58 protein-coding genes (2 of these 58 cut by a window edge) are annotated in these 55583 nt (G+C 70.0%); 25 read left to right on the forward strand and 33 right to left on the reverse strand.

What is annotated here, in order from left to right:
* Positions 1-908, forward strand: the 3' portion of a protein-coding gene (locus ACIRON_RS20530; protein WP_402994939.1) for an alpha-L-fucosidase. The gene continues 358 nt to the left of window position 1, outside the view; 908 of the gene's 1266 nt are visible here — the last part of the coding sequence; the start codon falls outside the window, past its left edge; its stop codon occupies positions 906-908.
* Here the strand turns inward: ACIRON_RS20530 and ACIRON_RS20535 are convergent.
* The 4 genes from ACIRON_RS20535 to ACIRON_RS20550 all read right to left on the reverse strand — a co-directional run bounded on the left by ACIRON_RS20535 (position 905) and on the right by ACIRON_RS20550 (position 5166).
* The gene (locus tag ACIRON_RS20535; RefSeq protein ID WP_402994941.1) at positions 905-2077 is read right to left on the reverse strand and encodes a Cmx/CmrA family chloramphenicol efflux MFS transporter; all 1173 of its coding nucleotides are present in this window, start codon (positions 2075-2077) and stop codon (positions 905-907) included. The genes ACIRON_RS20530 and ACIRON_RS20535 overlap by 4 nt on opposite strands.
* Positions 2078-2284: 207 nt before the next feature.
* On the reverse strand, positions 2285-3526 hold the full coding sequence (locus ACIRON_RS20540) for a DUF222 domain-containing protein (protein WP_402994943.1): 1242 nt from the start codon (positions 3524-3526) through the stop codon (positions 2285-2287).
* 408 nt (positions 3527-3934) lie between these two features.
* Positions 3935-4675, reverse strand: coding sequence for an AAA family ATPase (locus tag ACIRON_RS20545; protein WP_402994945.1), 741 nt, complete (start codon positions 4673-4675; stop codon positions 3935-3937).
* A gap of 2 nt (positions 4676-4677) precedes the next feature.
* The gene (locus ACIRON_RS20550; protein ID WP_402994947.1) at positions 4678-5166 is read right to left on the reverse strand and encodes a MarR family winged helix-turn-helix transcriptional regulator; all 489 of its coding nucleotides are present in this window, start codon (positions 5164-5166) and stop codon (positions 4678-4680) included.
* 97 nt (positions 5167-5263) lie between these two features.
* On the opposite strand from ACIRON_RS20550, the gene ACIRON_RS20555 reads away from it, so the two are divergent.
* Positions 5264-6175, forward strand: a complete 912-nt coding sequence (locus ACIRON_RS20555; RefSeq protein WP_402994949.1) for a dioxygenase — start codon at positions 5264-5266, stop codon at positions 6173-6175.
* Positions 6176-6177: 2 nt separating this feature from the next.
* On the opposite strand, the gene ACIRON_RS20560 is transcribed toward ACIRON_RS20555, so the two are convergent.
* From ACIRON_RS20560 to ACIRON_RS20575, 4 genes are all read right to left on the reverse strand, one after another.
* On the reverse strand, positions 6178-7362 hold the full coding sequence (locus ACIRON_RS20560; protein WP_402994951.1) for an AGE family epimerase/isomerase: 1185 nt from the start codon (positions 7360-7362) through the stop codon (positions 6178-6180).
* A 7-nt stretch (positions 7363-7369) separates the two neighbouring features.
* A complete protein-coding gene (locus ACIRON_RS20565) occupies positions 7370-8239 on the reverse strand; it encodes a carbohydrate ABC transporter permease (RefSeq protein WP_402994953.1) in 870 nt (289 codons plus the stop codon).
* Positions 8236-9174: a carbohydrate ABC transporter permease gene (locus ACIRON_RS20570; RefSeq protein WP_402994955.1), complete on the reverse strand. Its 939-nt coding sequence runs from the start codon at positions 9172-9174 to the stop codon at positions 8236-8238. Before ACIRON_RS20570 ends, ACIRON_RS20565 begins: the two co-directional genes overlap by 4 nt.
* Before the next feature lie 99 nt (positions 9175-9273).
* Positions 9274-10545: an ABC transporter substrate-binding protein gene (locus ACIRON_RS20575; RefSeq protein ID WP_402994957.1), complete on the reverse strand. Its 1272-nt coding sequence runs from the start codon at positions 10543-10545 to the stop codon at positions 9274-9276.
* A 169-nt stretch (positions 10546-10714) separates the two neighbouring features.
* Here ACIRON_RS20575 and ACIRON_RS20580 point away from each other — a divergent pair, with 169 nt between their 5' ends.
* The gene (locus ACIRON_RS20580; protein ID WP_091053284.1) at positions 10715-11887 is read left to right on the forward strand and encodes an ROK family transcriptional regulator; all 1173 of its coding nucleotides are present in this window, start codon (positions 10715-10717) and stop codon (positions 11885-11887) included.
* A 24-nt stretch (positions 11888-11911) separates the two neighbouring features.
* Positions 11912-13003 (forward strand): N-ethylmaleimide reductase, encoded by a 1092-nt coding sequence (nemA, locus tag ACIRON_RS20585; RefSeq protein WP_402994960.1) that lies wholly within the window; start codon positions 11912-11914, stop codon positions 13001-13003.
* Between the two features lie 55 nt (positions 13004-13058).
* On the opposite strand, the gene ACIRON_RS20590 is transcribed toward nemA, so the two are convergent.
* Positions 13059-13508, reverse strand: a complete 450-nt coding sequence (locus tag ACIRON_RS20590; RefSeq protein ID WP_402994962.1) for a hypothetical protein — start codon at positions 13506-13508, stop codon at positions 13059-13061.
* A 203-nt stretch (positions 13509-13711) separates the two neighbouring features.
* Here ACIRON_RS20590 and ACIRON_RS20595 point away from each other — a divergent pair, with 203 nt between their 5' ends.
* The 9 genes from ACIRON_RS20595 to ACIRON_RS20635 all read left to right on the forward strand — a co-directional run bounded on the left by ACIRON_RS20595 (position 13712) and on the right by ACIRON_RS20635 (position 24099).
* Positions 13712-16126, forward strand: coding sequence for a GH92 family glycosyl hydrolase (locus tag ACIRON_RS20595; protein WP_402994964.1), 2415 nt, complete (start codon positions 13712-13714; stop codon positions 16124-16126).
* 96 nt (positions 16127-16222) lie between these two features.
* Positions 16223-16468 carry a hypothetical protein gene (locus ACIRON_RS20600; RefSeq protein ID WP_402994966.1) on the forward strand — a complete coding sequence of 82 codons (246 nt, stop codon included), beginning with the start codon at positions 16223-16225 and terminating at the stop codon, positions 16466-16468.
* A 185-nt stretch (positions 16469-16653) separates the two neighbouring features.
* Positions 16654-18123: an NCS2 family permease gene (locus ACIRON_RS20605; RefSeq protein ID WP_402994968.1), complete on the forward strand. Its 1470-nt coding sequence runs from the start codon at positions 16654-16656 to the stop codon at positions 18121-18123.
* The gene (locus ACIRON_RS20610; RefSeq protein ID WP_402994970.1) at positions 18123-18788 is read left to right on the forward strand and encodes a GntR family transcriptional regulator; all 666 of its coding nucleotides are present in this window, start codon (positions 18123-18125) and stop codon (positions 18786-18788) included. Before ACIRON_RS20605 ends, ACIRON_RS20610 begins: the two co-directional genes overlap by 1 nt.
* Positions 18789-18859: 71 nt before the next feature.
* Positions 18860-19660 (forward strand): ABC transporter ATP-binding protein, encoded by an 801-nt coding sequence (locus tag ACIRON_RS20615; protein ID WP_402994972.1) that lies wholly within the window; start codon positions 18860-18862, stop codon positions 19658-19660.
* The gene (locus ACIRON_RS20620) at positions 19657-20511 is read left to right on the forward strand and encodes an ABC transporter permease (RefSeq protein ID WP_402994974.1); all 855 of its coding nucleotides are present in this window, start codon (positions 19657-19659) and stop codon (positions 20509-20511) included. Before ACIRON_RS20615 ends, ACIRON_RS20620 begins: the two co-directional genes overlap by 4 nt.
* 23 nt (positions 20512-20534) lie before the next feature.
* On the forward strand, positions 20535-21668 hold the full coding sequence (locus tag ACIRON_RS20625; RefSeq protein ID WP_402994976.1) for a hypothetical protein: 1134 nt from the start codon (positions 20535-20537) through the stop codon (positions 21666-21668).
* A 20-nt stretch (positions 21669-21688) separates the two neighbouring features.
* Positions 21689-22912, forward strand: coding sequence for an amidohydrolase family protein (locus ACIRON_RS20630; RefSeq protein ID WP_402994978.1), 1224 nt, complete (start codon positions 21689-21691; stop codon positions 22910-22912).
* Complete coding sequence (locus ACIRON_RS20635) at positions 22909-24099, forward strand: amidohydrolase (protein WP_402994980.1); 1191 nt, start codon at positions 22909-22911, stop codon at positions 24097-24099. The genes ACIRON_RS20630 and ACIRON_RS20635 overlap by 4 nt, the downstream gene beginning before the upstream one ends.
* 1 nt (position 24100) lies before the next feature.
* Here ACIRON_RS20635 and ACIRON_RS20640 read toward each other — a convergent pair whose 3' ends face one another.
* The 13 genes from ACIRON_RS20640 to ACIRON_RS20700 form a co-directional block, all read right to left on the reverse strand.
* Positions 24101-25126, reverse strand: a complete 1026-nt coding sequence (locus tag ACIRON_RS20640; protein WP_402994982.1) for an LLM class flavin-dependent oxidoreductase — start codon at positions 25124-25126, stop codon at positions 24101-24103.
* 12 nt (positions 25127-25138) lie between these two features.
* Positions 25139-25885 (reverse strand): urease accessory protein UreD, encoded by a 747-nt coding sequence (locus tag ACIRON_RS20645; protein ID WP_402994984.1) that lies wholly within the window; start codon positions 25883-25885, stop codon positions 25139-25141.
* Positions 25866-26609, reverse strand: a complete 744-nt coding sequence (ureG, locus tag ACIRON_RS20650) for an urease accessory protein UreG (protein ID WP_402994986.1) — start codon at positions 26607-26609, stop codon at positions 25866-25868. The genes ACIRON_RS20645 and ureG overlap by 20 nt, the downstream gene beginning before the upstream one ends.
* Entirely contained in the window at positions 26602-27264 is a 663-nt protein-coding gene (locus ACIRON_RS20655; RefSeq protein WP_402994988.1) for an urease accessory protein UreF, read from the reverse strand. Before ACIRON_RS20655 ends, ureG begins: the two co-directional genes overlap by 8 nt.
* A gap of 5 nt (positions 27265-27269) precedes the next feature.
* On the reverse strand, positions 27270-28964 hold the full coding sequence (locus ACIRON_RS20660) for an urease subunit alpha (RefSeq protein WP_402994990.1): 1695 nt from the start codon (positions 28962-28964) through the stop codon (positions 27270-27272).
* The gene (ureB, locus tag ACIRON_RS20665) at positions 28964-29278 is read right to left on the reverse strand and encodes an urease subunit beta (protein WP_402995145.1); all 315 of its coding nucleotides are present in this window, start codon (positions 29276-29278) and stop codon (positions 28964-28966) included. Before ureB ends, ACIRON_RS20660 begins: the two co-directional genes overlap by 1 nt.
* 30 nt (positions 29279-29308) lie before the next feature.
* Positions 29309-29611, reverse strand: coding sequence for an urease subunit gamma (locus ACIRON_RS20670; protein WP_008357715.1), 303 nt, complete (start codon positions 29609-29611; stop codon positions 29309-29311).
* 12 nt (positions 29612-29623) lie between these two features.
* Positions 29624-30301 (reverse strand): ATP-binding cassette domain-containing protein, encoded by a 678-nt coding sequence (locus tag ACIRON_RS20675; RefSeq protein ID WP_402994993.1) that lies wholly within the window; start codon positions 30299-30301, stop codon positions 29624-29626.
* The gene (gene urtD / locus ACIRON_RS20680; RefSeq protein WP_402994994.1) at positions 30301-31035 is read right to left on the reverse strand and encodes an urea ABC transporter ATP-binding protein UrtD; all 735 of its coding nucleotides are present in this window, start codon (positions 31033-31035) and stop codon (positions 30301-30303) included. Before urtD ends, ACIRON_RS20675 begins: the two co-directional genes overlap by 1 nt.
* Positions 31032-32135 carry an urea ABC transporter permease subunit UrtC gene (gene urtC / locus ACIRON_RS20685; RefSeq protein WP_402994996.1) on the reverse strand — a complete coding sequence of 368 codons (1104 nt, stop codon included), beginning with the start codon at positions 32133-32135 and terminating at the stop codon, positions 31032-31034. The genes urtD and urtC overlap by 4 nt, the downstream gene beginning before the upstream one ends.
* A complete protein-coding gene (gene urtB, locus ACIRON_RS20690) occupies positions 32132-33016 on the reverse strand; it encodes an urea ABC transporter permease subunit UrtB (RefSeq protein WP_402994998.1) in 885 nt (294 codons plus the stop codon). The genes urtC and urtB overlap by 4 nt, the downstream gene beginning before the upstream one ends.
* A gap of 4 nt (positions 33017-33020) precedes the next feature.
* The gene (gene urtA / locus ACIRON_RS20695; RefSeq protein WP_402995000.1) at positions 33021-34262 is read right to left on the reverse strand and encodes an urea ABC transporter substrate-binding protein; all 1242 of its coding nucleotides are present in this window, start codon (positions 34260-34262) and stop codon (positions 33021-33023) included.
* Between the two features lie 110 nt (positions 34263-34372).
* Positions 34373-34771 (reverse strand): MarR family winged helix-turn-helix transcriptional regulator, encoded by a 399-nt coding sequence (locus tag ACIRON_RS20700; RefSeq protein ID WP_402995002.1) that lies wholly within the window; start codon positions 34769-34771, stop codon positions 34373-34375.
* A 134-nt stretch (positions 34772-34905) separates the two neighbouring features.
* On the opposite strand from ACIRON_RS20700, the gene ACIRON_RS20705 reads away from it, so the two are divergent.
* Complete coding sequence (locus ACIRON_RS20705; protein WP_402995004.1) at positions 34906-36024, forward strand: substrate-binding domain-containing protein; 1119 nt, start codon at positions 34906-34908, stop codon at positions 36022-36024.
* A 44-nt stretch (positions 36025-36068) separates the two neighbouring features.
* Positions 36069-36482 carry a carboxymuconolactone decarboxylase family protein gene (locus ACIRON_RS20710; RefSeq protein ID WP_402995006.1) on the forward strand — a complete coding sequence of 138 codons (414 nt, stop codon included), beginning with the start codon at positions 36069-36071 and terminating at the stop codon, positions 36480-36482.
* Between the two features lie 15 nt (positions 36483-36497).
* On the opposite strand, the gene ACIRON_RS20715 is transcribed toward ACIRON_RS20710, so the two are convergent.
* The 3 genes from ACIRON_RS20715 to ACIRON_RS20725 form a co-directional block, all read right to left on the reverse strand.
* On the reverse strand, positions 36498-37793 hold the full coding sequence (locus ACIRON_RS20715) for a DUF222 domain-containing protein (RefSeq protein WP_402995008.1): 1296 nt from the start codon (positions 37791-37793) through the stop codon (positions 36498-36500).
* Positions 37794-38225: 432 nt separating this feature from the next.
* The gene (locus ACIRON_RS20720) at positions 38226-38747 is read right to left on the reverse strand and encodes a GNAT family N-acetyltransferase (protein WP_402995010.1); all 522 of its coding nucleotides are present in this window, start codon (positions 38745-38747) and stop codon (positions 38226-38228) included.
* Positions 38748-38816: 69 nt separating this feature from the next.
* The gene (locus tag ACIRON_RS20725; RefSeq protein ID WP_402995012.1) at positions 38817-40610 is read right to left on the reverse strand and encodes a hypothetical protein; all 1794 of its coding nucleotides are present in this window, start codon (positions 40608-40610) and stop codon (positions 38817-38819) included.
* 269 nt (positions 40611-40879) lie between these two features.
* Here ACIRON_RS20725 and ACIRON_RS20730 point away from each other — a divergent pair, with 269 nt between their 5' ends.
* Positions 40880-41572: an SGNH/GDSL hydrolase family protein gene (locus tag ACIRON_RS20730; RefSeq protein WP_402995014.1), complete on the forward strand. Its 693-nt coding sequence runs from the start codon at positions 40880-40882 to the stop codon at positions 41570-41572.
* A gap of 1 nt (position 41573) precedes the next feature.
* Here the strand turns inward: ACIRON_RS20730 and ACIRON_RS20735 are convergent, their stop codons facing one another.
* The 4 genes from ACIRON_RS20735 to ACIRON_RS20750 are packed head-to-tail and all read right to left on the reverse strand — an operon-like array spanning position 41574 to position 45526.
* Positions 41574-41888, reverse strand: a complete 315-nt coding sequence (locus tag ACIRON_RS20735; RefSeq protein WP_402995016.1) for a DUF4387 domain-containing protein — start codon at positions 41886-41888, stop codon at positions 41574-41576.
* The gene (locus ACIRON_RS20740) at positions 41881-43275 is read right to left on the reverse strand and encodes an acyclic terpene utilization AtuA family protein (protein ID WP_402995018.1); all 1395 of its coding nucleotides are present in this window, start codon (positions 43273-43275) and stop codon (positions 41881-41883) included. The genes ACIRON_RS20735 and ACIRON_RS20740 overlap by 8 nt, the downstream gene beginning before the upstream one ends.
* The gene (locus tag ACIRON_RS20745; protein WP_402995020.1) at positions 43272-44234 is read right to left on the reverse strand and encodes a phosphoglycerate dehydrogenase; all 963 of its coding nucleotides are present in this window, start codon (positions 44232-44234) and stop codon (positions 43272-43274) included. Before ACIRON_RS20745 ends, ACIRON_RS20740 begins: the two co-directional genes overlap by 4 nt.
* Complete coding sequence (locus tag ACIRON_RS20750; protein WP_402995022.1) at positions 44231-45526, reverse strand: MFS transporter; 1296 nt, start codon at positions 45524-45526, stop codon at positions 44231-44233. The genes ACIRON_RS20745 and ACIRON_RS20750 overlap by 4 nt, the downstream gene beginning before the upstream one ends.
* A gap of 121 nt (positions 45527-45647) precedes the next feature.
* Here ACIRON_RS20750 and ACIRON_RS20755 point away from each other — a divergent pair, with 121 nt between their 5' ends.
* The 8 genes from ACIRON_RS20755 to ACIRON_RS20790 all read left to right on the forward strand — a co-directional run bounded on the left by ACIRON_RS20755 (position 45648) and on the right by ACIRON_RS20790 (position 52174).
* Positions 45648-46358, forward strand: a complete 711-nt coding sequence (locus ACIRON_RS20755) for a GntR family transcriptional regulator (protein ID WP_402995024.1) — start codon at positions 45648-45650, stop codon at positions 46356-46358.
* Between the two features lie 3 nt (positions 46359-46361).
* The gene (locus tag ACIRON_RS20760; protein ID WP_402995026.1) at positions 46362-47282 is read left to right on the forward strand and encodes an AEC family transporter; all 921 of its coding nucleotides are present in this window, start codon (positions 46362-46364) and stop codon (positions 47280-47282) included.
* 145 nt (positions 47283-47427) lie between these two features.
* A complete protein-coding gene (locus ACIRON_RS20765) occupies positions 47428-47826 on the forward strand; it encodes a DUF1707 domain-containing protein (protein WP_402995027.1) in 399 nt (132 codons plus the stop codon).
* 184 nt (positions 47827-48010) lie between these two features.
* Entirely contained in the window at positions 48011-48991 is a 981-nt protein-coding gene (locus ACIRON_RS20770) for an ABC transporter substrate-binding protein (protein ID WP_402995029.1), read from the forward strand.
* On the forward strand, positions 48988-49824 hold the full coding sequence (locus ACIRON_RS20775) for an ABC transporter permease (RefSeq protein ID WP_402995031.1): 837 nt from the start codon (positions 48988-48990) through the stop codon (positions 49822-49824). Before ACIRON_RS20770 ends, ACIRON_RS20775 begins: the two co-directional genes overlap by 4 nt.
* Positions 49821-50597 carry an ABC transporter permease gene (locus ACIRON_RS20780; RefSeq protein ID WP_402995033.1) on the forward strand — a complete coding sequence of 259 codons (777 nt, stop codon included), beginning with the start codon at positions 49821-49823 and terminating at the stop codon, positions 50595-50597. Before ACIRON_RS20775 ends, ACIRON_RS20780 begins: the two co-directional genes overlap by 4 nt.
* Positions 50598-50621: 24 nt before the next feature.
* Positions 50622-51410 carry an ABC transporter ATP-binding protein gene (locus ACIRON_RS20785; protein ID WP_402995035.1) on the forward strand — a complete coding sequence of 263 codons (789 nt, stop codon included), beginning with the start codon at positions 50622-50624 and terminating at the stop codon, positions 51408-51410.
* Positions 51407-52174 (forward strand): DUF1932 domain-containing protein, encoded by a 768-nt coding sequence (locus ACIRON_RS20790; RefSeq protein WP_402995037.1) that lies wholly within the window; start codon positions 51407-51409, stop codon positions 52172-52174. Before ACIRON_RS20785 ends, ACIRON_RS20790 begins: the two co-directional genes overlap by 4 nt.
* Here the strand turns inward: ACIRON_RS20790 and ACIRON_RS20795 are convergent.
* Positions 52171-52824, reverse strand: coding sequence for a GntR family transcriptional regulator (locus tag ACIRON_RS20795; RefSeq protein ID WP_402995039.1), 654 nt, complete (start codon positions 52822-52824; stop codon positions 52171-52173). The two genes, ACIRON_RS20790 and ACIRON_RS20795, sit on opposite strands and share 4 nt — an antisense overlap.
* Before the next feature lie 76 nt (positions 52825-52900).
* Positions 52901-54523, reverse strand: a complete 1623-nt coding sequence (locus tag ACIRON_RS20800; RefSeq protein WP_402995041.1) for an alpha-amylase family glycosyl hydrolase — start codon at positions 54521-54523, stop codon at positions 52901-52903.
* A gap of 278 nt (positions 54524-54801) precedes the next feature.
* On the opposite strand from ACIRON_RS20800, the gene ACIRON_RS20805 reads away from it, so the two are divergent.
* On the forward strand, positions 54802-55005 hold the full coding sequence (locus ACIRON_RS20805; RefSeq protein ID WP_091053181.1) for a cold-shock protein: 204 nt from the start codon (positions 54802-54804) through the stop codon (positions 55003-55005).
* 72 nt (positions 55006-55077) lie between these two features.
* Here ACIRON_RS20805 and ACIRON_RS20810 read toward each other — a convergent pair whose 3' ends face one another.
* Positions 55078-55560, reverse strand: coding sequence for a YbaK/EbsC family protein (locus ACIRON_RS20810; protein ID WP_402995044.1), 483 nt, complete (start codon positions 55558-55560; stop codon positions 55078-55080).
* A 10-nt stretch (positions 55561-55570) separates the two neighbouring features.
* A protein-coding gene (locus ACIRON_RS20815) for a spermidine synthase (protein ID WP_402995046.1) crosses the window boundary here: on the reverse strand, positions 55571-55583 show its end. Its footprint extends 686 nt past the window's final position; the window shows 13 of its 699 coding nt (coding positions 687-699); its start codon lies off the right edge, out of view; it ends in the stop codon at positions 55571-55573.

Consider the following 55583-nt stretch of genomic DNA (forward strand, 5'->3'; position numbering starts at 1 on the left):
TCTACTTCTCCCACCTCGACTGGTCGCACCCGGACTACGCCACGGTGCGGCCGGAGGTGCAGCACCACGTGGTCCAGGACAACCCCTACGCGGTCCCACGGCCAGGCGCCGAGAAGCCGGAGCGCTGGGAGCGCTACCTGGAGTTCCACCGCGCCCAGATCCGTGAGCTGGTGACCCGTTATGGGCCGGACCTCCTGTGGTTCGACGGCGAGTGGGAGCGCGACGAGCGGCAGTGGCGGATGCGGGAGCTGCGTGCCGAGCTGCGCGAGCTCGCGCCCGAGATGGTCGTCAACGGCCGGATGCTCGGCCACGGCGACTACGTGACCCCGGAACAGGGCGTTCCGATCGTGCCGCCGGAAGGCCCCTGGGAGCTCTGCCTGACCATCAACGACTCCTGGGGCTGGCAGCCGCAGGACGACAACCACAAGTCACCGCGCCAGCTCGTGCGCACCTTCGTCGAGACCATCGGCGGTGGCGGCAACCTGCTGCTCGACGTCGGCCCGCGCGAGGACGGCACCATCACTCCCGAGCAGACCGAGCGGCTCGAGGCCCTCGGCGACTGGGTCTCGCGCCACTCACCCGCGGTCCGCGGCATCCGCCGCGGCCTCCCCCACGGCCACTTCTACGGGCCGACCGCGGTCTCGGCCGACGGCCGGACCCTGTTCCTCTACGTCCTGGACCGCCCCAACGACTACGTCGTGGTCCGCGGCCTGCGCAACCAGGTGCTGAAGGCGTACGTCCTCGGGAGCGGCGCCGAGCTCGACCACCAGCGCATCGGCGGCCTCCACGAGGTCCCCGGTTGGGAGTACGTCTTCACCACCGACAACGCCCTCGACCCGCTGTGCACCGTGATCGCCCTCGAGCTCGACGGCGAGGTCTCGGTGCACCGCGAGCACGAGTCCCACTAGAGGAGATGCGCGGGAACCGCCTTCGTCAGGGCAGGACCTGACAGCCGCATGACGACCAGAGCCAGGGCCGTCAGCGCGGCCGCGACCCACACGGGCGCCAGGACGCCCGCCCCGGTCGCCAGGCCCAGCGCACCGAGGACAGGTCCGGCCGCCGCTCCGGCGTTCAGCGCGGCGGTCGCGTACGACCCACCCATCGTCGGCGCACCCGAGGCGGCGTAGAGCACCCGCGCGATCAAGGTGCTGCCCACCCCGAACGCCAGTACGCCCTGCAGGAGGACCAGCCCGAGCAAGAGCACAGGATGGGCCGCGGCGAGCGCCAACGCGACCCACCCTGCCGGCAGCAGCGAGCCGCCGACCGCGAGCACGAGGCCGGGCCGGCGGTCCGAGAGCCGCCCCGCGAGGGTGACGCCTAGGAACGACCCGATGCCGAACATCACCAGCATCACCGAGATCCACTCATCGGCCAGGCCCGCGGTCTCGGTCACGACCGGCGCCAGATAGGTCACCGCCGCGAAGGTGCCGCCGTTGACCAGAGCCCCGAGCGCCATCGCGAGGACGAGACCGGGCGAGCGAAGCTTGTCGAGCTCGGCACGGAGCCCGGGGCCGTCTGCGGCCGTCCGGCCCGGAGCGTACGCAACGCCCCGGAGGATCCCGATCGCGGCGGGGACGCAGAGCAGCGCGATCGCCCAGAACGTCGTCCGCCACCCGGCTGCGGTGCCGAGCAGCGCCCCCGCGGGAACCCCCGCCACCATGGCGATCGTCGTGCCGGAGAGAAGGATCGCCAGCGCACGACCCTTCTGGTTCTCGGGCACGAGCCTGGTGGCAGCACTCAGGGCGACCGCGAGGAACCCCGCGTTGGCGAAGGCACTGAGCACGCGAGCGACGAGCAGGAGCGAGAACGCGGGCGTGACCGCCGCGAGAACATGACACCCCGCGAACACGAGCAGGCAGCCGAGCAGCGCGAGCCGAGGTGGCCAGCGTCGGGCGAACGCAGCCATCACAGGAGCGCCGACGACGATCCCGACGGCGAACGCGGAGGTCAGCAGCCCGGCCGTGCCGACTGATACGTCCAGATCCGCGGCGATCGCGGGAACGAGCCCCGCGAGCATGAATTCCGAGGTGCCCATGACGAAGACCGCCAGGGCAAGCAGGTAGAGGGCAACAGGCATCGAGTACTCCGAAGTGAGAGGTCACAGGGACGCTTCTGGTCACGACGGCCGGCGGCCCGGAGTACGCCACACTCACCCGCGCGGAAGGCGGGCGGATGTGCTCAGTGGTTCACGGGGCTGGCGGTGTGACCGGCAGCCCCTGACCTGTCCGACTCGGGACTCGACATGCCCCGGACACTACCCGAAGGCATCACCACAGGTCTCGGCTCATGTCCGGCGCGTGAATCGGATGTCCCCGTTGGGGAGGCGTTCGTGGAGGTAGTCCGGGTCGTGGGCGCGGTGGTGATGGTGACTGCAGAGCAAGGCGGCGTTGTCGAGATCGGTGGCCCCGCCTTGGGCCCATTCGATCCAGTGGTGGGCCTCAGCCCAGGTGCCGGGGATGTCGCAGCCCTCGGCCTCGCAGGTTGCTGACCGGAGCAGGAGGGCTCGGCGTTGGGCGGCGGTGAAGAAGCGTTCCTTGCGTCCGAGGTCGAGGACCTCGGAGTCGCTGCCGAGGACGGCGGGGAGGATGTTGGCGGTGCAGGCCAGCCGTCGGGCCTGGGCGGCGGTGATCGGGGACCCACCGGGGATCTGGGCGATGCCGGCTTCTTTGCGGAGCTGGTCGATGTCGATGGTCACGATCACCGTGGTCGCATCCCCGCTGTGGATCGGCAGCCGGGCCGGGTCGAGGGTCTCCAACATCTGACAGAACGCACGTCCCAGGCGGCGGTCGTAGGGCAGGTACTCACCGGTCTCGGTGCGGGTCCCGTCATCACGCCGCGGGGAGGCGAACGCCTCCAGGTTGGTGGCCAGACGGTCCGCGGCCGCATCCGGAACCACCGCCGAGATCCGGGTGGTGCCATCCCCGAGGCGCCGCATCGCCAGGCGGGTCTTCTTCCGGGCGTGGGCCTCCTCGGCGGCCAGCCGTTTCGCTTCTTCGGCCTCGGCCACCTCCGGGGCGATGACATCCAGGATGCGGCGGCCGAGGCGGCGGAGCTGGGTGGGGTCGAACCGGGTCGCATAGGCGACCAAGGCCTCTTCTGCCTTGATGCGGATCTCGGGATCGAGATCAGCGGGCAGGTCGTCGAGAGCATGCACGATCACCTGGGCCTGCGCCGGGTTGCAGGCACCGGTGCGCATCGCGGCAGCCACCAGCCCGTAGTTCCGGTCCACGGCCGCGGCCAGTCGCAGGTCGGCACGGAGGGACTCGGGGCGTTGGTGGGTGTGGTGATGTAACCAGGCCGCGACATCACGGGCAGCACTCTGGGCAGCGACGTCTTCGGCGGTGGCGAGCACCCGCAGTTCGAGCTCGGCCAGCTGCGCCTTGGCCCGCGCGATCTCGAGCAGCGTGGTGGCCTTCTGCTCGGTGGCCATGAACACCGGGTTCGCTTCGGCGACCGCCTCGAGCGAGGTGGTGACCGCAACCACGGCCGAGAGCACCGGGTGTTGTGGCTGTTGCAGCGTGGTCATCGATTCGGTCACCTCCCGACGTACGAACTCAAGGGGTTTCTGCCCGTGCAGAATCCCGGTTGGTTCGCTGGTCTCGGAGGCCCGGCAGTACGGGCTATTACTTACCCTCGCAGCTCAGCGTTCACGCCCCTGGTTCCCCTGGATTACCCCACCCCCGTTGTGTCTCGAGTGGAAGGGCACGCCTCTTTCGAGGTGGTCGGCCATAACGTTCACGCCTGCGCCGAGCCTACCACACAAAGCAAAACCAATGAACCCAATCAGGGACAGATATCCCCAACCAAACCCAGACCGCTGCTGGAAGGCGCGCAAGACAGCCAAATGGCACCCAACCCAGACACCCTGCTTCTAAATCTCCCAACCCAAACCCGGTATTGGCCCCACCCACGCTGGAACCCAGGCACCAGAGACCTAGTCCTCCAAGACGTACCGCAGATACCGCCCCGGATCGGACAGAAACCGCCGAGTCAGATTGACCGGCTCGGCGTCGTCGTACGCGACCTCCTCGGCACTCCCGTCCTCGGAGAACTGCAGGATCTTCGCGCCGGGCACCGAGAGCAGGATCGGCGAGTGGGTGGCGATGATGAACTGGGACCGCTCGTCGGCGAGCTCGATGATGCGCGCGACCAGCGCCAGGCATCCCTTGACCGAGAGCGCTGCCTCGGGCTCGTCGAGGATATAGAGCCCACCAGGCCCGAACCGGTGCATCACCAGGTCGAGGAACGACTCACCGTGGGAGCGCTCGTGGAGCGAGACCCCGCCGTAGGAGTCCGAGGTGTCCAGGTCGAGGCGCTCGATCTCAGTGGCGACGTTGTAGAACGACTCCGCACGCAGGAAATAGCCGTCGCGGGGCCGCTTGAGGCCGCGCTCGATCACGATGTAGTCCGCGAGCGACGACTCGGTCGCGCGGGTGGCGAACCGGAAGGAGACGGAGCCGCCCTCGGCGTTGAACCCCGAGGCGACCGCGATCGCCTCGATGATCGTGGACTTCCCGGTGCCGTTGTCGCCGACGAGGAACGTCACCCGCTCGTCGAGCTCGATGCCGTCCCCATCGGCCAGCTCGCGGACCGCCGGCAGGGTGAACGGGTACCGACCGGTGTCGTGACGGGGGTCGAGGGTGATCCGGGCGACGTAGCGCTCGTCGAACCGCATCCTCAGCCCGCCGGATCGATCGGCGGGCGCCGGGTGCCGGTCGGGTCGAGGCGCTCGAGCACGCTCCCGGCGATCTCGGAGAGCTGGTCGACCTGATCGGGAGTCAGGGCGTCGAAGACGTACTCGCGCACCGCGTCCACGTGACCGGGGGCGGAGGCGACCATCTTCTCGTGGCCGGCCTCGGTGAGACGTACGTTGGTCGCGCGGCGATCGCCCGGGCAGCTGTGGCGCTCGATGAGGCCGCGGTCGGCCAGGCGCTTGACGACGTTGGAGAGCCTCGGCAGCGTGGCGTTGGTGTAGCCGGCCAGCTCGGTCATCCGCAGGGTCCGGTCGGGCACCTCGGAGAGCATGGCCAGCACGCCGTAGTCGAAATGGGTCAGGCCCGCATCGCGGCGCAGCTGGGAGTCGAGGGTCCCCGGGAGCAGTTCGAGCACGGCGATGAGGCGAACCCATGCCGCCCGCTCCGCCGGCGACAGCCAGTTGCCCTCCACGCCAGGGAGTGTGCCGCAGAAAGTTGTCCGGAACAAACAACGGTCGCGTAGAGTTAGTTCAAGCAACAACTATTGCGCCGAACCGCAGGAGCCCGCCATGACCACCGCCCCCGAGAGCACGACCGCCGCCGCGGACGCCCGCCTCCCGCAGACGCACCCGTTCGCCCAGCACCTGCGGACGGTCCAGGCGCGCGAGGCGGCCGACCCGCACCGCGTCTGGACGCCGGCCGACGGGCCGCTGCCGAGCCTCTACCTGTCCCACGGCGGTGGACCGCTGCCGCTGCAGAGCCCGGAGTGGCTCGACCCGCTGTACAGCTGGGCACGGTCGCTGCCCCGACCGAAGGCCATCCTGGTCGTCTCCGCTCACTGGGAGTCGGCGCCGCTCTCGATCAGCGCGACCCGCCCCGACGAGCTGGTCTACGACTTCGGCGGCTTCGACCCGATCTACCACTCGGTGCGCTACGACACCCCGGACGCGAGCGAGCTCGCCCGCACGACCGCGGCGCTGATGCCCGATGCCGAGACCGCCCACCAGCACACCCGCCGCGGCCTCGACCACGGCGCGTGGGTGCCGCTGAAGATCATGTACCCGGCCGCCGACATCCCGGTCGTGCAGCTCTCGCTGCCCACCGATGACCCCGACAAGCTGCTCGCCCTCGGCGAGCGCCTGCGGCCGCTGCGCGAGCAGGGCGTGCTCGTGGTCGGCTCGGGCCACATGACCCACGGGCTGCCCTTCATCACCCGCGAGATGATGACCGAGAACAAGCCGGCCGGCTGGTCCTCCGACTTCGACGCCTGGGCCGCCGACGCCCTGGACCGCGGCGACGTCGCCGAGCTGGCGAGGTTCCGCACCGCCGCCCCGGGCATGCCGTACGCCCACCCGACCGTCGAGCACTTCACCCCGCTCTTCGTCACCCTGGGCGCCGCCACGGACCCGACCGCGCCGGTCACCACCACCCTGGACGGCTACGGCCTGGGCCTCTCCCGCCGCTCCTTCCAAGCCGCCTGAGGCTACGGGCGCAGCTGCACCGACAGCACCGGGGCCAGCGGCATTCGCGCGAGCAGCAGCGCCTGATAGGCGTGGTAGATGTCGGGCTTGCCGCGCCAGATCACGTGCGAGACCTGGTTGTGCTCGTCCAGCTCGTGATGCCAGCTGCCGAGCTCGTGGTCGAGCAGGTGCTCTGCGGCGTACGTCTCGAAGCGCTCGCGCCACTCGTCATAGCCCGCCTCCCCGGTGCGGGTGTGCAGGGCGCCCGCGGCGGCGATCGCCTCGGCGGCCACCCAGTGCAGCCGCAGGCGGGTGACGGGGGTGCCGTCCCACGAGGTCGTGTAGACGAAGCCCGGCTCGCCGTCGGGAGACCAGCCGACCTCGACGGCACGCGCGAAGAGCGCCCGCGCGTCCTCGACCAGCCACGACGGAGGCTCCGGCAGAGAGGCGTCGAGGTGCAGCAGCAGCCGCGACCACTCCAGCAGGTGCCCCGGCGTGCAGCCGTAGGGGCGGAACGGGTCGCCGGGACGGTCCGCGTTGTAGTCCGGCAGCGGCGACCAGGAGAGGTCGAAGTGCTCGGGCAGGTCATAGCCGTGGGAGCGGGCGACACCGTGGATCAGGTGCTCGGCGATCGCGAGCGCCCGCCGGTGCCACGCGCGGTCACCGGTGACGTCACCGGCGGCCAGGAACGCCTCGACGGTGTGCATGCTGGAGTTGGCCCCGCGATAGGCCTCCCCCGACGCCAGGTCGCGCTCGAGGCTGTCGACCACTCGGCCGTCCTCGTCGAGGAAGTGCTGCTGCATCACGCCCAGCGCCTCGTCGAGCAGCGCGTCCGCACCGGGCACACCGGCCGCGACGCCGCTGCTCGCGGCCAGGATCACGAAGGCGTGGGCGTAGGCCTCCTTGAGGGTGCCGACCGGCTCGCCCTGACCCGAGACCGAGGCGTACCAGCCGCCGAGCTCGTCGTCGCGCAGCGCACCCGACAGCGCCCGGATGCCATGAGCGGCGAGGTCCGAGGCGTCGGAGAGATCTCCGCGCAGGTGCGCGAGCGCGAAGACGTGGGTCATCCGGGCGGTGATCCAGGTGTGCACCGGCTCCCCGGGATCCGGGCGACCGGACTCGTCCAGCCACCAGAAGCCGGCGGGCGAGGCCGCCGACGGCCGGGCGAACCCGGCCAGCCGGCGGCACTCGGCGTCTGTGTCGATCACCGGTCGATCATCCCTTGACCGATCCCGCCATCAGCCCGCCCACGAAGTAGCGGCCGAGCAGGATGTAGATGATCAGGGTCGGGACGGACGCGATCAGCGCGCCCGCCATGCTGGCGGAGTAGTCCTGCAGCTGACCGCTCGCCAAGAAGTTGAGCGCGATCGTCACCGGCCCGTTCTGCGAGGTGGAGAAGAAGAGCGCGAACAGGTAGTCGTTCCAGGCCGAGGTGAACTGCCACATCAGCACCACCACGAACGCCGGCGCGGAGATCGGCAGGATGACCGAGGCGTACGTCCGGAGCATGCCGGCGCCGTCGACCCGAGCGGCCTCGACGAGCTCGACCGGGACCCCCGCGTAGTAGTTGCGGAAGATCAGCGTGGTGATCGGCAGGCCGTAGACGACGTGCAGCACGATCAGGCTGGGGACTCCCGAGGGCACACCGAGGTTGCCCATCAGCTGCACCAGCGGCACCATCACGGCCTGGTAGGGGATGAACATCCCGAACAGGATCAGCGTGAACACCACGTCGGCACCCGGGAACCGCCACTTCGAGAGCACGAACCCGTTCATCGAGCCGAGCAACGAGGAGATGATCGAGGCCGGGATGACCATGGCGAAGGTGCGCCCCAGGGCCGGGCCGAGCTGCTCCCAGGCGCGCGCCCAGCCGGCCGTCTCCCAGGACTCGGGCAGCTTCCAGGCGTTGGCGGGAGTCGCGTCGCCGAGCCCCTTGAAGCTGGTCACGATCAGGACGTACGCCGGGATCAGGACGATCAGCGCGAAGACGATCAGCAGGACGTACTTGATCGTGCGCCAGATCCCGCGCGAGCGCTGGCCCGGGATCTTGGTCGCGACGGCTGCCGGGATGGCATCGGTAGTCATCGGCGGCGCTCCTGACGGTAGGTCGAGACGAGGTAGGGAACGATCAGGATGGCCACGATCACCAGCAGGACGGTGCCGATGGCGGCCGACTTGGCGTAGTCGCCGCGGGTGAACTCGATCCACATCTGGGTGGCCGGGACCTGGGTCGTGTAGTTGGTCTGGCCCGCGATCGCCATGATCAGGTCGAAGACCTTCAGCGACATGTGGCCGATGATGATGATCGCCGAGAGGGCGACCGGGCTCAGCTGCGGGAAGATGACGTGGCGGTAGAGCTGCCACTCCGAGGCGCCGTCCATCCGGGCCGCCTCGCGCAGCTCCTCGGGAATGCCGCGGAAGCCGGCCAGGAAGAGCGCCATCACGTAGCCGCTGAGCTGCCAGATCGCGGGGACCGCGATCGCGAGGATGCCCCACCGCTCGTCGGTCCACCACGGGTTCTGCAGGAAGTCGAGGTGAAGAGTGTCGAAGAGCCGGTTCAGGCCGGAGGCGCGGTCACCCTCGGCGTTGTTGAGCAGCCAGCGCCAAACCACACCGGAGGCGACGAACGAGACCGCCATCGGGAACAGGTAGATGGCCCGGAACAGCGACTCGCCGCGAGCCTTGCGCTCGAGCAGCCACGCCCACAGGAACCCCAGGCACAGGGTGCCGACGAGGAACGTCGCGGTGTAGAGCAGCAGATTGCGCAGCGAGTAGATGAAGTCGTCGTCGGAGAACAGGTCTCGATAGTTGTCCAGACCGACGAAACCCTGGGACGGCCCGATGGTGTGCCGGTCCTGCAGGGACGTGTTGATGTTGGACCCGATCAGGCCGTAGACGAAGACACCGATGACGATGACGGTCGGCAGGATCAGGAGTACGGGTGCGACCCACCCGTGGCCGCCGATGCGGCCCTTGGGCCGTCGTGGCCGCTTGACGGCGCTGGGCACCGTGGAGGACATGTGTCCGTCCTTTCACAAGGGGCGGCCGAGGGGCCACGGCAGCTGGTGCGGCCGCAGCCCCTCGGACCAGATGATCTCGTCAGGCTCGGGAGAGCCCCGTCACTCGGGCTTGTTGTCCTCGGCGGCCTCGACGAGGCCCTCCTGGAGCTCGGCGGCGTCCTTGTTGCTGCCGAACTTCGCGACGGCGGCGGTGATATCGGTCAGCCAGTTGACCGAGGTCGCGGCACCGTGGGCGAGCGAGGACACGATCTCGTCCTCGCCCCACGACTTGATCGCGGTCTGCTGGTACTCACCGAAGTCGGCGGTGTCGGCCGTGGTGCTGGCCGGGATCGAGCCCTTCGCCTTGTTGAAGGCCACCTGGCCCTCGTCGCTGGCGATGGTGTCGAGCCAGGCTTCGGTGCCCTTGGGGTTCGGGCCGTCCACCGGCATGGTGAACGAGTCGGCCAGGAAGTCGAAGACGCCGTCGGTGCCCGGGACCGGGACCGCGGTGTAGTCGGTGCCGAGCGTCTTCTTCTGCTCCTGGAAGGCCGCCTCGGCCCAGTCACCCATGACGTTGAACGCGGCGTCGCCGTCGATGACCAGCTGGGTCGCGTCCGGCCAGTCGAGACCCTGGCGGTCGGTGTTGGTCAGCGAGAGGAGGGTGTTGTAGTCCGCCAGCGCGGCCTCGACCTCGCTGCCGCCCCAGTCGGTCGTGCCGTCCCACAGACCGTTGTACGCCTCGGCGCCCAGATCGGCGAGGAGCACGGTCTCGAGCAGGTGGACCTGGGTCCAGTCGGTCGCGATCGAGAGCGGGATGATGCCCTTGGCCTTGATCTTCTTCAGATCGGCGATCCAGGCGTCGAGCGAGTCGTAGGTCTTGTTGGCCTCGATGCCGGCCTTCTCCAGGACGGCCGGGTTGGCCCACAGCACGTTGGCGCGGTGGATGTTCGAGGGGACGGAGTAGATGCCGCCGTCCTGGGTCAGACGCTCGAGCAGACCCTCCGGGAACTGCTCGTTCCAACCCTTCTCCTCGTAGAGGTCGGTGAGGTCCTCGATCTGGCCGGCGTTGATGTAGTCGGTCAGCTCGGCACCAGCGTGCGCCTGGAAGGTGGCCGGCGGCTCACCGTTCTGCAGGCGGGACTGGAGCACGTTCTTCGCGTCGCTGCCGGCGCCACCGGCGACGGCACCGTTGACGAACTTCAGGTCGGGGTTCTGCTCGTCGAACACCTTGACCAGGGCGTCGAGCCCGGCCTTCTCACTACCCTCGGCCCACCAGGTGAAGACCTCCACCTCATTGGAGTCGGTCTCGCCACTGTCGCTCCCGCAGGCGGAGACCGCCAGCAGGCTCAGGGCGGCCAGGCCGGCGGCCAGGGCCTTACGCGTTGCGTTCATTGTTGAATCCTCCGGTTGCGCGACCGCCACGTCGGTGTGTGATCTGGGTTACTCGCGGTCGCGTGCCGGGACAACGTACGCCTCTCGGTTCTGTCCAGTCAACGCATAACGCCGGACGTTTTCAACCTGAGATCTGTCGCAAATCGACATAATCACCTACAGTCACGCCATGACCACTCCGGAATCGCGGCTGCGCGTCGCCAATCGTTCCCAGGTTCTGGACCTGCTGGGACGGTCGGCGCCGGTCAGCCGCGCCGAGCTCGCCCAGCGCACGGGACTCTCCCGCAGCACCGTGTCGAGCATCGTCCAGGAGCTGCTCGCCTCCGAGCAGATCGTCGAGACCACCGGTGCCGCCCTCGCCCGGGGCGGCGGGCGGCCGCCGTCGCTCCTCACCATCAGCGGCTCTCCCGGCACGCTCATCGGCGTCGACATCGGCCACCGCCACGTCCGGGTCGCGGTCGCCGACCTCACCGCGAAGCCGCTCATCGACCACGAGATCCGCCTCGATGTCGACAACTCCGCGGTCGAGACCATCGACCGGGCCGCGGCACTCGTGCGCGAGTGCCTGGCCGAGGTGGGCATCGACCCGAAGAAGGACCGCGTCCTCGGTGTCGGCATGGGGATTCCCGGCCCCGTCGACCCGCACAGCGGCATCGTCGTCTCCCCCATCCTCGGGAACTGGATGGACCTGGCCCCGGGCGAGGAGCTCGCCCGCCGCATCGGCATGCCAGTCCAGATCGAGAACGACGCCAACCTCGGCGCGCTCGCCGAGGTCGAGTACGGCGCCGCGCGCGACGTCGACGACGTCATCTACGTCAAGGCGTCCAGCGGCATCGGCGCCGGACTGGTCCTGGCCGGCAAGCTCTACCGCGGGATCACCGGGATCGCCGGCGAGATCGGCCACGTACGTTTCGAGGACAACGGCCCGATCTGCCGGTGCGGCAACCGCGGCTGCCTGGAGAAGGCCTTCGGCGGTTCGCGGCTGGTCGAGCTGCTGCAGCCCGCCTACGACGAGACGCTCACCGTCGAGCGCCTGCTCGAGCTCGCCCAGGAGGGCGACATCCGGGTCAACCGGATCCTCGACGACGCCGGCCGCGCGGTCGGCCGGGTGCTGGCCGACCTCTGCAACCACCTCAACCCGGCGCTGATCGTGGTGGGCGACACGATGCGCCAGTCGGAGTCCTTCGTCCTCGGCATCAAGGACTCGATCGACCGCTTCACCCAGCCCGACACCGCCGCCGCGCTCGATGTCGTCCCCAGCGAGCTCGGCGACAACGCGGGCGTCATGGGCGCGCTGGTCATCGCCGGATCGGCCAATCCTGCGCCGCCGGGAACAATATGAGCGCTCGCTTACGTTGAGCGTCTCGTGACTTCACTCTTCTCGCAGCTGAGCCTGGGTCCGACGACCCTCCCCAACCGCGTCCTGATGGCGCCACTGACCCGGATGCGCGCCTCGCAGCCCGGCGACGTACCCAACCCGCTGATGGCCGACTACTACCGCCAGCGTGCCTCGGCGGGGCTGATCGTCTCCGAGGGCACCCAGATCTCGCCCCAGGGCAAGGGCTACATGGACACCCCGGGCATCTACTCGGCCGAGCAGGTCGAGGGCTGGCGCCACGTCACCGACACCGTCCACGAGGCCGGCGGCCGGATCGCCGCGCAGCTGTGGCACACCGGCCGGGTCTCCCACGAGGCCTTCCACGACGGCGACCTCCCGGTCAGCGCCTCCGCGCTCCCCTACCGCAACCGCACGACCGTACGCGGCGAGGACGGCACCCCGACCAGGGTCAACTGCCCCACGCCCCGCGCCCTGGAGACCGCCGAGATCGCGGACCTGGTCGAGGACTACCGCCGCGCCACCCGCAACGCCCGCGAGGCCGGCTTCGACCTGGTCGAGATCCACGCCGCCCACGGCTACCTGCTCCACCAGTTCACCAGCGCGAGCAGCAACGAGCGCACCGACTCCTACGGCGGCTCGCTCGAGAACCGAGCGCGGCTGACGCTCGAGGTGCTCGACGCGGTCGTCGACGAGTGGGACGCCGAGCACGTCGGCATCCGGATCTCCCCGATCGGCTCCTTCAACGGGCTCGAGGACCCCGAGGGCGCCGAGATGGGCCTCCACCTGGCTGCCGAGATCGGCAAGCGTGGCATCGCCTTCCTGCACCTGTCCGAGCCCGACTGGTCCGGTGGCCCGGAGCTGACCGACGACTACCGCAAGCAGCTGCGCACCGCCCACCCCGGCCCGATCGTCGGCGCCGGCTCCTACACCACTGAGAAGGCCGCCCGCCTCCTCGAGGCCGACCTGATCGACGCGGCCGCGTTCGGGCGTACGTTCATCGCGAACCCGGACCTGCCCCGGCGCCTCGAGCAGAGCCTGCCGCTCAACGAGCCCGACCTGTCGACCTTCTACGGCGGCGGCGAGGCCGGCTACACCGACTACCCCGAGTGGACCGCCTGAGCGTCGTCTCGCTCGTCGCGACAACCCCTACGCCCGACGTCCCTTGTCAGCGGACTCAGGTGTAGGGGTTGTCCTGAAACGCTTCCTTGCACCGCAGGTTGCCCGTCGAGTTGTAGACGCACACCCTCACGCCCGCTTTCGCCACCGGCGAGGAGCCGTTCACCGAGATGTTCCCGAAATTGGTACCGTCTGCGCCGCAGCCGTTGGTATCCGACCCCACATAGTGCAAGCCGACCTCTCCACCGGTGCCTACCAGCTTGATGTAGGCCCGCACCGGGAGGTTGTCACCAGGACACACGTCGCGCACCGTGAAGTCGAAAAAGACGCTGCCCCTCTGGCTGGTGAAGTCGATATCTGCCCGAGCGATCCCGCCACTGCCGGAGGAACCCTCGGCGTATACGCGGGCGGAGACCGGACCGTCTGCCGCCTGCGCAGGACCTGCGATCAGCAAGCCACCCAGCACCGCTGCGAGCCCCACCGTGGCCTTCAGAACACGTGTCTTCATCGTTCCTCCAAGAGAGAAGCCTCGAGCCGGCCCGCACTCGCCGGCCGATGTCGACCCAAGATAGGAGTTTCGCTGACGTCTCCCTTCCCGTACCGCACCCGTACTACGGGCCACGGTGGACCGCCTGAGCGTCGTCCGAGGTTCACCCCGCCCTCACCCGAACCCGCACAGCGGAGACCCTTCCTCTGGAATGGTTCTCGGCCATGCGGGTTCTCGTGACTTCTGCCCTGTCCCTCGCGCTGCTCGGCGGCGCGCTCTCCCCCTTGTCGGCGGCCCAAGCCTCGGCGCCCACGCCTGACCCGGTCGCGCTGGTCGACCCGCTGATCGGCTCCTCGAACGGCGGCAACACCTACCCCGGAGCCGTACGCCCCTTCGGGATGCTCTCCTTCAGCCCGACGTCCACGGCCGGCGACCAGACCAACACCGCCGCGTCGAACGGCTACTCCTACGACACCACGCGGCTGCGCGGCTTCTCGCTGACCCATGTCAACGGCGCGGGCTGCCATCCCGGAGCCGCCGGCGACGTGCCGATCTTCCCGCACACCGGTGAGATGACCGGCTCGCCGACCGCCGACGTGACCGATGCGACGTACGCCTCAAACTTCAGCCACGCCGACGAGCTGGCCGAGCCGGGGCGCTACCGGCTGGGCCTGGCCAACGGCGCCGAGGGCGACACCGCGGTGACCACCCGGGCCTCGGTCAGCGACCTGACCTTCCCGGCCGACAAGCCCGCGAACCTGCTCTTCCGCACCTCCAACTCGCTCAACGGCAGCGAGAGCGCGGTGACGCGGATCGACGAGGCGAAGCGGACGGTGAGCGGCTCGGTGCTCACCGGGGCGTTCTGCGGCCGGCGGGGCAACGGCGGCGGGAGCAACAAGCGCTCCTACTACCGGCTCTACTTCACCGCCCAGTTCGACCGCGGCTTCAGCGGGCACGGCACCTGGGTCAACGGCGAGCTCCAGCCGGGCTCGACCGAGGCGCGGGGCGGCGAGGGCTACGAGACCGGCGCAGCCCGGCAGGGCCAGGGCTCGGGCGGCTACGTCTCCTTCGACGCCGGCCGCGACCAGAGCGTGCGGATGCGGATCGGGATCTCCTACACCAGCCAGGCGGCGGCAGAGGCCAACCTCGCCGCCGAGATCGGGCGACGCGACACGGTCGACTCGGTGGCGCGCGATGCTCGCGGGGCCTGGCGCAAGGCGCTCTCCTCGATCGAGGTCGCCGGGGGCACGGGCGAGGAGCAGACCGCCTTCTACACCGGCCTCTACCACTCCTACCTGCAGCCCAACATCATCTCCGACGTCGCCGGCACCTACTGGGGCAGCGACCAGGAGGTCCACCGGATCGAGCGCGGCCAGCAGGCCCAGTACGGCAACTTCTCCGGCTGGGACCAGTACCGCGCCCACACCCAGCTGCTCGCGCTCCTGGAGCCGCGGGTCGCCGGCGACTTCGCCCGCTCGCTGCACGCCTACTCGCGCCAGCACGGCGGCGTCTGGGACCGCTGGGTCCACCTGAGCGGCTGGACGCACGTGATGACCGGCGATCCCTCTGCCCCGACGCTGGCCGGCTTCTACGCGCTCGGCGTCCGCAACTTCGACGCCGCCGGGGCGTATGAGTCCCTGGTCCGCCAGGCGACGGTGCCGCACCCCGACGGCCTGTCCAGCTACGGCTGCCCGGGCCAGTGCATCGGCCAGCGGCCGAACCTCGCCGACTACCTGGCCAAGGGGTACGCACCCCAGGACACCTGCCGCTGCTGGGGCGGTGCCGCGGAGACCCTCGAGGACGCCGTTGCCGACTACTCGCTCGCCGACTGGGGCCGACGCTTCGGTGCCTCCGCGTCCGAGACCGACTCGCTGATGGAGCGGGCCGGCTGGTGGCAGCACACCTTCAACCCCGCCGCCACCGCGACGGACGGCTACCAGCAGGCCCGTAACGCCGACGGGAGCTGGGTCTCCGGCTTCAGCCCGTCGACGCAGACCGGCTTCGCACAAGGGAGCAGCGCGACGTACACCTGGATGGTGCCGCACGACGTGGCCCGGCTGGCCGAGGCCGTCGGTGGGCGCGAGCGGGCGATCCAGCGGCTGGACGCGTTCTTCCACAAGGCCGACGGCTCCTGGCAGTACACCGGCGGCGACGCGCTGCGCTACGACCCGACCAACGAGCCCGGCATCCACGTCCCGTGGATGTACAACGCCCTCGGCGCACCCTGGAAGTCCCAGGAGACCGTCCGCGCGATGGCCGACCTCGCCTACGGCACCGGCCCCCGCGGCCTGCCCGGCAACGACGACCTCGGCACCATGTCCGCCTGGTACGTCTTCTCCGCGATGGGCATCTACCCCCAGGACCCCGCTCGCGCCGAGATGCTCATCTCCAGCCCGGTCTTCGAGAAGGTGGTGATCCACCGCGGCAACGGCGTCGACATCACCATCGAGTCCCCCGGTGCCAGCGCCGAGAACATCTACGTCCAGTCCGTCACCCTCGACGGCGCACCGCGCAGCCAGTCATGGCTCCCCGAGTCGGTGATGACCCGCGGCGGCACCGTCCGCGTCGACGTCGGCGCGACCCCGAACCAGGAGTGGGGCGCCGCCGAGTCCGACCTGCCGATCTATCACACCAACTGAATTGAGTCGGACCCTGTGCCCGATGAACTGGCGTCAACCGGGCCGGTCGATTTCGGAGTACTTGATGCGAGGGAATCGAACGCGCATCATGCACGCGTGGCTGACCTCAAGATCAGCGACCTACCCGAGGACGTGCCCGACGCCCTTGCCCAGCGCGCGAAGGACCGTGGCCAGGCGCTGAACTCCTACCTGCGCGAGATAGTCATCCGGGCGGCGTACATCACCAGCAATCGGACTCTGATCGACGACGTGATCGCCGCCAGGGGCCATTCGAAGTTCACCACCGAAGACGTCCTCGCCGCACGCGACGCAGCTCACGGCCAGTGTTCACCGCACCCTTAGAACCGCCAGAATCCCGCCATGGCGGGGAAGGTGCGGGGACTTGTTGCCATCAGTGCCGCATTCTCCCACCATGGCGGGAAAATGCGGCGGCTGCATGAGCCACGTCAGCGACCGTGTGGGTTGCGACACGCTCGCCGGCACTCGCGGCTCAACCGACGACATCTCCGCGCCCCGCATCTGCGAAGATGCGGGGCGTGAGCACAACGACCCCGGCACGTACCAACGCTCTTGACCGGTTCTTCCAGATCAGCGCGCGCGGCTCGACGGTCGGGCGGGAGGTCCGGGGTGGGGTGGTCACGTTCTTCACGATGGCCTACATCGTCGCGCTGAACCCGCTGATCCTCGGGTTCGCGGAGGACGTCAACGGCGACCTCCTCGGCGGCAACGGCGGCGACAACCTGGCCGCGATCGCGGCGGGTACGGCGCTGGTGGCGGGCGTGATGACGATCCTGATGGGCCTCGCGGCCAACTACCCGCTGGCGCTGGCGACCGGGCTCGGGCTCAACGCGTTCGTGGCGTTCTCGATCGCGAGCCAGATGACCTGGGCCGACGCGATGGGACTGGTGGTGATCGAGGGTCTGGTGATCCTCGTGCTGGTGCTGACCGGGTTCCGCGAGGCCGTCTTCCACGCCGTGCCGCGGGAGCTCAAGACCGCGATCTCGGTCGGTATCGGTCTGTTCATCGCCATGATCGCGTTCGTCGATGCCGGGTTCGTACGCCGCATCCCCGACGCCGCGAACACGACCGTTCCGGTCCAGCTCGGCCCGACGGGGCAGCTCGCGGGCTGGCCGGTGCTGGTCTTCGTCATCGGTCTGGCCCTGGTGATCACGCTGTGGGTGCGCAAGGTCCGCGGCGCGATCCTGATCTCGATCGCGGCGACCACGGTGGTCGCGATCGTGGTCGAGGCGATCGCCGGGATCGGCAAGGGCGGCGCCGAGAACCCGACCGGCTGGGCGCTCAACGTGCCGGCCTTCCCGGACAAGATCGTCGACTGGCCCTCGTTCACGACGCTGGGCGAGTTCAACCTGCTCGGCTCGTTCGAGAACGTCGGCATCGTGACCGCGGTGCTGCTGGTCTTCACGCTCATGCTCGCCGACTTCTTCGACACCATGGGCACGATGACGGCGATCGGCTCCGAGGCAGGTCTGCTGCGTGCGGACGGCACCCCGCCGCGTACGCGCTCGATCCTGGTCGTCGACTCGCTGGCCGCCGCGGCCGGTGGCGCCGGCGGCGTCTCCTCCAACACCTCCTACGTCGAGTCGGCCTCCGGCGTCGGCGAGGGTGCCCGCACCGGTCTGGCGGCGGTCGTGACCGGTGTGCTCTTCCTGCTCACCACGTTCCTCGCCCCGCTCGTCGAGATCATCCCGTCGGAGGCGGCGGTGCCCGCCCTGGTGCTGGTCGGCTTCTTGATGATGCAGCAGGTCAAGGACATCAACTGGGCCGACCCCGACATCGCGATCCCGGCGTTCCTGACGATCGCGCTGATGCCGTTCACCTACTCGATCTCGGTCGGCATCGGCGCCGGCTTCCTCGCGTACGTCCTCATCAAGATCGTCCGCGGCAAGGCCAAGAGCGTGCACCCGCTGATGTGGCTGGTGGCCGTCATGTTCGCCGTCTACTTCGCGATCCACCCGATCTCGAGCTGGATCGGCTGATGGACCCGTCCACCCCGCAGCCTCTGCGCGAGGTGGTCGCCCGCGACATCCGTCGCAAGATCATGGCCGGCGAGCTCGCGCCCGGCGACCGGCTGCGCGAGCAGGCGCTCGCCACGGAGTACGGGGTCTCCCGCGTCCCGGCGCGGGAGGCGCTGCACGTGCTGGCCCAGGAGGGGTTCGTCGACACCGTGCCGCGGCGCGGCGCGACGGTCGCCTTCCCCTCGGCGCAGAAGACCCGGCAGCTCATGGTGATCCGGGAGAACCTCGAGGTCCTGGCCGCCGGGCTCGCCGCCCGGCGGCACGGCGGCGACCAGGGCGAGGAGCTGACCGAGGTGCTCGAGCTCGGCACCAGCGCGACCGCCGCCGGCGACTATGCCGCCTTGCCGGAGCTGATCGCGCGCTTCCACGACGCGATCGGGATCGCCTCGGGCAACGACGAGCTCGCCAAGATGACCCGGTCGCTGCGGATGCAGGTGCGCTGGGTCTTCGAGATGCAGCTCGAGGAGCGCTCGAGCACGTCGTGGAAGCACCACCAGGAGATCGCCGAGGCGGTCCTGGCCGGTGACCAGGAGCTGGCCGAGTCGTCGATGCGCGCCGATGTCACCCGCGACGCCGACCTGCTCGTCGACCTGCTCGTCGCACGCGCCGAGCGCCAGCACCCCTGACCCGACCGGGCTTAACCAGACCCGTCGTCTTCTGAAACGAGGACGAAACCGCGCGCTGTTTGTATACAAGAATGATCGAACGGTATACGGAGCCGCCCGTGCTGGTGGCCGGCAACAGCGTCACCAGGTCGTTCCCCAACGGCACCACCGCGCTCGCCGAGGCGAGCTTCGAGATCCGCGCCGGTGAGTTCGTCTCCTTCGTCGGGCCCTCGGGCTGCGGCAAGTCGACGATGCTCCGCATGGTCGCCGGCCTCGACGTGCCCACCAGCGGCAGCGTCGAGCGCGGCGACGGCGAGATCGGCTACGTCTTCCAGGACGCGACGCTGCTGCCGTGGCGTACCGCCCTGGGCAACGTGGTCCTCCCGCTCCGCCTGGCCGGGACCAGGCTGAGCCGGGTCAAGAGGCTCGAGGCCGAGGAGCGGGCACGCGCGGCGCTCGAGGTCGTCGGGCTGGCTGCGTACGCGGACCATCGACCGGCCCAGCTCTCGGGCGGGATGCGGATGCGAGTCTCGATCGCCCGCTCGCTGGTCCAGCGGCCGGAGCTGTTCCTCTTCGACGAGCCGTTCGGCGCCCTCGACGAGATCACCCGCCAGGACCTCAACGGTCAGCTCGACACCCTGATGGCGACCGATCCGTTCACCGGGATCTTCGTGACCCACTCGGTGCCCGAGGCGGTCTTCCTCTCCGACCGGGTGCTGGTCTTCTCCTCCCAGCCGGGACGGATCGTCGCCGATCTCCGCATCGACCTGCCTCGGCCGCGCCCCGAGGGACTGCGCTTCAGCAGCGAGTATGCCGAGCTGTGCCGCCAGGTCTCCGACGCCCTCTCCGACGCCCACCAGAAGAAGGAAGCCCAGAAGAAGGAAGCCGCATGACCGCGCTGCTCGAGACCCAGCCAGAGACCCGCACGCTGAGGAAGGTCCCCTTCCTCCGCTTCGACCCGGGTCACGGCAGCCGGACCGTACGCTGGGTCGCTCCCGTCCTCACCCTGGTGATCGTCCTCGGGGTCTGGACACTGGTGAGCACCCAGCTCCTCTCCCCCACCCGCCAGTTCCTGCTGCCCTCGCCGTGGGAGGTGCTCGAGGCGGGCTTCCTGCAGGAAGCCGGCCGCACCGAGATCTTCACGGCCCTGTGGTCGACCACGAGGATCGCCCTAGTGGGTCTGGTGCTGGCGATGGCGATCGGCGTGTTCTTCGCGATCGTGATGAGCCAGGCCCGCTGGGCGGAGGCGTCGTTCTACCCCTATGCCGTGATCCTGCAGACCATCCCGATCCTGGCGATGGTGCCGCTGCTCGGGTTCTGGTTCGGCTACGACTTCACCTCGCGGCTGATCGTGTGCGTGCTGCACTCGCTGTTCCCGATCATCACCAACACGATGTTCGGCATCGCCTCGGTCGACGACAACCTGCACGACCAGTTCTCGCTCTTCCGCGCCTCGCGCTGGCAGCGGCTCATCCACCTCCAGCTGCCCACCGCGCTCCCCGCGGCGCTGGCCGGCTTCCGGATCTCGGCCGGGATGGCGGTGGTCGGCTCGATCATCGCCGACTTCTTCTTCCGGCAGGGACAGCCCGGCATCGGCCGGCTGATCGACACCTACCGGCAGAGCCTCGACACCGACCTGATGATGGCCGCCCTCGCCGCCTCCTCGCTCGTCGGGATCGTCCTGTTCCTGCTCTTCGGCGCCGTTCTGCGCGCCGTCGAGGCCCACCGTTCACCTCGCCGCTGACCCCCACCCCCTGGAGAGAACCCATGACGTACGCCCGTTGGACCCGCATCACCGCCACCACCGCCCTCGCCGCGTTCGCGCTCACCGGATGCGGTGGCAGCGAGGAGGCGATCGGCGACCCCGACGCCCCGGAGGGCTCGCTCGCCGCCGTCTGCCCCTCGACCGTGGTCATCCAGACCGACTGGTACGCCACCCCTGAACGCTCCCCCGCCTACAACCTGATCGGCCCCGACGGCGAGATCGACGTCGACAAGGGCGCCTACGTCGGCGAGATCGGTGACACCGGGGTCACCGCCGAGATCCGGCTCGGCGGGCCGTTCATCGGCGGCCAGCCGGTGACCGCGCAGCTCTACACCGACGACACCATCGACCTCGGCGTGGTCGCCACCGACATCGCGATCCGCGACTACGAGAAGTTCCCCACCCGGGGCGTGTTCACGATGATGCAGAAGTCGCCGTTCATGGTCATGTTCGACCCCGCGAAGTTCCCCGAGGTGAAGAGCTGGGACGACCTCAAGGCCACCGGTGCGCCGGTCCTGCACGCGCAGGGCGTCAGCTGGGTCGACTACCTCGTGCACGAGGGCCTCGTCGACGAGAAGCAGCTCGACGGCTCCTTCGACGGCAGCCCCAGCCGGTTCGTCGCCGACGACGGCGCGCTGTTCCAGCAGGGCTACGTCAGCAACGAGCCCTACCGCTGGGAGCACGACGTCGCCGAGTGGGCGAAGCCGACCGCCCACCTGATGCTCGACGACGCCGGCTACCAGGTCTACCAGCAGGCGTACGCGGTCCGGGCGGACGACGAGGAGACGCTGAGCCCGTGCCTGACCGAGCTGGTGCCGCTGCTGCAGCAGTCGGAGATCGACTACCTGAAGGACCCGAAGCCGGTCAACGACACCCTGATCGAGATCGCCGACGCCATCAAGGACGGCCCCCCGATCACCCCGGGCGGCAACGAGAACTCGGTGAAGGTCCAGGTCGAGACGGGGCTTGTCGCGAACGGCCCGGACGGCGCCTACGGCAGCTTCGACGTCGCGCGCGTCGACAGCGTGATCGAGAAGATGACCGCCGTGCTCAAGGACGGTGGCAAGGACGTCCCGGAGATCACCGGTGACGACCTGGTCACCAACGACTACATCGACCCCGAGATCAAGCGTTGACCCCTGATCGAGCAAGCACAGTGATCGCACGCATTCTCGGGGCCCGTACGTCCACCGGCCTGGTCGATCTCGGGATCGACGGCGGAGTCGTCTCGGCGGTCTCCGGCCCGTCCCCCATCGGGCCGGAGACCGTCGTGGACGCCGCCGGAGCGGTCGTGATGCCCGCCTTCGTCGACGCCCACGTCCACCTCGACAAGGCCCACCTGCTCGGCGCCGGTGGGCTCGAGCCCACCGGCCCGGGCGTCGGCCCGGCGATCGCGCTGATGCAGGAGGTGCGGCGTACGCAGCCCGCGGGGATCGTCGAGGTCGGTGCCCGGCAGGGCGTGGAGTCGCTGGTCCGCCACGGGGTCGTGGCCGCGCGGGCGCACGTCGAGGTCGACGCCGACATCCGGCTCGACATGCTCGACCTGCACATCGCGCTGCGCGAGGAGAACGCCGAGCGGATCGACCTGCAGCTCTCGGTCTTCCCGCAGAACGGGCTCTCCCGCGAGGTGACCGCGCTGATGAGCGCCGCGCTGCGGCACGGCGGTGGCGTCGTCGGCGGATGCCCGTACGTCGACGACGACCAGGAGGCCCACCTCGACGTGGTCTTCGGCCTGGCCGATCGGTTCGGGCTCCCGGTCGACCTGCACCTCGACTTCGACGACGACCCCTCGGGATCGATGGTCGCCTCTGTCGCCGAGCGCACCCGCTCGCTCGGCATGCAGGGGCAGGTCACCATCGGGCACGTCACCAAGCTGGCGGCGATGCCCGTGGACGAGCAGGAGGTGGCGTACGCCCTGATGGCGGAGGCCGGGATCTCGCTGGTCGTGATGCCGGCGACCGACCTCTACCTGGGTGGGTCCGGCGAGCCCGGCAGCCGCAGCCTGGCCCCGCTGGAGCGGGCGCATGCCGCCGGGGTGCGGGTCGCGGTCTCGAACAACAACCTGCACAACGCCTTCTCCCCCTACGGCAACGGCAACCTGCTCCAGGCGGCCTGGACGGCCGGGCTCACCCGGCAGCTGGTCGGTGCTGAGATGCTGGACCTGCTCCTCGCCTCGATCACCGACCACCCGGCCGCGATCCTCGGGCGGGCGCCGCACGGCACCACGGCGGGCGATGTGGCCGACCTGGTGGTCCTGGACACCGACGACCCCCGGCTCGTCGCGCTCCAGGTGCCCTCGGTCCTGGCCTCGCTCCGGTCGGGGACGCTCGTACATCGGCAACGCAGCATCCGTACACAGACCATGGAGGTCACCTCATGACCGGCAGCAGGACACTTCGCAACGCCACCCTGGCCGACGGCTCGCGGGTCGACGTCTCGGTGGCCGACGGGACGATCTCGGCGGTCTCGCCGCCGTCCTCCTCGGCTGCCGAGGGCGACATGGATCTGGACGGTGCCCTCCTGCTGCCGGCGCTCGTCAACGGCCACGCCCACCTGGACAAGACCCTGATCGGCTCCGGCTGGCACCCGCACCGTCCCGGCACGACCGTCCGCGAGCGGGTGGCGGCCGAGCACACGTTGCGCGGCGAGGTCGGCGTGCCCGTGGTGGAGCGCGCTCGTGCACTGGCCGAGCAGATGATCTCGTTCGGCACCGGGACGGTGCGTACGCATGTCGACATCGACCCCGAGGTAGGCCTGGCCGGTCTGGAGGCGGTCCTGGAGGTGCGCGAGGCGCTCCGCGACCGGCTGCGCGTCGAGATCGTCGCCTTCCCGCAGAGCGGGATCACCACCTCGCCCGGCACCAAGAAGCTCCTCAACGAGGCACTGGCCGCGGGCGCGGACCTTGTCGGCGGGCTCGACCCGGACGGCTTCGACGGCGACGCCGAGGCCCACCTCGACATCGTCTTCGGCCTCGCCACCCGGCACGGCGCCGGCGTCGACATCCACCTCCATGACCTGGGCGCTCCCGCTGTCCGTCAGTACGAGCTGATCGCGGAGCGGACCCGCGCCGAGGGGCTGGGCGGGCGGGTGAACGTGAGCCATGCGTACGGCCTCGGCTCGATCACCCTCGAGGAGGCCCGCCGGGTCGGCGGGCTCTTCGCCGAGGCGGGCGTCTCGGTGCTGACCAACGGGCCGGCCGGGCCGATGCCGCCGGTGCTGGCACTGCGCGAGGAGGGCGCCACCGTCTGGTCCGGCTCGGACAACATCCGAGACGCCTGGTGGCCCTACGGCGACGGCGACATGCTCGCGATCGCCCGCCAGGTCGCCTACCAGTCCGGGTTCCGTACCGACGAGACCCTCGCCGTCGCCCTCGACCTCGTCACCGACGCGGCCGCGCAGGCGATGGGCCTCGACTCGTACGGCATCGTCGTCGGCGCGCCGGCGGACCTGCTGGTGCTCGACGTGCCGACGCCTGCCGCGGCCGTCGCGGCCGCTCCCACCTCGCGGACCGTCCTGCATGCCGGCGAGGTGGTCGCCACCCGCGTCGAGACCGTCACGCTGGGCTGAGTCAGCCCAGCATCTCCTTGACGAGCGGCACGACCTGGGTGCCGTAGAGCTCGATCGAGCCCATCAGGTCCTCGTGGCGCACCTGACCCTGGTCGTACTTCAGGTCGAAGCGGTCGACACCGAGGACCTTGATGGTGCCGGCCAGCTTCCGGGCGACCGTCTCGGGCGAGCCGACGTAGAGGGATCCGCCCTCGATCTCGCGCTCGAAGTCACCGGGCGAGGGCGGCGGCCAGCCGCGCTCGCGGCCGATCTGGGTGCGCATCGCCAGCCAGCCCTCGTAGACCGTCTCCCGGGCCTGCTCATCCGTCGCCGCGACGAACCCGGGCGAGTGGACGGCGACGCGCTGCCGCGGCGTCCCGAACTCGTCCTGGGCGCGCTCGAAGAGGTCGATGTAGGGCGCGAACCGGTCGGCCGGGCCGCCGATGATCGCCAGGAAGAGGCCGAAGCCGTGGCGGGCGGTGCGGACGACCGACTCCGGGCTGCCGCCGACGCCGACCCAGGCGGTCAGGCCGTTCTCGGTGCGCGGGAAGACCTCCTGGTCGGTGAGCGCCGCGCGGGTGCGGCCCTCCCAGGTGACCTTCTCCTCCTTCAGCAGGGCGGAGAGCAGCTCGAGCCGCTCCTCGAAGAGCTCCTCGTAGTCGGCGAGGTCGAACCCGAACAGCGGGAACGACTCGGTGAACGACCCACGCCCGGCGACGATCTCGGCGCGGCCGTTCGAGACCGCGTCGAGCGTGGCGAAGCGCTCGAAGACCCGCACCGGGTCGTCGGAGCTGAGCACCGTCACCGCAGAACCGAGCCGAAGCCGCTCGGTGCGGGAGGCGACCGCGGCGAGCACCATCTCCGGGCTGGAGACGGCGAAGTCGCGGCGGTGGTGCTCGCCGACACCGAAGAAGTCGAGCCCGACCTGGTCGGCGAGCACGCCCTCCTCGACGATGTTCCGGATCACCTGCGCGTGGTGCTGCGGCTTGCCTTCGGCGTCGCGGGTGACCCCGCCGAAGGTGTCCAGTCCGAACTCGATGTCAGTCATGCCGTTGAAACATCAACCAGTGGTGGCGCATTCCCACGGCTCTGCCGGGACCTCGTGGGTCTCGTCGGCCAGATGGCGCCACAGAACACCGCCACGCTCCAGGTCGAGCCGTCCGCCCGGGCAGACGTCGGGCGGTACGTCTCGCCCGAACGCCGTGACCGACGCCAGCACCCGGTGCGAGCCGACGAGTCCGGGCACCAGGGAGCTCGCGTCCAGGTCGAGGGACTCGACCAGGAGCGGGCGGCCGTCGTGCTCGTGGGCCGTCCAGGTGGTGCTCACCCGGCCGGGGCGCTCGCCGTGGCGGCCGAGGACGAGGGTCTCGCGGAGGGCGAGCCTGGCGCCGGGGCCGAGCGTGACCCGGGTGTCGCGGGTGACGTCGGCGCCGGCGGAGACGACGAACGGCTCGCCGGCCCAGACCAGGGTGGCGTTCGCGGCGAGGGTGATGGTGACCGTCCAGGACGCGTGGCCGCCGTCCATGTCGTACGCGACCGTCCCGGCGGGCTCGACCAGGGTCAGGCTCGCGCCCTCCCCCACCTCGACCTCGACCGTGACGTCGTCGCCGGCCAGGAGCATGGCGCCGTCGGGGACCAGCGAGATCCGCGCCGAGCGGGCGTCGCTGGCGAGCAGCATCGGCCGCAGGGCCGGCGCCGTGGCCGGGCCGGTCATGCCGGTCTCCACACGCACCCGCGTGCCGTCGACGGCGCCGATCCGCACCCGGGTCAGGGACCCGCTGGCCAGCTCAGGCGTGCTGGTGGTCATGTTCGTGCTCGTGGGTGTGGCTGGTTCCGTCCGCGTGGAAGTGCGGCGCCATCGGCCCCGGGTCGGCCGGGACGAGGGATCCGCCGCGGTGCCGGGTCAGCTCGGATCGCACCCATCCCACCAGCGCCTCCACGGAGGCCGGGTCCGTACGGGAGAGCGCGATGACCGGGCGCCCCTCGCGGACCGACCCCGCGTCGGAGACCATCGCGACCGGGTCGACACCGACGTACGGGGCGAGGTCGGTCTTGTTGACCACGAGCAGGTCGGCGCGCTCGATGCCGGGGCCGCCCTTGCGGGCGACGTCGCCGCCGCCGGCGACGTCGATCAGGAAGATCTGGGTGTCGACCAGCGCCGGGGAGAAGGTGGCGGTGAGGTTGTCGCCGCCGGACTCGACCAGGACCACGTCCAGGGGCGCGAACTCCTCCTCGAGCTCCTCGACGGCGATCAGGTTGGCGGTCACATCGTCACGGATGGCGGTGTGCGGGCACGCGCCGGTCTCGACGGCCCGGATGCGGGCCGGGTCGAGCACGCCAGCGGAGCGGAGGAAGCGGGCGTCCTCGTCGGTGTAGATGTCGTTGGTGACCACACCGATCTCCAGATCGGCGGAGAGCTCGCGGCACAGCAGCGCGATGAGCGAGCTCTTCCCGGTCCCGACCGGCCCGCACACTCCGATGCGCAGCCCCCTGTCGTCCTTCGTCCCATTCTTTGTCGCGTCTTCAGGCACTGAACAACCTCCTGGTCGTGTGGGCGTGGGCCTGGGCCCACAGGTCTAGCTGGGGCGCGCTGGGCGCCGGGATGTCGTGGGGGTCGGTGAGCGGGGCGACCTCGGTGGCGAGCCGCTCGGCCTCCGGCAGCAGGTCATAGACCCACGAGGTGGTCTCGAGCGGGTCGAGAGGCAGCAGCTTGAGGGATGCCGAGGCGACCGTCTGCAGGTCGTCGTACGCCACCAGCCGGCCCAGCGAGGCCGGCGCGATGCCACCGGTGGCGGCCGCCGCGGCCAGGACGAGCGGACGGCAGGGCCGCTCGAGGACGGCCACCTCCGCGACGTGCGGCGATTCCGGGAACAGGCGCCTGACCAGCCTCAACAGTGCTCGGCCGAGGGTGCGCGAGGTGTCCCGCATCGAGGCCGCGGGCGTGCGCGCCGCCCAGGCGCCCAGGACCGGCTCCAACGGCAGGCCGGCGCGCAGCCGGTGCAGCGCCACGACCGCCGTGCCCGCCTCGACCCGCACGACGCTGGCCAGTCGCGACCGCATGAAGTCGGGCACCTGGTCGGCGGCGAGCCCGGAGCGTACGGCTGCCTCGAGCTGGCCGGACTGGGTGTGACCGGCGACCGGGAGGCGGGCGTCGGCCAGCAGCATCATGAGCAGGTCGTCCGACATCGCGCTCAGAACATCGAGTAGAGCTGCGTCAGCGGCAGCTCGGTCGCGGGGGCGGGCTCGATCAGCTCGCCGTCGACGTGGATGCGGAACGTCTCGGGCTCGACCCGGATGTCCGGGGTCGCGGAGTTGTTGACCATCTGCGCCTTCCCGACGTCCCGGGTCGGGGCGATCCCGACCAGGCGCCGGCGCAGACCGAGGCGCTCGGCGAGGCCGGCGTCCAGCGCGGACGGCGCGACGAACGAGACCGCGTGGTCCGCCCCCGGTCCCACCAGCGTCGGCCGCATGAGCACCGGCTGCGGGGTCGGGATGGAGGCGTTCGGGTCACCGAGGGCGCCCCAGACCAGGGCGCCGGCCTTCATCACGACCTCGGGCCGGATCCCGAAGAACCGCGGGTCCCAGAGGACCAGGTCGGCCATCTTGCCGGGCTCCACGGAGCCGACCTCGGCGGCGATGCCGTGGGCGATGGCGGGGTTGATCGTGTACTTCGCGACGTACCTCTTCGCTCGCACGTTGTCGGCCTTGCCACCCAGCGAGCCGAGGCGTGCCTTCATCGCGTGGGCGACCTGCCAGGTGCGGCAGACGACCTCGCCGATGCGGCCCATCGCCTGGGCGTCGGAGGAGGTGATCGAGAGCGCGCCGAGGTCGTGCAGTACGTCCTCGGCGGCGATCGTGGTCGCCCGGATCCGGGACTCGGCGAAGGCCAGGTCCTCGGGGACGCGCGGGTTGAGGTGGTGGCAGACCATCAGCATGTCGAGATGCTCGGCGACGGTGTTGACGGTGTGCGGGAGGGTCGGGTTGGTGGAGCCGGGGATGACGTAGGGCAGCGAGGCGACCGAGAGGATGTCGGGCGCGTGCCCTCCCCCGGCGCCCTCGGCGTGGAAGGCGTGGATCGAGCGGCCGGCGATCGCGGCGACCGTCGACTCCAGGTAGCCCGCCTCGTTGAGCGAGTCCGAGTGCAGCGTGACCTGCAGGCCGTGCTCGTCGGCGGCCCTGAGAGAGGCGTCGATGGCGGCCGGGGTCGAACCCCAGTCCTCGTGGACCTTGTAGGCGGCGGCTCCGGCCAGCGCCTGCTCGGCCAGCCCGGCGGCGGAGACGGTGTTGCCCTTGCCCATCAGCAGCAGGTTGACCGGCATGTCGTCGAGCGCGCGGTGGATGGTCTCCAGGTGCCACGGTCCGGGGGTGACCGTGGTGGCCTTGGAGCCCTCCGAGGGTCCGGTGCCGCCACCGCCGACGGTCGTGGTCCCGGTCGAGATCGCCTCGATGATCTGGGAGCGGGACAGGAGATGTACGTGGACGTCGATCGCTCCGGCGGTGAGGATCTTCCCTTCGCCGCTGACCACGTCTGTGCCCGGCCCGATGACCAGGTCGGGGTGGACGCCGTCGGCGATGTCGGGGTTGCCGGAGCGACCCAGAGCGATGATCCTTCCGCCGCGGATGCCGACGTCGGCACGGACGATGCCCCAGTGGTCGAGCACGAGAGCGTTGGTGATCACCGTGTCGAGCGCACCCTCGGCCCGCGGCACCGTCGACTGGTTCATCGACTCGCGGATCGACTTGCCGCCGCCGAAGACCGACTCCTCCCCACCGGCGGTCAGGTCGTCCTCGACCTCGATCCACAGGTCGGTGTCACCCAGGCGCACCTGGTCGCCGGTCGTGGGGCCGTAGAGCGCGGCGTACTCGCTCCTGCTGATCTCAACCATCAGGCCTCCTTCACCTGGATGCCGGGCACACGACGGGCACCCTTGAGCGCGACGATCGCGACCTCCCGGGATGCACCCGGCTCGAACCGGCGCGAGGTGCCGGCGGGGATGTCGAGCCGGAACCCCTCGGCCGCCTCGCGATCGAAGGCGAGGGCCGAGTTCACCTCGGCGAGGTGGATGTGGGAACCGATCTGGACCGGTCGGTCGCCTGTGTTGAGGACGACCAACGTACGCCGCTCCGACTCGCTCCGGTCGGTGTTGAGCCGGATGGTGCCGTCGGCGACGCGTACGGCTCCGGGACCGCTGGACTGCATGGACATGCCGGCCTCCTCAGGCGCTGTGCTTCATGCGATGGGCTGGTGGATGGTGACGAGCTTGCGGCCGTCGGGGAAGGTGGCCTCGACCTGCACCTCGACGAGCATGTCGACGACGTCGGGCATGACCTGCTCGCGGGTCAGCACGGCGCGCCCCTGCGTCATCAGGTCGGAGACCAACGCCCCCTCACGCGCGCGCTCGATCACCCAGGTGGAGAGCAGCGCGACCGACTCGGGGTAGTTGAGGAGCACCCCGCGGGCGAGGCGGTCGCGCGCGACCATCCCGGCCACTGACAGCAGCAGCTTCTCGGTGTCGGACGGGGTCAGATGCATGTCGCCAACTCTCTAGACGGCCAGCTGGGATCGGACGTGATCGTGCGCCTCGGAGCCGCCGTCACCGCGCGCGGTGATCCGGCCGGCCTCGAGGATGTAGTAGGCGGAGGCCGTACGCAGCGCGAACCCGACGTGCTGCTCGACGAGCAGCACCGTGAGGTCGCCGCGACCGGTGAGCTCGGAGATCACCCGCTCGATCTCGGCGACGACGTTGGGCTGGATGCCTTCGGTCGGCTCGTCGAGGATGAGCAGGCGCGGCCTGGTCAGCAGCGTACGCGCGATCGAGAGCTGTTGGCGCTGACCACCGGAGAGCAGCCCGGCGCGTCGGCCGAGCAGGTCCTTCAACGCCGGGAACAGGTCGAGCATCTCGCTGATCCCGGCCCGGTCGCCGACCAGCTGGAGGTTCTCCAGCGCGGTCATGTCGCCGAAGCTCTGCTGGCCCTGGGGGACGTAGCCCAGGCCTCGCTTCACGCGTGCGCTCGGCCTCAGCGCGGTGACGTCCTCGCCGTCGAGCAGCACCCGGCCGGTCTTGGCCTTGACCAGCCCGACCGCCGCCTTGAGCAGGGTCGTCTTGCCGGCGCCGTTGTGTCCCATCAGCGCCACCGCGGCGCCCGCCGGGACCTCGAGGCTGACCTCGTGGAGCACCGTGGTTCGGCCGTAGCCGCCGGTGACCGATTCGATCCTCAGCATCAGGCGTCCTCTCCCAGATAGACCCGCTGCACCTCGGCGTCCTCCCTGATCTCGGCGGCAGTGCCCTCAGCGATCACCTTGCCCGCGTGCAGCACGGTCACGATGTCGGCGAAGCTTCTGACGAAGTCCATGTCGTGCTCGATGACCACGACGGTCCGCTCCGGGCTGATCCGGCGCAGCAGCTCTCCGGTCGCCTCCCGTTCCTCGGCCGACATCCCGGCGACGGGCTCGTCGAGCAGCATCACCTCGGAGTCCTGGACGAGCAGCATGCCGATCTCCAGCCACTGCTTCTGGCCGTGCGAGAGCACGCCCGCGGGCCGGTCCGCCAGCTCGGTGAGCCCCACGGTCTCCAGCACCCCGGCGACCTGATCGGGTGTCCCCCGCCGCGGCAGCATCAACCGCCACCGCGCCCGGTGCACGCCGGCGGCGATGTCGAGGTTCTGCAGCACGCTCAGCTCCTCGAAGACCGTGGCGGTCTGGAACGTACGTCCCACCCCGAGGCGGGTGATCCGGTGCGATGCCAGCGTGAGCAGATCGCGTGTGCGATAACGCGCTTCACCACTTCCGTTGGCCAGGCCGGTCAGGGCGTCCACGAGCGTCGTCTTCCCGGCGCCGTTGGGGCCGATCAGGAAGTGCAGCCGGCCCGGCTCGAGGGTCAGGGACACTCCGTCGATCGCCACGAAACCGTCGAACTCGACCCGCAGGTCGCTGACCTCCAGCGTCTCTGTGCTCATGCGGTGACCTCCTCCGCCACTCGTGTCTCCGGTTCGGCGGAGGTCCGGGACTCCGTACGGCGCGAGACCAGACCTCTCACCAGGCCCAGGAGCTGCGCCAGCCCACCCGGCAACAGCAGGATGACCAGCACGAACAGGCCACCCTGGAAGTACGACCACGAACCCGGGAACGCCTCGGAGAGCGACGTCTCGGCGTAGCCGACCAGGAGCGCACCGACGGCCGGGCCGAGCAACGAGGCACGCCCACCGAGCGCCACCCCGGCCAGCAGCCCGATCGAGGCGACCACACCGACGTCGTCGGGCGAGACGATCCCGGCGATCGGCACGAAGAGAGCGCCGCCGATCGAGGCCAGCACGGCCGCGATGACGTACGCCGCCAGCTTGACGTTGGCCGGGTCGGTGCCGAGGAAGCGCACCCGCTCCTCGCCGTCGCGGACGGCCACTAGCAGCTCGCCGAAGCGGGTGCGATAGAGCCAGGCCATCGCCAGGATCGAGACCAGCAGGATCCCGGCGGCGAGGAAGTAGAGCATCCGCTTGTTGGCCGGGTCGAAGAGGGCGTACCCGAAGAAGCCCTGGAAGTTGTTCAAGCCGTTGGCGCCGCCGGTGGTCTTCACCTGACCGACGAGCAGGATCGCGAAGGCGGCCGCGAGCGCTTGGCTCAGGATGGCGAAGTACGCCCCCTTGATCCGCCGCTTGAACACCGCGAGCCCCAGCAGGCCGGCCACGAGTGCCGGCAGGACGAGGATGACGACGAGCGCGAGCCCGCCGTTGCGCAGCGGCTCCCACCATCCCGGCACCGTGGCGTCACCGTAGAGCGCCATGAAGTCCGGCACCCCGCCGGGACCGGCGTCGGCGAGCTTGAGGTGCATCGCCATCGCGTAGGCGCCGATGCCGAAGTAGAGCCCCTGGCCGAGCACCAGCATCCCGCCACGGCCCCAGGCCAGGCCGATGCCGACCGCCGCGATGGCGTAGCAGCAGTACTTCGCGAGCAGGCCGAGGCGGAAGTCGGACAGGACCGCCGGGGCGAGGACGAGCAGGGCGAGCGCGAGCAGCAGCCAGCCGACATACGGGGTCGCGCGTTTGAGATCGGGGAGTCTCATGCCAGGCTCCTGGTTCGGACCGAGAGGATGCCCTGCGGGCGCAGCTGCAGGAACGCGACGATCGCCAGGAAGACGATCACCTGGGCGACCGAGCCGGTCAGGGCGTGGGCGAGGAACGCCTGCAGCAGGCCGATCCCGAGAGCCGCGACGATGGTGCCCTTGAGGTGTCCGATGCCGCCGACGACGACCACCAGGAACGCCTGCACGATGTAGGACGTACCGAGGTTGGGGCCGGTCGACCCGAGCAGGGTGAGCGCCACCCCGGCCACACCGGCCAGGCCCGACCCGATGAAGAAGGTGGCCCGGTCGGTGCGGCGGGTCGAGATGCCGATGGTCTCGGCGAGGTCGCGGTTGCCGACGGTCGCCCGGATCTGCCGCCCGAGGGCGGTGAACCGGAGCACGGCGAGCAGCGCGGCCACGCAGCCCGCGGCCAGGACGATGATGAAGAGCCTGGTCAGCGGGAAGTCGTAGCCCAGGATCGGGATCGACCCGTCGAGCCAGCTCGGCGCGGGCACCTCCTTGGCCGGAGCCCCGAAGATGTCGCGCGCGACCTGCTGCAGGACGAGACCGACGCCGTATGTGACCAGCAGCGTGTCCAGCGGACGGGCGTACATCCACCGCAGCACGCTCGCCTCGAGCGCCAGCCCGAGCAGGCCGCCGATCACGAACCCCACGGGGAGCGCGATCAGCAGACTCAGCTCGGTGCTGGCGACGATGGTCGAGACGACATAGGCGGTGTACGCGCCGGCCATGATGAACTCGCCGTGGGCCATGTTGATCACGCCCATCTGACCGAAGGTCAGGGTGAGCCCGAGGGCGATGAGGAGCAGGACCGCACCGGCGGAGATGCCGGTGAAGACCTGGGCGAGGAGCGCGTCCAACGGACTAGTTCTTCCACCAGTCGTAGGACTTCAGGTAGGGGTCCGGCTCGATCGGCTTGTCACTCGACCAGACCGTGTCGATCAGGCCCTCGGCGTTCACCTGGCCGATGAGTGCGGTCTTGGCGATGTGGTGGTTCTCGCCGTCGACCTCGACGGTGCCCTCCGGCGCGTCGTAGGTGACCCCGTCGGAGGCGTCGATGACGTCCTCGACCGCGAACGAGTCGGCCTTCTCGACCATCCCCTTCCACAGGTGCAGCGAGGTGTAGGCCGCCTCCATCGGGTCGGAGGTGACCGCCTTGGCGCCGTTGGCGGCCTTGAAGTCGGTCACGAACTTCTGGTTCGCCGGGCTGTCGATGGTCTGGTAGTAGTTCCAGGCGGTGTACTGCCCCTCGAGGTTGCCCACGCCGACGCCCGGGACCTCCTCCTCGGCGATCGAGACGGAGAGCACCGGCATCGCCGAGGCGGTTAGGCCCTTGCCCTTGTACTCCTTGAAGAAGGCCACGTTGGAGTCGCCGTTGAGGGTGTTGAAGACCGCGTCCGCGCCGGCGGCCTTGACCTTGTCGACGACCGTGCCGAAGTCGGTCGAGCCCAGGGGCTGGTACTCCTCACCGAGGACCTCGATGCCGTTGGCGGCCGCGTACTGCTTGATGATCTTGTTCGCCGTGCGCGGGAAGACGTAGTCGGAGCCGACCAGGAAGATCGACTCGATCTTCTTCTCCTCCTTGAGGAAGTCGAGGGCCGGGATGATCTGCTGATTGGTGGTGGCGCCGGTGTAGAAGATGTTGTGCGAGGACTCCAGGCCCTCGTACTGCACCGGGTAGAAGAGCAGCGCGTCGTTGCCCTCGAAGACCGGCAGCATCGCCTTGCGCGAGCTCGAGGTCCAGCCGCCGAAGACGGCTGCCACACAGTCGTCCTGGATCAGCTTGGTCGCCTTCTCGGCGAAGACGGTCGGCTCGGACTGGCCGTCCTCGCTGACGATCTCGAGCTTCTTGCCGAGCACGCCGCCGTCGGCGTTGATCTCCTCGGCGGCCATGGACAGGGACTTGAAGACGGTCGTCTCGCTGATCGCCATCGTCCCCGACAGGGAGTTGAGGAAGCCGATCTTGATGGTGTCGCCGCTGGTGTCGACGCAGCTCTCGCTGGTCGCGGTGTCACCGGTCTTGGCGCCGCCGCAGGCGGTCGCGGTCAGGCCCAGGGCGAGCACCGAGCTGGCCGCGAGGAGGCGGCTCGAGAATTTCGTACGCACGGGATGGTCCTTCCATCGGACATTTGCTCTCGAATGGAAGGAATCTAGGGACGGGTTGTTTCGCCTATGTGTCGGACTCAGAGAGGATTTGTTTCCGGACGGAAACGTCTTCAGTCGAGTCGGTCGAGCGCGGCCTTCAGGTCACCGACAACCTCGGCGATGGCCTCGGTCTGGTGGCGGGCGCGGATCTCGCGGGCGACCGAGGCACCCACGGGCGAGAGCGCGACGACCGCGCGGCGCTTGTCCTCGGCGTGCACCTTGCGCAGCACCAGGCCACGCTCGGCGAGCCGGTCGACGTGTCGGGTCAGGGTGCCGGCCGGGAGCGCGGCGCCGTCGGCGAGACGCGTCATCGTCTGGCCCGGGTCGTCGAGCAGCACGCTGAGGATGCGCCACTGCTCCGCGGTGAGGTCGAAGTCGGCGTACGCCTCGGCGAGTGCGTGCTCGATCCGGCGCTGCGCCCGGGCGAGCAGCACGGCGAGGTCCGTGACGGCCGTCGCGGCTGTCTCCATGGCACCCTCCCACGAATGTCTGCTGGATGCCCGCTGCGCCGAGGGCCCGACTCCCGTACCCTAACCACCCATCGGCTCAATGGTGAGTCATCCGTCCGCTTCAGCTGGTCTGGTTCGTCTGGGAGCAGGTGCCGATGTCTCCGCCGTCGTTCACCCCGGCGTCCCATGCCCTGCTGGGCCTCGCACCCCGCCCGCCGGGCGCCCTCTCGATCGCGTTCGTGGTGCCGATGCAGGGCCCGACCGGAATCTACGGACCCGGCTGCCTGGCCTGCGGCGAGCTGGCCGCCGAGGAGCTCAACGCCGGCACTGGGATCGCCGGGAGACCGGTCGAGCTGGTCGCGATCGACGCTGGGCGCGCTCCCCACGAGGTCGCTGCCGAGGTGGCCCAGCTCGTCGAGCTCGGCCGGGTGGACGCGATCGCCGGCTGGCACATCTCCGCCGTACGCCAGGCGATCACCGCCCGCGTCGGCGGCCGGGCCCTGTACGCCTTCGCCGCCATGCACGAGGGCGGCGACGAGACTCCTGGGGTCTTCATGATCGGCGAGCGGCCGGTCAACCAGCTGCTTCCCGCCACCGCGTGGATGCGCGCCAACCACGGGGTCTCCCGCTGGGCGGTGGTCGGCAACGACTACGTCTTCCCGCGCGTCACCGGGTCGACGGCCCGGGCGGCGCTGCGCGGGTCGCTCTCGGAGGTGGTGAGCGAGACGTACGTCCCGTTGGGCACCCGCGACTTCGCCGGCGTGCTGCGTGGCCTGGAGGGTGGGGAGCAGGACGGGGTGATCATGCTGCTGATGGGGCAGGACGCAGTGCACTTCAACCGCCAGTTCGCCGCGGCCGGACTGAGCTCGTCGCTGACCCGGCTGAGCCCCGCGGTCGAGGAGAACACCCTGCTCGCCGGCGGAGCCGGAGCCAACGCCAATGTCTTCGCGGCCGCCGCCTACTTCGACGGACTCACCACTCCTGAGTCGGCCGGCCTGTCCGAGCGCTACTACCGCCGCTTCGGTGAGTACGCGCCCTCCCTCAACGCCGTGGGCGAGTCCTGCTACGAGTCGCTGATGTTCCTGCGCCAGATCGGCGACGCCTGCGGCTCCCTCGAGGTCGAGCCCGCGCTCGGCCTCACCGACCGCCACAGCTACTCCAGCCCCCGCGGCCTGATGCGGATGCACGGCAACCTCGTGGACCAGGACGTCTACATCGCCGCCGCCGACGGCCTCCGCTTCGAGATCCAGGAACAGATCGCGTACGCCTCCTAGCATCCGTTGACTTCGAGTGCGCTCCAACTCCTAGCGTGCGCACCATGACGCACGAGAACCCTTCCCAGGACCCCACCTCCCGCGCCGCCCATGGCCGCCAGATCCTGGACGCGATCGACGGTGAGGCCGGCGCCCGAGTCATCGACTCACTCGCCGACATCGCCCCCGAGCTCGGCCACCAGGTCGTCGCCTGGGGCTTCGGCGAGATCTACGCACGCCCCGGCCTCGAGCCGAGGGACCGCCAGCTCGTCACCCTCGGCATGCTGACCGCCCTGGGTGGCTGCGAGCCTCAGCTCGAGGTCCACATCAACGCCGCCCTCAACGTAGGCCTGACTCCCGAGCAGATCATCGAGGCGTTCCTCCATTCATCGGTCTACTGCGGCTTCCCCCGTGCCCTGAACGCCACCTTCACCGCCAAGAAGGTGTTCGCCGAACGCGACCTCCTCCCCCTCGCCTGACCACGACCACAGCGGTCATGCGGCGAGGGTGTGCGTGAGGAGTACGTCGCGCAGCATCGACTCTCCCCGGGACAGCGGGGGTGGGTCCGGTGCCCAGGTGTCTGGTGGCGGGCTCGTATAGGTGTGTCCGGTGGGTGTGGTGGTGGTGATGCTGCCGTCGGGTCCTGGCCTGGCTTGCCAGCCGAGCGCCTCTTTGGCTTGGTTGCATCGCTCGCACAAACCTTGCAGGTTGTCGGCGCTGGTTTCGCCGCCGTCGGCATGGCGTTGGACGTGGTCGATATTGCGGATCGGCGCATCACACCCGTTGGTCCTACAGGTCCCGCCGTCACGGGTCGTGATGAACTCGGCCAGCCCATCGGGTGCCTTCCTGGCGCGGGACTCCATCGCGACCAGGTGCCCGGCGGGGTCGGTGAACAGCCTGCGGACGAAGACCTCGGCGTCGTTGAGTGCTTCGCGGGCCCAGGCGGCGGGCACAGGTCCGTAGCCCTCGACCATGGCCGGCTGGTCGGCGTCGTTGGTGAGGGAGTCGGCGGTCATCAGGATCTTGACCTCGATCCGGGGCTTGGCTCCAGCGGTGCTGCGGCCGGTGACCCGGTCGATGAGGGTGTCGGCCATGACCTGACCCCGCGTCCGTTCGTCACCTGCCGCCGCAGCCGCCTTCGCTGCCTGATCCAGTGCCGCGAAGACCGCGACCCCGTCCTTGACCGGCAGCAGCACACCGAGCCAGGTCATCGTGTCCGGTGCCGGCCGCAGACTGACCCGACGGTCGTTGACGGCATTGGCGGCCCGGGCGACGACGGAGGCCTGGTCCAGGGTGATGGCGAGTTTCTTCGCAGCGTTCTCGAGCTGCCGCAGCCCCATCACCACGACCTGCGGTGCCTCACCGTCGGGGCCGAAGGCACAGAGTCGGTGGTCGATGACCAGGCGGTCCTCGACCGAGAGGCAGGCGGTCTCGCGGGCGAGGATGGTGGCCTGCCATTGGGAGAACAACCCGGCCTTCATGAGCGCGAAGGTGTGCGGCATCTCGGCGATCAGGATCTTCGCCAGGCCGAGCAACTTGGCCCCGCGCTCGGGTGAGACCCGCCGCGCCAACGCGACCTGGGAGGCCACCCCTTCACCCAGCCTCCGGGCAGGAACCCCGGCCGCGGATTGACGCTCGCGGACGGCTTCCTCCAGACGTACCGCCGCCTGTGCCTGCACAGCCTCAGCGGTGCACTTCACCGCTTCGAGACGACTGATCCAGTCAACCAACTCACCCTCGGACGCACCCGGAGGCGGCCCGTCGAGGAGGCGGTCGATGGTCTCGTACATAGCCGTCATTATATGCGATCGACCAGTAGCGCGCGACCTATTTGTGCTGGTCAGATGACAGTTACGCAGTCAGCGAACAAGACACGTGAACTCCGCGCCACTCCCTCGCCGCCGCCCCGATACTGGCGAAATCTTTTCTCGATCGGGTGCCGAGTCAAGGACCGCGAAGCGGCCGGCGAAGCCGGCGCCCGCAGGGCGTCCTTGACGCGGCGCACGATCGAGAAACACTCAAAGACCGGGTCGGCGGCGAACCCTGGAAACGAAAAGACAGTCGCTAAGCGAGCCGTCCCGAGCAAAGGAACCGTGTTGGTCTCGACACGCCTCCGCCTAGCGGCTCCGGCGGCTCGACCAGCGGGGGCTGCGGCTCGACCAGCGGTGCGGAAGCCGCTCGACCACCGGTGCGGAAGCCGCTCGACCACCGGAGCAGATGAGTCAAGCCCAACCAGACCCCGCGGAGAACGAGATCCACGTGTCGACCGTCCCACCAAGCCCCACCGTCTCGGACCATGACCGATCACACCCCGCGGTGACCCGATCCCAGAACCCTACAGCCGCACGATTCCGCTCCTGATAAGCCACTTTCCACTCCCCCGGAGCATCAGAGAGGACGGCCCGAGCGAACTGGAGCCCGAGCCCGCCCCGACGAGCACCGGCGACGAGAAAGAAGCTGTTCAGGATGCGTACGGGCTGGTCGGCGTCTCGGACCAGTGCGAACCCGATGGGATGGACGTCGGCGGTGAGGATCCAGGCGTGCCAGCTGGGGTCGGAGCGGAGGGCGGCGTCGAGCCATTCGGAGCGGAAGGTGCCGTCGGCGAACGGGAGGGTGGAGCTGAAGCGCGACATGTCGTGGCGGAAGAGCAGCCAGAGGTGGCGGAGGGCGAGATGATCCTCCGCCTCGGCGAGGCGGGCGGTGACGGGGTGAGGAAGGTCGAGGTGGGTGTCGAGGGTGGTCATACACGAAAGCCTCGGAGCGCGGTGCGCTCCGAGGCTTTCGGTCATTATCTCATGCCGTTCGGCGAAGGATCAGGCGATGTGGAAGTCGCTCACGTTGACGTCCACGGCCACGACGTCGATGTCGAAGTAGTCCTCGGCGACCTCGATGACCTGGGTACGGATCGTGGCGGCGTTGCTCTTGACGTTGGTGCCGTAGGCGATCACGTAGGACACCGTGATGTTGGCGACGTCGTCGACGATGTCGACCGAGGTGCCCTCGTCGTCGATGGCGTGCACGCCGTCGATCTTGGCGACGACGTGGTGGACCAGGCGCTCGACGAGGCCCTCGCTCACCGTCGAGGTGCCGCGCTCCTCACGGGCCGCACGCAGGACGCCGGTCAGCGTCGAGTTGGCGTCGGGCTCCGGCTCGACGACCGGCTCGGGCGCGAAGCCCGGCGCGGGCGCCTCGGACACGATCTCCTCGACCGCGGCGGGCTCCTCGACCGTCTCCGTCGCCGTCTCCTCGGTGACGGTGTCGACGGCGTCGGGGGCCTCGTCGGCCGGTGCCTCCGCAACGTCCTCGGTCGGCGCCTCGTCGACGATCGCCTCGGTCTCCTCGGCGGTGACCTCCTCGACGGCGGTCTCCTCGACGACGTCGGTCGGCTCCACGGCGGTCTCGACCTCGTCGGTCACCTCAACAGCCTCGTCAGCAACCTCGACCTCGGTCGCCTCCTCCTCGACGACGTCCTCGACGGGTGCCGCGTCCTCTACGACGTCGACGAACTCGGCGTCGGCCTCGACCGGCTCGGTCACGTCAGCAGCGTCCTCGTCGGTGGCCTCCTCAGCGACCTCGATCGGCGCGTCGGCGTCCTCGGTCTCCACGGGCACCTCCTCGACCGCGACCTCCTCGGCGAGCACCTCACCCTCCGGCTCGACGACCGTCTCCTCGGCGTCGGTCTCGACCGGCGCGAAGACCTCCTCGGCGTCGGCCTCGGCCAGCGCGTCCTCCTCCTCGAGGACGGTCTCCTCGGTCGCCTCGGCGGCCGGCTCGGCAGCGTCCTCCGACTCGACAGTCTCGACGACCTCGACCTCGGAGACCTCGCCGCCCTCCGCGGTCACCACCGCGTCCTCGATCTCGGTCGACTCCTCGGCAGCGGCCTCCTCGACCACGGCCTCCACCTCGAGCACCTCGCCCTCGGGCGCGACGACGGTCTCCTCGACCGCGGCCGGCGCGTCGTCGACAACGGTCTCCTCGACCGCGGCGGCAACCTCGACGTCGTCGGCGGACTCGATCGCGTCAGCGGGCACGAAGGTGTCCTCGGCATCGATCTCGACCTCGTTCACACCCTCGACGGCGACCTCCTCGGCGACGTCCTCGGCGACGATCTCCTCGACCTCGTCGGTGGCCTCGGCGGCAGGGGCTTCGGCGTCGGCGCCCTCGAGCGGCGCCTCGTACGTGCCCTCGGTCTCGACCTCATCGGTCGACACCTCGTCGACGGCCTCGACCGTCTCGGTGGTCTCGGTCTCGGCGACCTCGCCCACGACATCGGCAGACACCTCGGTGTCCTCGACGGCGAGCTCGGCCACGTCGGCGGCGGGGGTCTCCTCGGAGTCGGTGACGACGTGCTCCGGGTCGGAGAGCGGGTCGACGACCACGGTCTCGGCAACCGGCTCGACAGCCGGCTCGGCGACGGGCTCGACGACAGGCTCGGTGGCCTCGGCGATGCCGGAGTCGGTGACGTACGCAGTGGTCTCGGCGGCCATCTCGGTGGTGGCCAGGTTCTCACCGAAGACGGGGGCGGAGGTGTCGGTCGACACCCCTTCCTCGGCCTTGGCGGGGTCGGTCTTGTGACGGTTGAAGATGCCGCTGATGAAGTCGGACATGTCGGCGCATTCCTTCGAGGTGAGGGGAGGTTTTTGAGTGGGCGCTCACGGTTGGGCGTGATGCTAGGGCGGGCACGCAGCGGGTCGGGGCGCGTGTCTTGGATTCCCTTGTCTTGTACCCCAACGTTCACCGACGCGAGGACCCCTTGTGTCAAACCTTCCGGGGACATTCGCCCGCCGTTCAGCCAACGTCGCAGACCCGCCGGAGCACGCGCTGTAGAACGACGGAAGAGCACGTACGTCACGACAGAACCGCGCCGGGAGAGACGATGAATCCACTGCTGCTCCCGCTGGTCGCCGCACAGGCCGCGTACGTCCATCGGACCATCGGCAAGGAGCCTCGTCCGGAGGGTCCGACGACGGGTTTCGTACCGGGTCCGCCAGGTGCGCCGCTGCGGCTGCTGGTGATCGGCGACTCGTCCGCGTCGGGGCGCGGCGCACCCACCCACGACCTCGCCTTCGCCGGGTCGATGGCGCGCGCGATCGCGAAGCGGACCGGGCGTCCGGTCGAGTGGCGGGCCATGGGGAAGTACGGCGCGACCAGCGAGCGGATCCGGCACGGCATCCTCACCGAGGTCACCGGCGAATGGGACCTCGCCGTGCTCCTGGTCGGCGTCAACGACATCCTCGCGCGCCGCTCGGTCGAGGCGTGGACACGCGATCTGATCGCCATCGTCGAGACCCTCGAGCAGCACGCCGCACACACCGTGCTCCCGGGGACCCCGGAGTTCGGCGCCTTCCCGTCACTCCCCCGCACCCTGCGGCGCTACCTCGCCGAGCGCGGACAGGCGCTCGACGTGGCAGCGCGGCTGGTCTGCGCCGGGCGTACGTCGGTGCAGTGGGTCAGCTCCGCCGACCTCGGTCCGGCGGAGCCGTCCTTCTTCGCCGCCGACGGCTTCCACGCCTCTCCGGCGGGCTATGCGCGCTGGGCCCAGGCGGTCTGCGACCACCTCGATCTCTGACTCACGGCACGACCAGCTGTGCGAGCGGAACGTGGTGCTGGCCGGCGTGGGTGTCGCGGTCGCGCAGCGAGCCCTGCGAGACCGGGCGCGGGTAGGAGATCTTGACAACGTTGAGCGACGGGATCCGGAAGATCTGGACCGACCCGGGATCGACCCGGTAGAGGCCGGCGATGACGTCCTCGTCGAGGAACGTCTCGTCGGCCGCGATCCGGTAACCCTCGGCGTCGCGCATGAACAGCTCCATCGTGATCCAGAACGGCCCGGCGTTCTTGGAGCGGACCTCGATCGCGAGGTCCCCCAGCGTGGTCTCAGACATCGTGCTTCTCTCCTGTCTCGGCAAGGAACTCGGTGCGGAACATCGCGGTCGGCGTGAGGCTGTCGACGGCGTGGTTGAGCACGAACTCGTACGCAGCGCCCCGCTCGACCTCGGCCGGCGACCCGGGGAACGCCAGGCTGGGCAGGTAGTCCATGTCCTGGGCCGGCAGGTGCAGCATCAACGGGTTGGCGACCTTGGCGACCGCGGTGGCCAAGGCCTGGTCGGCGGCCCGGACGAGCAGCATCACCCCGACCTCACGCGGCGGCTCGGTGGACGGGTCGAGGTCGCCGAGGACCGCGTTGTAGCCGTAGAGCCGCAGGTCGTAGTCGTACTCCTCGCTGGTCAGGCCGAGGGTCTGCTCGACCCGCTGGGTGAACACGACATGCATCAACGAGGCCCAGCCCTCGATGTCCTTCAGGATCAGCGGGTCGCGGATCGCGGAGAACGACATGGTCTCGTAGCCGGTGATCCGGGCACCCTCGAGCTTGATCGTGTGCTGCTCGGCGTGGTGGAACAGCGACCCCTCGACGCGCACCCGGCGCTCGTCGAGCGCGGTGTAGACGGCATCGCGCACGTCCAGGGTGCCGTCCGGCTCCCGCATCAGATACGGGTTGGCCGTCTCGTACAGCATGTGGGCAGCCACCGAGATCGGCGTGCACGCGGCGCTCTCGTCGAGCGGCTCGATGGTGAAGCCGGTCCGGTCGATGGTCGCGAAGACGCCGCCCATCCGCGGGTTGGTCGTGCACTGACCGCCGCACTCGACGATCTTGGCCGCGTGCCAGGTCGGCCCGGCGGGCATCCCCTTCAGCAGTGCGTACGCAGCGGCGTTGGCCGTGTCGGTCGCCCGCCCGGCCAGAACCACCTGAGCCCCGGCGGCGAGAGCCTCGGCGATCGGCTCGTGGCCCATCATGGCGACGATGTGGGTGCACTCCTCCAGGGTGGAGACGTCGAGCTCGCCCAGCGGCGGCAGCGGACGGATCCGGCCGGCCTCGAGCGGCTCCTTCAGGTCCGCCGCGCGCTGCTCGCTGTAGATGCGCGCGACCTTCATCGACAGGCCCTCCTCGGCGAGCAGGTCGGCGACGATCCCGGCGACCCAGTCGACGCCGTCGTCGGTACCGCTGGTGCCGCAGGAGCCGACGATGAGCGGGATCCCGGCACCGGCCGCGGCCCGGAGCAGGAGCCGCAGGTCGCGGGCGACCGCGGCGGCGGTGGTCTTCGGCTTCGAGGCGCCCAGGTAGTAGGGACCGGAGTCGGTGGAGCCGCCGTCGACGGCGATCACGTCCGCTCCCAGCGCGATCCCACGGGTGATCGTCTCCTCCGGGAACCCGGCGCCGAGCATCCCGCTGGGCACCAAGATGCTGACGGAGTCAGCGTTGTCGCTGGTCATCTGTTGTCTCTCTCCTCGATCAGGTGGGCATTGACGGCATGTTCCGGGCTGCCCGCGAGCGCGCGGAGGAGCTCTCGGGCTCCCTCGAGCCCGGCGGCCCGGCGGGCCTGGGCGGACTGCCCGGCCAGGTGGGAGTGGACGACGATGCCGGGTACGCCGCGAAGCGGGCTCTCGGCCGGCAGCGGCTCCTCGGCGACCACGTCGAGCGCGGCTCCGGCGATCCGTCCGTCCCGGACGGCGGCCGCCAGCGCGGCCTCGTCCACGATCGCCCCGCGGGCGGTGTTCACGAGCACCGCACCCGGCCGCATCTGCGCGAACGCGGCCGCGTCGAGCAGCCCCCGCGTCCGCGGAGTGAGCGCGGTGTGGACCGAGACGTGGTCGGCTCCCGCCAGCAGCTCGGGCAGCTCGACGAACCGGACGTCCGGGTCGGTCCGCTCGGCCTCGGGAACCGAGGTGGTGCACAGCACGCTCATCCCGAACGCCCGGGCGAGCGGAACGACCGCACGAGCGGCGGCGCCGTAGCCGATCAGGCCCAGGGTGGTGCCACGCAGCTCGCGGCCGTCCGCGCGTGGCCAGCCGCCGGACGCGACACCGGCCGCGCTCTCGACCAGCCGGCGTGAGGCAGCCAGGAGCAGTCCCAGCGTGTATTCCGCGACCGCGTTGGCGTTGATCCCGGGCAGGTTGCTGACCGTGACCCCGGCACGGGCCGCCGCTTCGACGTCGATCGCGTCGTACCCGACCCCGGTGCGTACGACCGCTCGCAGACGGTCCGCGGACGCGAGGACCTCGGCGGTGAGCGGGTCGTGACCGACCAGGGCGCCCTCCACCCCGGCGAGGTCCGCGACGAGATCTCCGGACGGGTAGCGGGTCTCGTGACCACGGGAGCGGAGGAGGTCGTCGACCTCGTCGCCCGGCCGCAGGTAGTCGGTGGTGATCAGGATCCGGGCCACCGCGGTCACACCGCCCTCTCGACGTCGCCGCGCCGCTGAAGGCGGTCGATCCGCACCACGATCGCCACCGCGACCGCCGCGAGGACCGCGATGTCGAGCAGCATCGTCTGCCAGCCCAGGATGTCGACCGCCCCGCCGATCAGGGCCGGGCCGACGAAGGCACCGCCCTGCCAGCCGACCGCATAGAGCGCTGCGTACGTCCCGAAGACCCGCGCCGACGGCGCCAGGTTCCACAGCACGACGACGGCGTTGACCAGGAAGGCCGAGGCACCGGCGGCGCCGATGCAGAACGCGATTACGGTGCCCGTCGGGGTCTGCACCAGGGTGCCGAGGAGCATGGCGGCCGCGAAGACCGCCATCCCGGCGATCATGGTGCGCAGCCGGCCGAAGCGCTCGGCGAGCAGCGCGGTCGGGTAGGCCGCGAGCAGGAAGGCGACCCCGCTCGGCAGGGTGAGTCCACCGGCGTCGCCACGCGACAACCCCAGCGTCTCCATGCCGTAGGGCGTGACCAGCGCGCGTGAGCCCGCCCAGGCGCTGCCGAAGACCAGGATCGCCACGATCAGCAGCAGCCGGCTGCGGTCGGGGTCGCGCACGATCTCCCGGATGGTGTCGCGGATGCGCGCCTGGCCGACGGTCGTCGACTCCTCCGCGGCGTCCTCCGCGGCGTCCTCGGCCACCGCCGCCCGGTAGCCCGGCGAGGAGCTGTCCCGGATCGAGAGGCACAGCACGGTGATCGAGACGAGGGTGATCAGCGCGATCACCGCGAAGGCGAGGGCCGGGTGGTCATCGACCAGCAGGATGCTGACCAGGGCCGCGACGATCACGGTGAGGCTGGAGGCGATCTTGACCGCGGCGTTGGCGCGGCTGCGGCGCTCGGGCGCGATGAAGTCGGGCACCAGCGCCTCGCCGATCGGCTTGAACGAGTTCGAGACCAGCGCGAACGCGACGATGACGACGATCAGCAGCGGCAGCGAGTCGGCCGTGTGCGGCAGGGTCACGAACAGCAGCGCCGCGAGCGGCATCCCGACGGCTAGGTAGGGCATCCGCCGGCCCCATCGGGTGCGGGTCCGGTCGGACCGGTTGGCCATCCACGGCTGGATGAAGATCCCGAGCAGGTTGTCCATGCCCATGATGAAGCCGACCAGGGCGGCGCTGGCCAGGTGCTCACGCAGCAGCGGCGGCACCTGGCTGTCGTAGAAGTTCCACATCGACTCCTGGGCGAAGACCGCCAGGGCGACGAGGAGCGTGATCCGGCGAGGTCCGAGCTGCCGTGGTGGTGCGGTGGGGATGGTGGTGCTCACGAGACGGACCTCCGTGATCTCTCAATGGTCTCTGCGGCCTGTGGCGGCGCTCACAGTAGTTTTGCTACAGCAAAACAGTCAAGAGGTGGCACCAATGGAAAAGTGGCTTAGGATCAGGACCATGTCGATCCCCTCCCCCGAGATGCCGGAGACCACGACCGTGGCCGAGCGCGTCTACCAGGCTCTACGCAGCCAGATCGGCTCCGGCGAGCTCGCCCCCGGCGCCAAGGTGACCGAGCGCGGCATGGCCGAGCGCCTGGGCGTCAGCCCGACCCCGGTCCGCGAGGCGATCCGGCGGCTCGAGCTCGACGGACTCGTGGAGCGGGTCGGGCCGCGTACGACCCTGGTGGCCCGCATCGAGGAGGACGCCAGCCACGACCTGGCCGAGGTCGAGGTCGCGCTGCGCGGCCTGGCCGCCCGGTTCGCGGCCCGGCACGTGAACGACGACGAGCTCGACGAGCTCGACCGGCTGCTCGACGAGGCCGACGACCTGGTGATCCTGATCCGGGCGCGCCACCGCGAGGGCAAGCCGGTCGAGAAGCACGCCGATCGCTTCCTCGACGTGCTCGGCCGCTTCAACGAGCAGGTCAACGCCGCGGCCCACAACCCCGTCCTCCTACGCCTCCTGGAGCAGTCCCGCTCGCTGACCCGCTCGCGGCAGCGGGAGATCTCCCGGGCGCACCTGCTGGCCGGCGACGACTTCGGCGCCGACCGCTACACCGAGCACCGCGACCTGGTCGTCGCCCTACGCAGACACGACGCCGTCGAGGCCGAGCGCATCGTCACCGAGCACGCCGCCCGCGGACTCCTCGACCTGCGGCGCGAGATCTAGGCCGTGGCAGGGGTATTCACCGGCTTCGCCACGATCAGCGTCCTCATCGCGCTCGGCGCCCTGCTCGCCCAGCTCAAGATCCTCGACCAGCAGGGCCAGCGCACCCTCTCGACGCTCGCGTTCTACGTCGCCAGCCCGGCCCTGCTGATCACGGTGATGGACGACAGCGACCTCGGCTTCGTGTTCTCCGGCAACCTGGTCGCCGTCGCCGGCGCCGTACTGGTCTCGGCGACCCTCATCGTCACCGTCGCTCGCCTGCGCCGCCGCGACCTGGGCACCACGGTGGTCGCGACGCTGTGCGGCTCCTACGCCAACGCCGGCAACCTCGGCCTCCCGATCGCGTCGTACGTCCTGGGCGACCCGGTCCTGGTCGCGCCGACACTCCTGCTGCAGATGCTCGTGCTCCAGCCGCTGGCGCTGGTGATCCTCGACGCCGACGCGAGCGCGACGAGGCTCTCGTTCTGGGCGATCCTGCGCCGACCGCTGACCAACCCGATCACCGTCGCCTCCCTGATCGGGGTGGCCCTCTCCGTCTCCGGTCTCGACCTGCCGACACCTGTCTCCGACCCACTGGAGCTGGTGGCCGGCATGGCGGTCCCCTCGATGCTGATCGCCTACGGGGTCGCGCTCCGGCTCGGCCCGCTTCCCGGACGGGGCGTGCCGCCGCTCGACCTCGCCGCGGTGGTCGCTACCAAGCAGGTGGTGCAGCCCGTGGCGGCGTACGTCATCGGGCGGTTCCTGCTCGGGCTCGACGCCGAGGCGCTGCTGGCGGTGACGGTGCTCTCGGCGCTGCCGACCGCGCAGAACGTCTTCGTCGTCGCACAGCGCTACAACCGGGCCGTGCTGCTGGCCCGGGACGTCATCTTCGTCAGCACGCTGGCCACGGTGCCGGCGATCCTGCTGGTCGTCGTCCTGCTCGGCTGAGCCTCGTAACGGCTGAGCCCATAACGACTGAGCGCCGCGACGAAAGTCCCTTGCGGGCACATCTCTTCGCGCGTACCCTCGCGATATATCGGGAAACTACGCCGACAGTCGATGCGGCTTCACACGGGACACAAGGGGAGACGACATGAGCAACCTCGACAACCTGCGGGTGGGCGAGGCCGATCGGGAGGAGGCGTCGGCGAGGCTCGCCGAGCACTACTCGACCGGCCGGCTCACCGACGACGACTACTACGAGCGCCTGGACGCGATCTGGTCCGCGAAGGTCCGTGCCGACCTGGAGATGCTCTTCACCGACCTGCCGAAGAGCGCCCCGCAGCCGCCGCAGGTCGCTCGCCGGCCCCGGCGAGGCCGACCGCGGGCGTTCCCGTTGGTCGCCTGCTTCCTGCTCGTGGCGATCGGACTGGTCGTGATGGGCGTGCCCTGGTGGGTCTTCGCCGTGATCGGGGTCGGGGCGCTCGTCTTCCGCAAGGGACACCACCACTCCCACCGCCATCACCAGCACTTCCGTCATTCCGTGCACTGAATTCCGGATTCCATGGCCTCCACCCGGGCTCGCCACTAGGTTGTGCCGCGGTCGCTCCGGCGGCCGCCAACCCCACAACCAGTCGGTAAAATTGCCGCCAAGATTGTTTACAATATCTCGTGGCGTGCATCACACTGGCGACCTGCCCGCGATCGAGCGGGCGCCCAGCCCCCGAGGAGTCCCGATGAATCGCTCCCTTGCCCGCACCGCGCGCCGCGGTCTGGCAACCGCACTCGTTCTCGCCCTGCCGCTCGCGCTCAGCGCCTGTGGCGGTGGCGAGTCCACCGACGAGGGCGCCGACGGCGCCACCGAGATCACCGTCGGCGTGATCCCGATCGTCGATGTCGCCCCCATCTATCTGGGGGTGGAGAAGGGCTTCTTCAAGGAGGAGGGCCTCGACGTCAACCTCGAGCTCGCCCAGGGCGGCGCCGCGATCATCCCCGCCGTGGCCAGCGGGCAGTACCAGTTCGGCTTCTCCAACACGACCTCCCTGCTCCTGGCCCAGACCCAGGACGTCCCGGTCAAGGTCGTCACCGCCGGCGTCAACGCCACCGAGGACCCGGCCGCCGACATGGCCGGCGTCCTGGTCAAGGCCGGCAGCGACATCAAGTCGCCCAAGGACCTGGAGGGCAAGAAGGTCGCGGTCAACACGCTCAAGAACATCAACACGACCACCACCAACGAGCTCGTCCGTCAGGACGGTGGCGACCCGACCAAGATCGAGTACGTCGAGCTGGCCTTCCCCGAAATCGGCCCGGCCGTCGAGAAGGGCGACGTCGACGCGGGTCAGGTCGTCGAGCCGTTCCTCACCATCGGCACCCAGGCCGGCATGACCGACCTCGGCTCCAACTTCGTCGCCGCCGATCCGGGCCTCGCGGTCGCGGAGTACTTCACCTCGACCAGCTATGCCGAGTCCGACGCCGACACCGTCGAGGCCTTCACCGCCGCGATGAACGAGTCGCTCGACTACGCCCAGCAGCACCCCGACGAGGTCAAGGAGATCCTCCCGACGTATACCGACATCGACGAGAAGGTGCTCGCCGAGCTGAACATGCCGCAGTGGACCTCCGCGATCGACGCCGAGTCGATCCAGAAGCTCGCGGACCTCTCGGAGACCGACGGCCTGTTCGCCAAGGACCCGGACGTGGACGCTCTGCTTCCATGAGCGTCGCATCACCCGAAGCAACGGCGAGGCCCATGGCCGGCGCCCGCCCCAAGCGGGTCGCCGGCCGCGGCCGGGACGCAGTCCTGGGTGTGCTCGGCCTGCTCGTCGTCGTCGGCCTGGCCGAGGCGCTCCCCCGTCTCGGCATCGTCAACGACAGCTATCTCCCGCCGGCGAGCGCGATGTTCGCCGAGCTCGTCGACCAGCTCGGCGAGGCCGCCTTCTGGACCGACCTCGGCGCCACCCTCCGGGGCTGGGCCACCGGTCTGGCCATCGCGATGGCCGCCGGCATCGTGCTCGGCGTGGTGATCGGCTCGGTCGGCTTCCTGCGCGACCTGACCGCCTCCACGATCGAGTTCCTGCGCCCGATCCCCTCGGTCGCCCTGATCCCCCTCGTCGTGCTCCTCTACGGCAGCCGGCCGACCTCGGCGCTGATCCTGGTCGTGTACGCCTCGTTCTGGCAGATCCTCGTCCAGGTGCTCTACGGGGTCGCCGACGTGGACCCGGTGGTGCGCGACACCGCCCGCTCCTACCGCTTCTCGCGGTTGACCACCATCCGCACGGTCGTGTGGCCCACCGCGCTCCCCTACGTCATGACAGGATTCCGGCTCGCCGCCTCGGTCGCGCTGATCCTCGAGATCACCGCGGAGCTGATCATCGGCGTCCCCGGCCTCGGCAAGTCCATCGGCGTCGCCCAGTCCTCCGGCGCGGTCGAGAAGACCTACGCGCTGGTCATCGTCGTCGGGATCATCGGCGTCGTCGTCAACCTGGTCGCCCGAGCCCTGGAACGGCGCACGCTGCGCTGGCACGTCTCGATCCGTAAGGAGGCCCGATGAGATTCGCACGGACCATCGCGTACGCGCTCGCCCTCCCGGTCGTCCTGGTCGCGGTGTGGTGGTTCGCCTCGGCGGGCTCCACCAGCGTCTTCTGGCCGCCGCTGTCCAAGATCGTCTCCGTCTTCGGGGAGACCTGGACCGCGGACCGATGGACCGGAGACGTCCTGCCCAGCCTGGCGCGGCTCGCGGCCGGCTATGCCGTGGCGCTGGCCACCGGCGTACTCCTCGGGGTCGTCATCGGCCTCTACCGCCCGGTCCGGGCGTTCTGCGAGCCGACGCTGGAGTTCTTCCGGGCGGTGCCGCCGCCGGTGCTGGTGCCGGTGATCGCGCTGTTCCTCGGCTACACCGGCGACGCGTCCAAGATCGTCACGATCGCGCTCGGCTGCCTGTGGCCGATCCTGCTCAACACCGTCGAAGGCGTACGCGGTCTGGACGAGGTCATGCTCGACACCGCCCGCTGCTACCGGTTCAGCGCCTGGACCCGGTTGCGGCAGGTGGTGCTGCGCGGTGCCTCGCCGCAGATCGCCGCGGGTGCGCGCCAGGCGCTGTCGATCGGCGTCATCCTGATGGTGATCAGCGAGCTCTTCGGCGCCAACCGCGGCCTCGGCGCCTCGATCGTGCAGTTCCAGCGCAGCTTCGCCGTCCCGCAGATGTGGACCGGGATCATCCTCCTCGGCGTGCTCGGCTTCCTGCTCTCGGTCCTGTTCCGTCTCGTCGAGCACTACTCGCTCGCCTGGTACCGCGGCCTGCGCCAGGCCGATCGCGGCGCCTGATCCCGAAGTCTTGAGGAGAATCCCGTGGCAACTGCCCTGGACGTACGTGGCCTGAAGAAGACCTACACCACCGGCGGCACCTCCCTGGAGGCCATCGAGCAGCTCGATTTCTCGATCGGCCAGGGCGAGCTGGTCTGCATCGTCGGCCCCTCCGGCGCCGGCAAGACCACCTTGCTGCGCTGCATCAGCGGGCTGCTCGAGGCCACCTCCGGCGCCGTCGAGCTCGACGGCGCCCGGGTCACCGAGCCGCCGGCCGGGATGGCGGTGGTCTTCCAGGAGTACGGCCGCTCGCTGTTCCCCTGGCTCACCGTCCGCCAGAACGTCGAGCTGCCGCTGAAGGAGAAGAAGGTGCCGCGGGCGCGCCGGACCGAGCTGGTCGACGAGGCGCTCGCGGCCGTCGGCCTGGCCGACTCGGCCTCCTCCCATCCCTGGCAGCTCTCCGGCGGTATGCAGCAGCGGGTCGCGATCGCCCGCGCGATCGCCTACGAGCCCTCGGTCCTGCTGATGGACGAGCCGTTCGCCGCCGTCGACGCCCAGACCCGGGCCGACCTGGAGGATCTCGTCCGCGAGCTGTGGAAGCGGCTCGGCGTGACCGTCCTGTTCGTCACCCACGACATCGACGAGGCCGTCTACCTCGGCCAGCGCGTGCTCGTGCTCTCCAACCGGCCGACGGTGATCCTGGAGGACGTGGCCATCGACCTCCCCGACGAACGCGACCAGCTGACCACTCGCTCGGCGCCGCGCTTCGCGGAGCTGCGCGCACACGTCTACGAGCTGATCCAGAAGGCCAAGAAGGGAGAGCGGCCGGCATGATCGTCGCGGTTCTCGGGCTCGGTGAGGCAGGCTCGGCGTTCGTCGCCGACCTGCTGACGGCGGGAGCCACCGTCCGGGCCTACGACCCGGCCGTCGGCGCTCCCCCGGGCACCGTCGCCTGCGCCTCCGAGGCCGAGGCGGTCGAGGGTGCCGACCTGGTGATCAGCGTGAACTCGGCCGCCGACTCGGTCGATGCCGCCCGCAACGCGCTGGCCGGCCTGTCGGCGAGCACCGTCTGGGCCGACGTCAACACCTCCTCCCCCGCCCGCAAGCGCGAGGTCTTCTCGGTGCTGGAGGCCCGCTGCCTGTTCGCCGACGTCTCGCTGATGTCGACCGTGCCGGGCCTGGGCATCCGGGTGCCGATGCTCGCCTCAGGGCCGGGTACCGCCGAGGCGGCGCGGCTGCTGGGCGCGGTCGGCGCGAGCGTCGAGGTCGTCGACGGCGAGGTCGGCGACGCGGCGACCCGCAAGCTGCTCCGCTCGGTGTTCTACAAGGGCCTCGCCGCCGCGGTCCTGGAGAGCCTGGCCGCCGCCCGCGCGGCCGGGCTCGAGGAGGAGACCCGCGCCGAGATCATGCGCGAGCTCGACCGCGCCTCGGCCGCGACCCTCGACCGGCTCGTCGAGGGCAGCCACCGTCATGCCGTACGCCGCTCCCACGAGATGGCGGCCGCCGCCGAGATGCTCGATGACCTGGGTGTTCCCCCGCGGGTCGCCCGAGCCAGCCAGGAATGGCTCGAGCACATCTCCGAGGTGGACGGCTCCTAGCGGGAGGAGGCCACCTCGCGCACGGCCTCGAGGACGCTGGCGAGGTGCTCGCGCACGGCGGTGTCCGCGGCTGCGGGGTCGCGCCGGGCGAGCGCCTCGATGATCGCGAGGTGCTGCGGCAGCGAGACCTGGGAGCGACCGGGTCGGTAGGCGAGCCGGTACTGGTGACGCACGCTCCGGCCCTGGAGCCGCGCGAGCGTCTCGGCCGCGACCTGCTGGCCGGAGATGGCCACGAAGCGCTCGTCGAGCCGGGTGTTGAGCTTGGAGTAGGTGCCCACGTCGCCGGAGGCGACCGCGGCCGACATCTCCTCGCCGAGCCGGCGCAGCTCGGCGATCTCCTCGTCGGTGATCTTCTCGGCCGCCTTGGCCGCGCACAGTGCCTCGACGGCGGCGCGGACCTCGACGATCTCGACGGCCTCCTCGACGCTGACCACCCGCACCCGGGCGCCACGGTTGGCGATCCGCTCGACCAGGCCCTCGTGGGTGAGGTCGATCAGGGCGCCGCGTACGGCACCGCGGCTGGCACCGAGCGACTCGGAGAGCTCGGCCTCGACCAGGCGCTGGCCGGCGACGAGCTCACCGTCGAGAATGTCGCGGCGGATCGCCTCCGCCACCTCGCGCTGGGTCACCGGGGTCGGCGTGACCGTCACATGTCCTCCTTGGTCGGGTCCGAGGAGCGTACCAAAATTGTTGACAATCTTGAGAGACGATCACGCCGACCCGGGATCAGTCGACCGCGGGAGCGATGATCCAGACCGCGGCGTCGGTGGGCAGGTCGCCCACGACCGGGTCACCGCTGTACATCACGATCTCGCCCTCGGGAAGCGGCGCCGGCTCCATGCCGCAGTTGAGGACGACGATCAGGTCGGTCCTGGTGTCAGAAGACCCGCCGACCCCGCCGCGCCGGAACGAGACGACACCCTCGGGCGCGTCCAGGATCTCCACGTCCTCGTCGGCACCGAGCGCGAAGCTGCGTCGCGCCGTCAACGCCGCCCGGTAGAACTCCAGCGTGGAGTCCCTGACACCGTTCTGGGCAGCCACGGTGAGGTCCACCCACTCGGCCGGCTGCGGCAGCCACGGCTGCGTCGGCAGCTTCTCGTCGGGTAGGTCGCTGAACCCGAAGGGCGGCTCGAACCCGCTCCACGGCAGCGGCACCCGGCACCCGTCGCGACCGCCCTCACCGGTCTCCGACCACGGATCCTCCTGGTACTCGGGCGGCAGATAGACCTGCGGCAGGCCCAGCTCCTCCCCCTGGTAGAGGTAGGAGGACCCCGGGAGCGCCAGCATCGTCAGTGTCGCCGCGCGCGCCCGGTGGAGCGCCTGCAGTCCGTCGCCGTAACGCGAGCGGTGGCGTACGACATCGTGGTTGGACAGGACCCAGGTGGGCGCCGCCCGCGAAGGACTGAGCGCCTTCAGCGTCGACCCGATGACCTCGGTGAACGCCTCGGCCGACCAGGGCGCCTGCAGCCAGGAGAAGTTGAACGCCTGGTTGAACTCGTCGGCGCGTACGTAGCGGCGCAGCTCCGCCGGCCCAGGGGTCCACGCCTCGGCGACCATCATCCGGTCACCGTCGAAGGAGTCGATCAGCTTGCGCCAGGCGCGGTAGATCTCGTGAACGCCAGGGTTGTCCCACATCGGCGCGTCGGTGATGCCGCGTTCGTACATCACCGCGGCGTCGGAGGTCAGCGCGAGGCCCTCGGGGACGACCTGGTCGCGCAGATCCTTGAAGAGGCCATGGGCGATGTCGACCCGGAAGCCGTCCACGCCCCGGTCGAGCCAGAAGGTGAGGATCTTGGTGAACTCCTCGACCACCTCGGGGTTGTGCCAGTTGAGGTCGGGCTGGTCGTCGTCGAAGAGGTGGAGGTACCACTGCCCGCCTTCGATGCGCGTCCAGGCCGGACCACCGAAGACCGAGCGCCAGTTGGTCGGGGGCTCCTCCCCCGCCTCGCCGCGGCCGTCGCGGAAGATGTAGCGGTCGCGCGCCACGGACCCGGGTCCCTCCGCGAGCGCCTCGACGAACCACGGGTGCGCCGAGGAGGTGTGGTTGGGCACCAGGTCGACGATCACCTTCAGGGCGAGCTCGTGAGCCCGCGCGATCAGCTGGTCGGCATCGGCCAGCGTGCCGAAGATCGGGTCGACGTCGCAGTAGTCGGCGACGTCGTAGCCGTGGTCGTTCTGCGGAGAGGTGTAGAACGGGCAGATCCAGATCGCGTCGACACCCAGCGCGGCGAGATAGTCGAGGTGGTCGGTGATCCCCGGCAGATCACCGATCCCGTCACCGTTCGAGTCCGCGAACGAGCGCGGGTAGATCTGATATGCGACGGCTTCGCGCCACCATGGCTGGTCCACGTAATGTCCCCATCAATCGTCGGTTTCTGCACGCCAGGCTCTCCCGCGACCAGGCCCAGATCAAGCCTCCGGCGCGCGCAAGAAACACCAATACCCGCAGAAGCGCCTGGGCATGTAGGCTTGGCTGCGTTGAAGGAGGCGTCCCCACGCGCTTCGCGGTTGCTCTCGGTGACCGTTCGTGCAGCACTTGGTCTTCCGCAGAAGCAGAAATCAGGACTCGTGGATTCAACGCCCAAAGGGCGGCACGGAGTCGCCCTGTGTACACAAGGATTAGATTCATGACTCAGGGAACCGTGAAGTGGTTCAACGGCGACAAGGGCTTCGGCTTCATCGCCCAGGACAACGGTGGCGACGACGTCTTCGTGCACTTCTCCGCGATCCAGACCAACGGCTACAAGACGTTGGACGAGAACCAGCGCGTCGAGTTCGACGTCACCCAGGGCCCGAAGGGCCCGCAGGCCGAGAACGTCCGCCCGGTCTGACTCTGGCTTCCACGGCAGCCCCGCTCCTGCTTCGGCAGGGCGGGGCTGTCCCCCTTTTTGAGACCAGGTCGGTCAGACGGTCTCGGGGAGCTTGGTGACGTCGACCCAGCCCCGGGCCTCGCTGATGGTCTCCAGGTCACCGAGGGTGAGCGCGATGGTCGTGTTGGCGCTGCCCGCGGCCGGGTAGACCATGTCGAAGCGCTTCATCGAGGCGTCGAGCCAGACCTCGGCCGAGGCGGGGTTGCCGAACGGGCAGACGCCACCGATCGCGTGGCCGGTCATCGGCTCCACGTCCTCGGCGGCGAGCATCCGCGCCTTGGTACCGAAGTGGGCCTTGAACTTCGCGTTCGCGATCTTGGCGTCGCCGGCGGCGACGATCAGGATCGCGGCGGTCCGGTCCTCGGTGTAGAGGCTGATCGTCTTGGCGATCTCCGCCGGCGAGACACCGAGGGCGGCCGCTGCGAGCTCGACGGTCGCCTTCGACTCGACCGACTCGATGATGTCTCCACCGCGTCCGAATCGGTCCAGGTGCGCGCGGGCCAGCTCGATCGACATGGACCTCACCCTAGCGGCGCGTC

It is taken from the genome of Nocardioides sp. NPDC101246 (assembly GCF_044767415.1).
In the GTDB taxonomy this organism is placed as follows: Bacteria; Actinomycetota; Actinomycetes; order Propionibacteriales; family Nocardioidaceae; genus Nocardioides.

Bases quoted from the DNA above. Each gene is read 5' to 3' on its own strand.
- ACIRON_RS20625 (WP_402994976.1), top strand. From the start codon at position 20,535: ATGACGTACGCCCGTTGGACCCGCATCACCGCCACCACCGCCCTCGCC.
- ACIRON_RS20755 (WP_402995024.1), top strand. From the start codon at position 45,648: ATGTCGATCCCCTCCCCCGAGATGCCGGAGACCACGACCGTGGCCGAG.
- ACIRON_RS20640 (WP_402994982.1), bottom strand. From the start codon at position 25,126: ATGACTGACATCGAGTTCGGACTGGACACCTTCGGCGGGGTCACCCGC.
- ACIRON_RS20710 (WP_402995006.1), top strand. From the start codon at position 36,069: ATGACGCACGAGAACCCTTCCCAGGACCCCACCTCCCGCGCCGCCCAT.
- ACIRON_RS20570 (WP_402994955.1), bottom strand. From the start codon at position 9,174: ATGTCCTCCACGGTGCCCAGCGCCGTCAAGCGGCCACGACGGCCCAAG.
- ACIRON_RS20565 (WP_402994953.1), bottom strand. From the start codon at position 8,239: ATGACTACCGATGCCATCCCGGCAGCCGTCGCGACCAAGATCCCGGGC.
- ACIRON_RS20765 (WP_402995027.1), top strand. From the start codon at position 47,428: ATGAGCAACCTCGACAACCTGCGGGTGGGCGAGGCCGATCGGGAGGAG.
- ACIRON_RS20555 (WP_402994949.1), top strand. From the start codon at position 5,264: ATGACCACCGCCCCCGAGAGCACGACCGCCGCCGCGGACGCCCGCCTC.
- ACIRON_RS20645 (WP_402994984.1), bottom strand. From the start codon at position 25,885: ATGACCACCAGCACGCCTGAGCTGGCCAGCGGGTCCCTGACCCGGGTG.
- ACIRON_RS20790 (WP_402995037.1), top strand. From the start codon at position 51,407: ATGATCGTCGCGGTTCTCGGGCTCGGTGAGGCAGGCTCGGCGTTCGTC.
- ACIRON_RS20595 (WP_402994964.1), top strand. From the start codon at position 13,712: ATGCGGGTTCTCGTGACTTCTGCCCTGTCCCTCGCGCTGCTCGGCGGC.
- ACIRON_RS20805 (WP_091053181.1), top strand. From the start codon at position 54,802: ATGACTCAGGGAACCGTGAAGTGGTTCAACGGCGACAAGGGCTTCGGC.
- ACIRON_RS20735 (WP_402995016.1), bottom strand. From the start codon at position 41,888: ATGTCTGAGACCACGCTGGGGGACCTCGCGATCGAGGTCCGCTCCAAG.
- ACIRON_RS20635 (WP_402994980.1), top strand. From the start codon at position 22,909: ATGACCGGCAGCAGGACACTTCGCAACGCCACCCTGGCCGACGGCTCG.
- ACIRON_RS20705 (WP_402995004.1), top strand. From the start codon at position 34,906: ATGTCTCCGCCGTCGTTCACCCCGGCGTCCCATGCCCTGCTGGGCCTC.
- ACIRON_RS20675 (WP_402994993.1), bottom strand. From the start codon at position 30,301: ATGCTGAGGATCGAATCGGTCACCGGCGGCTACGGCCGAACCACGGTG.
- ACIRON_RS20545 (WP_402994945.1), bottom strand. From the start codon at position 4,675: ATGCGGTTCGACGAGCGCTACGTCGCCCGGATCACCCTCGACCCCCGT.
- ACIRON_RS20730 (WP_402995014.1), top strand. From the start codon at position 40,880: ATGAATCCACTGCTGCTCCCGCTGGTCGCCGCACAGGCCGCGTACGTC.
- ACIRON_RS20725 (WP_402995012.1), bottom strand. From the start codon at position 40,610: ATGTCCGACTTCATCAGCGGCATCTTCAACCGTCACAAGACCGACCCC.
- ACIRON_RS20620 (WP_402994974.1), top strand. From the start codon at position 19,657: ATGACCGCGCTGCTCGAGACCCAGCCAGAGACCCGCACGCTGAGGAAG.
- ACIRON_RS20575 (WP_402994957.1), bottom strand. From the start codon at position 10,545: ATGAACGCAACGCGTAAGGCCCTGGCCGCCGGCCTGGCCGCCCTGAGC.
- ACIRON_RS20540 (WP_402994943.1), bottom strand. From the start codon at position 3,526: ATGACCACGCTGCAACAGCCACAACACCCGGTGCTCTCGGCCGTGGTT.
- ACIRON_RS20740 (WP_402995018.1), bottom strand. From the start codon at position 43,275: ATGACCAGCGACAACGCTGACTCCGTCAGCATCTTGGTGCCCAGCGGG.
- ACIRON_RS20770 (WP_402995029.1), top strand. From the start codon at position 48,011: ATGAATCGCTCCCTTGCCCGCACCGCGCGCCGCGGTCTGGCAACCGCA.
- ACIRON_RS20660 (WP_402994990.1), bottom strand. From the start codon at position 28,964: ATGGTTGAGATCAGCAGGAGCGAGTACGCCGCGCTCTACGGCCCCACG.
- ACIRON_RS20715 (WP_402995008.1), bottom strand. From the start codon at position 37,793: ATGTACGAGACCATCGACCGCCTCCTCGACGGGCCGCCTCCGGGTGCG.
- urtC (WP_402994996.1), bottom strand. From the start codon at position 32,135: ATGAGACTCCCCGATCTCAAACGCGCGACCCCGTATGTCGGCTGGCTG.
- urtD (WP_402994994.1), bottom strand. From the start codon at position 31,035: ATGAGCACAGAGACGCTGGAGGTCAGCGACCTGCGGGTCGAGTTCGAC.
- ACIRON_RS20655 (WP_402994988.1), bottom strand. From the start codon at position 27,264: ATGTCGGACGACCTGCTCATGATGCTGCTGGCCGACGCCCGCCTCCCG.
- ACIRON_RS20535 (WP_402994941.1), bottom strand. From the start codon at position 2,077: ATGCCTGTTGCCCTCTACCTGCTTGCCCTGGCGGTCTTCGTCATGGGC.
- ACIRON_RS20590 (WP_402994962.1), bottom strand. From the start codon at position 13,508: ATGAAGACACGTGTTCTGAAGGCCACGGTGGGGCTCGCAGCGGTGCTG.
- ureB (WP_402995145.1), bottom strand. From the start codon at position 29,278: ATGCAGTCCAGCGGTCCCGGAGCCGTACGCGTCGCCGACGGCACCATC.
- ACIRON_RS20720 (WP_402995010.1), bottom strand. From the start codon at position 38,747: ATGACCACCCTCGACACCCACCTCGACCTTCCTCACCCCGTCACCGCC.
- ACIRON_RS20700 (WP_402995002.1), bottom strand. From the start codon at position 34,771: ATGGAGACAGCCGCGACGGCCGTCACGGACCTCGCCGTGCTGCTCGCC.
- ACIRON_RS20670 (WP_008357715.1), bottom strand. From the start codon at position 29,611: ATGCATCTGACCCCGTCCGACACCGAGAAGCTGCTGCTGTCAGTGGCC.
- ACIRON_RS20775 (WP_402995031.1), top strand. From the start codon at position 48,988: ATGAGCGTCGCATCACCCGAAGCAACGGCGAGGCCCATGGCCGGCGCC.
- ACIRON_RS20610 (WP_402994970.1), top strand. From the start codon at position 18,123: ATGGACCCGTCCACCCCGCAGCCTCTGCGCGAGGTGGTCGCCCGCGAC.
- ACIRON_RS20580 (WP_091053284.1), top strand. From the start codon at position 10,715: ATGACCACTCCGGAATCGCGGCTGCGCGTCGCCAATCGTTCCCAGGTT.
- ACIRON_RS20605 (WP_402994968.1), top strand. From the start codon at position 16,654: ATGCGGGGCGTGAGCACAACGACCCCGGCACGTACCAACGCTCTTGAC.
- ACIRON_RS20780 (WP_402995033.1), top strand. From the start codon at position 49,821: ATGAGATTCGCACGGACCATCGCGTACGCGCTCGCCCTCCCGGTCGTC.
- ACIRON_RS20615 (WP_402994972.1), top strand. From the start codon at position 18,860: ATGATCGAACGGTATACGGAGCCGCCCGTGCTGGTGGCCGGCAACAGC.
- ACIRON_RS20810 (WP_402995044.1), bottom strand. From the start codon at position 55,560: ATGTCGATCGAGCTGGCCCGCGCGCACCTGGACCGATTCGGACGCGGT.